Below are 57,671 nucleotides of genomic sequence, written 5' to 3'. Positions count from 1 at the left end.
TGGAAATAATCCAGAAGTAATGAGTGGAACATCTATGGCAACACCCCTGACCTCTGGAGTTACGGCTCTTGTTCGTCAGGCTCATCCGGATTGGAACGCTTATACAGTCAAGGCACAGATGATGAACACAGCCGATCATGATGTGCTAACTGCTGACCTTACTCAAGCATATGCTCCCATTCGTGTGGGAACTGGTCGTATCGATGCATACGCTGCTGTTAATAATTCAGTACAAGTTGCAGCAGATGATCCTGTTGTTGTCAGCGGGCAGTTTGGTATTGTGCAAGTACCGAAGGAAGGTATCTCACAAGAGAAGCAATTCACCGTTTCCAATACGAGTGATCAGCCTTCCACTTATGCTATTTCGTATGTTCCGCGAACATCGACCCCAGGTGTGGAATACAAGCTCAGTACCAACAGCATTACCGTAGCTGCTCATAGCACAGCTTCGTTTAGTGTTACTTTGAGTATCCCTGACCAAAGCGCCTTACGGCATACTCGAGACCAGACACAGACAGCTGAATTTGGAGGCAAGCATCGTTCATATGTCACTGATGCCTCTGGGATTATCAAGCTAACACCGCCAGCTGGCAGTCCTCACCCATACGGATTGAGAGTGGCGGTATCGTCTGCACCCAAACCAATATCTCAAACGAATGTTACCTATGATCAGACTGTAGGCAAGGCCACACAGTTGTCTATTGCTGGTCATGGTGTCGCACAGGGGTCAGGGGCAGAAGGATATACGTCCAAACTGGTACCTCTACAATTAGGCGTGCAAGATCCGGTAGACGTGAATTACGGTGTGCCGGGTCGAGTTGCTCAACGTAGTTTAGCCTCGGCTGATATTCGCGCAGTAGGTTATTCTTCCACGTCTGCGCAGGTATCTGATCCTTCTCAAGGTATGCTCTCCTTTGGTATTGTCACGGATAAGACTTGGAGCCACCTGGGCAATGGGAATCCAACGCCCATAGTAGAGATTGATACTAACAAAGACAGTCACGCTGACTATCAAATTCAGGCAGATACGGAAAGTGTGTCCGGTAAGCAATATGACACTGTCATTGCACGTACATACAAATTAGATGCTAATGGTAATGGGATTGAAGTAGTTGATGAGCAGCCTGTTGATGACAGCTTTATCTCGGATTCTAACCAAGTGGTGCTTTCAGTTAAACTCTCAGCTCTTGGTTTTACGGCAACGAGCACTGAGGCCCCTATAGGCTACAAGGTTTCGATGCTATCTGCTTACGCTATAAACACTAGTATTGCCGACACCGCCGGCGATGTGAGTACTGATGTCTTTGATGCTTACCACCCAGATGTGTGGTTTGGGTCAGCGGGTGCTAATGGCAACGGTATCTCCTTCTTTGATGATAAGCAAGGTGTCAAGATTCAAACACATGATCAGCAAGTGTCTCCAATGTCAACTCCGTTGGTAAGGAGTTCTGGTCCGGCTGCAGTGCTCAGCATTCACACACTCGGCATGGCTCCAGAACATGCAGATAGTGAATGTAAGCTGGACATCACTATGTTGCATGCCGTTGATGAGTCACGTATTCAATCGGCTATTGACCAGTTCTCTCAGTTGGATTCCAGTCAATATACTCCAGCTTCATGGTCTGCACTCCAAGCGGCTTTGGCTGCTGCCCGCCAAGCCATAGCTAATCCGGATTCGACGCAAGCCGATTTGGATCGTGCCTATGCTGAATTGAATACTGCCTACAATGGTTTGACTCGTACTTCGCCAGTTATTAGTAAAGATAAGCTCAAAGTTGCTGTCGAAATAGCTAAGCAGATTACTTCAGCCGACTTCACGCCAGAAAGCTGGAAGTTTGTGCAGACAGCTCTTGAAAAAGCTGAAGCTGTGCTAGCAGATCCTAATGCAAGTCAGGCTGATGTCGATGCTGCTGAACAGGCTTTGACGGCTGCAATGGCTCAACTTTCCAAGCCTGAAAAGAAGCCTGGTGAAGGCAATGGCGGTTCCGAGCCAGGTAGTGGCAGCGGTTCTGGGTCCAGTACTCTCAAACCTGGAAACGAAGCTGGCAAGAGTCAAGCAGTACCGTCAGGATCGAATACTATCAATCCGACCTCAATGAGTAGTCCCAATGCTATCAACCCGATTTCAACCAGTAGTACCAATACTGGTACAGGGTCAGCTAGTGGCTTGTCTACAACAGGCGCAAGAGTTGATGTCATAGTTGTTTGTGCTCTGGTTTGTACTCTGGCAGCAAGTTGTCTGTACTTTGGTAGCCGTTCTCAAAAGTCAGTATATGGCATGCACATAAAAAGCTAAGACCTGATTGGATGGGAACGATCTGGTGAGATCATAACAAGCCCGTATGCTCCGAGGAATGTACTTCCTCGGAGCATACGGGCTTTTATGTACCTGCAAGCTATTGCTGTAATCAGTTCTTCAGCATGGGCTCAATCTGCTTGTCGAAAGCAATCAAGGCGGAGTTAATGACTTGATGCATATCGTAGTAGGCATAGGTACCCAAGCGTCCACCGAAAACTACCTGAGGCTGCTGCTCAGTAAGCTCTTTGTACTGGCTGTAGAGAGAACGGTCAGCAGCTGTGTTGATGGGGTAGTAGGGCTCGTCCCCTTTACGGGCGAAGCGAGAATATTCTTCCCATACGACAGTGCGCTCATGGTTGAGTTGGTCATACCGTTCTGGGTTGAAATTTTTAAATTCAATGGCTCGGGTGTAAGGCACATCTGGGTCAGAAAAATTCATAACAGGGCAACCAAAGTGGTCATCTTCGTTATATCGCTGCTCCTTAAAGTAGACCGTGCGCCACTGTAATTCACCTAGCTGGTAATCGAAGTAGCGGTCAACTGGTCCGGTGTAGACGACCGGTACTTGTCCCACCAAAGCGTCACGGTTCCACGGTTGGCTTGGGTCGAAGAAGTCAGTGGACAAACTGACGCTAATGCGAGGGTCGTCAATCATGCGTTCAAACCAGGCTGTATAGCCATCTTTAGGTAGGCCTTCCCAAGTGTCTTTGAAATAGTGATTATCGTAATTAAAGCGCACTGGCAACCGCTTAATAATGGAAGCAGGTAGCTCGCTGGGATCTGTCTGCCACTGCTTTGCTGTGTAATTTTTAATGAAGGCCTCATACAGGGGACGACCAATGAGTGAAATACCCTGATCATTGAGATTTTCTGGATCAGTACCAGCTAGCTCGCCAGCCTGTTCAGCAATGACATTACGCGCCTGCTCTGGCGTGTAGTGGGAATGGAAAAACTGGTTGATGGTACCGAGGTTGATGGGTAAGGGGAAGACCTCACCGTTGTGGGTGGTGTAGACGCGATGTGTGTAATGAGTAAACTCGGTAAAGCGGTTGACGTATTCCCAGACCTTAGCGTTGGAGGTGTGGAAGAGGTGGGCGCCATACTGGTGGATTTCTGCCCCAGTTTCTTCATCTTTGTAGGAATATGCATTTCCACCGATATGGTCGCGAACATCAATAATGTGCACTCGCGCACCAGTTTTTTCAACTGCTTGTTGGGCCACGGTCAGTCCAAAAAGCCCTGCTCCCACAACAACTAAATCCGCGTCCATAACCTTGCTCCAGATGTTCTTGCCTGATATCTCTTGCTTATCTTACCAATCCTTGCTCGTAAAACCAGGAACAATGAGGTAAAGATAGCGTAATTGTGGAAGAATGCGGTGTTCACACTGGGGGTTTCACAGCTGAGTAATCAGGGAAGTCGCACTTTCGGCGGACCTCTTGCTATGCTGGTTGGCGCCGGAATGTGGGGCAAAGTTCCCGCTGGCTACAGAAGGAGCAGACAGGCATGATCCCTTCAGAAGTATTCGATTACGAAGACGTGCAGCTTATTCCTAATAAGTGCGTTATTGAGAGCCGGTCCGAGGCCGATACCTCTGTCCAATTTGGCCCTCAAACCTTTAAGATACCGGTTGTACCAGCCAACATGGAGACGGTTATCAACGAGGAATTAGCTCAATGGCTGGCTGAAAATGGATACTTTTATGTAATGCATCGTTTTGAGCCAGAACGTCGGTTGGGCTTCATAGAGCGTATGCATGAACGAGGTCTTTACGCTTCTATTAGCGTTGGTGTGAAGCAGAGTGAACATGATTTTATAGATGAACTCGCTGCTGCTGGACAGGTTCCGGAGTACGTTACGATCGATATTGCTCACGGTCATTCCGACTCAGTGATTCGCATGATTGCCCACTTGAAGCAGGCTTTACCTGGTGCTTTTGTCATTGCAGGCAATGTAGGGACGCCTGAAGCAGTTCGCGAACTAGAAAATGCTGGCGCTGATGCTACCAAGGTTGGAATTGGTCCGGGCAAGGCATGTATTACTAAACTCAAGACTGGTTTTGGAACGGGAGGCTGGCAGCTTGCTGCGGTGAGATTATGTGCCAAGGCAGCCCGTAAGCCCGTTATTGCTGACGGCGGTATTCGTTATAACGGTGATATTGCCAAGTCTATTCGTTTTGGTGCGACCATGGTTATGGTTGGCTCCCTCCTAGCTGGTCACGAGGAGTCACCAGGAGGCAAAATTACCATTGAAGGCAAGACCTACAAGCAGTATTGGGGTTCGGCCTCGGAAAAGCAAAAAGGTGCCTACCGTAATGTGGAAGGCAAACAAATGTTAATTCCTTACCGTGGTTCTATTGCTGATACGTTGCAAGAGATCAGACAAGATTTGCAGTCTTCTATCTCTTATGCTGGCGGGCAGAAGCTTATGGACATTCGTCACGTGGACTACGTCATAGTTAACAACTCAGTGTTGAACGGCGACAATTACTGATTTCTGTGCTGGCTGGATTATTACGAGGAAAAACATTCCGCACTCGCAAATATCCGCGCACACCGCTACTATAGAAAGTGCTCTCACGTGGCGTTATGTCACCCAATCCCCCCAGGGCAGGAATGCAGCAAGGGTAAGTGGCCTCTGACGGGTGCGTGAGAGTTTTCTATTACGTGCTTTACACTTTCCAATGACGAGTACATAGTGTTGCTACCCCTCCTTATGCTTTTTGTTGAATAGGAATTCGTGGGTAGTAGATAGAGTTTTGAGATATGACAAATCCGTATGGCAGTGGCTGGAGTGATCAGGGTGCATCCGTAGACAAGGGTGGCACTCAGGCGGCTTTACAGGACTTGCAGAATCTGGCGAATGCTGGAGATCTGACAGCGACCCAAGAGATGGAAGACATGCAGGACATGGACCCTCTGATTGGGCGACCCCGTGCTTCTTCTTGGATAGCTTGCCTTATTGCTGGTCTTATGATGGTTGCGGCGGCTATGGGACTGTGGTGGTTGAGTGCTTATACAGTTGCAGGCCAAGAGTACGAGGATGAAGTCTACCGGAATTTTGCGGGGTATGTGTCCCAGGTTCCTCTTTTGAAGAGCATGCTGGGCGTATTCGTTATCAGCAAACTTACCATCGGTATCTGCTCTGTTGTTGCTCTAGGCTCATATGTCATAGCGGCCTTACGGAAGCGTTGGTGGTTGTTAGGACAAGTGCTGATTTACTCTGTCGTTGCATGTGGACTTCAGTTCTTACTCAAGATGACTCTGCCTCATCCTCACATTGTTGATATTGAGGCTATGCAAGGTAATTCTGCTCCTTCAGGTCACACGATGCTTGCGGTTACAGCTGCAATCATATTAGTCTGTGTTGTGCCGCGTGCATGGAGAGCTTTAAGTGCTGTTTTCGGTTTGCTGCTGACACTTGCTGTAGGGTGTTCTGTTATTGACGGTCGCTGGCATCGCCCAACAGATGTGGTGATGGCTATTCTCATTTCTGGAGCTCTAGCGCTCTTCATGCTAGCGTTTACTAGGGCTTCAGGTATGGATGACATAGGAACCCGATACTCGTCTGCTAGTGTGCAAGTTGTTTCAACAGTTTTGCTCACAGCAGGTATTCTTGGTTGCTGCTACGGGGCTTTTGTTGTGTGGCAGATGGTTGCTGGTCTACAAATGGGTGCACGTTGGACTTTTTACGGCGCGCACGTATCTGCGGTGGTGTTTATTGCTTCCTCGGCTGCTATCGTCTTTGGAACTGTGCTAGCCTTACGGCAAGTGACAGCTTCGCCTCTGTCTAAGATTGGTCTGTTGGGTGCGCCACCCACACCTCCGGGTAAGGTGTAAGACTGTGTCGTGTGGCGGTTGGCCACTGTTGGTGAGTAAGATACGAGCGTAAGCGTATATAAAAGGAGAAGCCATGGCAAACGGCAACAAGCTCGTCATCGTGGAGTCACCTACCAAGGCAAAGAAAATAGGTGGGTACCTTGGTCCTGGCTACACGGTTATGGCCTCGGTCGGGCATATTCGCGACTTAGCCAAGCCTTCACAAATTCCGGCTTCGCAAAAGGAACATTTTGGAAAATTCGGGGTTGATGTAGACCACGATTTCAAGCCCTATTACATAGTCGACAGCAATAAAACGAAAACAGTTGCTGGCCTTAAGCAGGCATTGAAAAATGCTGATGAACTCTATCTGGCAACTGATGAGGACCGTGAGGGAGAGGCTATTGCCTGGCATCTCGTGCAAACGTTGAAGCCAAAAGTTCCTGTTAAGCGCATGGTCTTTCATGAGATTACGCCTGAAGCTATTCAAGATTCTTTGCACCACACGCGAGATGTGGACTCCAACATGGTGGTGGCACAAGAGACCCGACGCGTGCTTGACCGCTTGTATGGCTATGAATTGTCTCCTGTCCTGTGGCGTAAGGTTGGCCCAGGATTATCTGCAGGCCGTGTGCAGTCAGTGGCCACACGACTCATTGTGGAGCGGGAGCGGGAGCGTATTGCCTTCGTTCGAGCACCTTATTGGGATTTGCAGGCAACGCTTGCTGTAAGCAGTGATCTAGCAGAATCGGGAAAAGAGACTTTCCAAGCTCGTATGGTAGAGCTGGGCGGTAAACGTTTGGCTGTGTCCAAAGATTTCACCGCTGAAGGGAAGTTGACTGACTCTGCAAGCAAGGATAAGGTTGTTCAGCTTGATGAACAGCTGGCTAGTAAGTTGGCAGATGAACTTAAGGATGCGGACTTTACTGTTGCCGGTTTGGAAACTCGTCCATATCGGCGTAGGCCACAACCGCCGTTTACGACCTCAACTATGCAACAAGCTGCGGGTAATCGCTTGGGTATGAGTTCGCGAGCCAGTATGCGGGCGGCCCAGAGTCTGTATGAAAATGGTTACATTACGTATATGCGAACCGATTCAGTCACGCTGTCTCAGCAGGCAATCACAGCTGCCCGTCAGAGTGTGGAGGAAGTATATGGTAAGCAGTACCTGGCTGAGGGGCCTAAGCAGTATGCCACGAAAACCGCTGGTGCTCAAGAGGCTCACGAATGCATTCGTCCTGCTGGATCGCACTTCCGTACACCGCAAGAGCTAGCGGCAACACTGCCACCAGATCAGTTAAAACTCTACACGTTAATTTGGCAGCGTACACTCGCTTCCCAGATGGCAGATGCTACTGGTTCTACAGCTACAGTTCGTATTAGTGCCCCCACGCAGAGTCGGGGAGAGTCTATCTTCCAGGCCTCCGGTACGGTTATTGAATTTCCTGGTTTTATGAAAGCTATGGGGTACGCTAGTGACCCTGCTAAGGGTGCCCAGGAAGATGGGTCTTTGCCGCAGATGAGCCAATCTGAGCAACTCAAGGCCAGCGCAGTCGAACCTGAAGGGCATGAGACTCAACCACCTGCTCGATATACTGAAGCTTCTCTTGTGAAGACATTGGAGGCTAAGGAAATCGGTCGTCCTTCAACCTATGCTTCGATTATTTCGACCATCATTGATCGTGGCTATGTGTATGAGCGTGGTAGGGCCTTGATTCCTTCTTGGCTGGCTTTTTCAGTCATTAAGCTGCTGGAGACAAACTTCCCCCAATACGTGGATTATCACTTCACGGCGCTCATGGAAAACGGCCTTGACCAAATTGCTCACGGTGAAGAGACTGGTAAGGAGTGGTTGACCCGCTTTTACTTTGGTTCAGGTCCCGGAGCAGCCAAAAGTGCAGAGGAAGCTCACAAGGGGCTACAGGAGCAGGTTGCTCAGTTGGGCGAAATTGACGCCCACCAAGTTAATACCATTGAGATTGGCGACGGTCTTCAAGTACGTGTGGGACGCTACGGTCCATACTTAGAGGACACTGCTCACTTGGATGATAAAGGTAACCCTAAGCGGGCTTCCTTGCCAGAAGATCTAGCGCCTGATGAATTGACAGTTGAGAAGGGGCGCGATCTCATTAATTCCAATTCCGGAGGCCCCCGAGTTCTGGGAACTGACCCTGACACTGGCGGTCGTGTTGAATTGCGTACGGGTAGGTTTGGCCCTTACCTAGCTCTTATCACGCCTGAGATAGAGCAGGAGATGAAAGAGGTAGAGGAGAAGAAGGCTGCTGGTGCAAAGAAAGTTGCAGAACCGAAGCCTAAGATGGCCTCCCTCTTCAAAACAATGAATCCAGACACAGTTACCCTTGATGATGCGTTGAAATTACTCGCTCTGCCGCGGCAGGTGGGACAAATTGAAATAAGTGATGCAAAGACTGGTGAGGTTGCTCAAGCCACTGTAACAGCTAACAACGGGCGTTATGGTCCTTACCTTACGAGCACCAAAGCAGACGGTACGACTGATACCCGTTCCCTGTCTTCCGAAGATCAGATCTTCACCGTAGATGCAGCGACTGCGCAAGAGCTCTTTAGTCAACCCAAATATGGACGTAGGGCTCGTGGGGCAGCTAAGCCTCCGCTGCGTGAGCTGGGACCAGATCCTGAAACAGGTAAAGCTGTCAGTATTAAAGATGGGTTCTATGGGGCCTACATCACTGATGGTGAGACTAATCGCACGCTGCCTAAACAATACACGGCAGCATCAATCGAACCGCAGGTTGCCTTCCAATTGTTGGCAGAAAAGAGGGCTGCTGGTCCTACCAAGAGACGGCGTAAGACCAGCACTCGCAAGACTACCAGCGGGAAGTCTACAGCAGGCAAGAAAACTACAGGAAGTAAGAAGTCTACAAAGACAACAAAAACCAGTGCGACTTCGTCTGCTAAGTCCGCAACAGCATCTCAAAGCAGCCCTAAGAAGACGACAACAACCGGGCGGACGAAGCGTACAACAAGTGGGGGTAAGGCATGAGTGTAGGTCTCTTTATTTCATTTGAAGGTGTTGATGGTGCCGGCAAGACAACTCAGATCCAACGTGCACATGACTTCCTTCGTGCAAAGGGTTTACGCTCACTCGTAACTCGTGAGCCTGGTGGCACTCCGGTCGGTCTTGCCATTCGTGAGTTGGTCTTGCATGGTATGTCGTCTTTCCCTTCGATAGCTGTCACTGGCGGTACAGATGTAGTCAGTGCTTCAGATGACCTCTACTCACGCACCGAAGCACTGCTGTATGCAGCAGATCGGGCTGAGCATGTTTCGCGGTTCATTCGACCTGCGCTCGATCGCGGTGATATTGTTTTATGCGATCGATACAGCGATTCTTCTATCGCCTATCAATCGGGTGGCCGTCGACTGGAAGAACAAGAAGTTGATACTTTAAGTCGGTGGGCCGCAGATGGACTCAGTCCTGATCGCACCTACTTGTTAGATGTGGATCCAGCGCAATCACTCGCCCGTGTGAACGATGAGCCTGACCGTATGGAAACAGCTGGTGAGGATTTCCAACAGCAGGTGAGAGCTAAGTTCCTCAAGCTTGCCAAGCAGAATCCGGATCGGTTCCTTGTTATCGACGCTTCGCAATCAGTCAATGAAGTATGGCAGATCATCCAAGCTGATTTGGAAGCCCTGACCGCTGATATGCCTGTCAATATTATTGACAATTTAGGTGACGATTACTTAGATTATGGAGATGAGGTCGATCAGGAACCAGAAGAACACGACGATCTGGACGATAACCTCGATGACGATGATTCAGATGACATTCTGGATGATGGTGCTCAGCCAGTAAGGTTGGATCAGTGAGTGTCTGGGATTCCATTGTGGGCCAAGAGTCTACAGTGGAATTGCTCAAACATATCGTAGCTTCACAGGAATCAGACCGCGATGCTATGACCCAGTCTTGGCTTTTCTGTGGTCCCCCCGGATCAGGTCGTTCTAATTTAGCCCAGGCTTTTGCTGCTGCTCTTATTAGCCCGGACCATGGGTTGAGTTCAGAACCCAGCAGGCAGACGCGTGAAGTACTGGCAGGTACCCATCCTGATGTGACCTACCTGACCACTGATAAGGTGACAATCGGCATTAAAGAAGTCCGAGAACTCATTATGACCTCTGAACAGATGCCATCCATCGCACCCTGGAGGGTGATTGTCATTGAAGATGTGGATCGGATGCTTGAGCGTACCACTAATGTGCTTCTTAAAGAAATTGAAGAGCCTTCAGTGCACACTGTGTGGATTCTTTGCGCTCCTAGTGCTCAAGATGTTCTGCCTACCATTCGCTCGCGCACGAGAATCATCAATCTGGCTGTTCCCTCCAATGGGGCAGTTTCTGATTTTCTTCAGCAGAGTCTAGGGGTAGACCAACACCAGGCCGCCCGGGCAGCTCGGTTGGCCCAAGGTCATATTGGTATTGCTAAGCTCTATGCTTCCCAACCACAGGTAGTGAAGGATCGGGATGCATTAGTCGTAGGTCTCTTGGAGATGAAGAAGGCATCAGATGCAGTATGTTTGGCCGGCCAGATTGTGGATCGGGCTAAGGAACAGGCCACTGTTGATGCTGAAGCTCAAATAGGGCGAAAAGAGGCTGAATTCCGTAGGGTGAATGGTTTGGGCGCAGATGAGAAGGTGCCGCGGCAGCTGCTGGGCGCCTATCGTCAGATTGCCAACAAGGATGAGCTTCGGCGCCGTATTAGACGGCGGTCGCAGGATGTGATTGACCGTGATTTGAACACCTTAGCTTCCGTTTATAGGGACGTGTGTGTCATACAAAACGGTGCAGAGGAGCAGGTTGGGATAGTGAATCTGGAGAATCGTGCTGCCATCACAGAGCTATCTTTAATGCTCAACAGGCAGGCTGCTGTGGCTCGTATTGAACAGATTGGCTTAGCTCGTCGTCGTATAGAGGGCAATGGCGCACAACTTTTAGATTTAGAAGCCCTGCTGTGCTCACTGCTTGTTCCATGAAACGATCACATGTTGGTCGAGCCCGGCGGAGTCATATCGCTCGAACCTGTTCGCGCTGACCAGGTAGATTCGCGGTAGACCAGCTCCGGTTTGAAAGCGCGGTAAGTCGGCATCTTGGTCATGCTCTCATTCCACTTGCTGATGATGTGAACGGCCTCATGCGCAATGTCTTCATATACAGGTCGAATAGAAGTAAGGGCAGGCTGAGTCTGTTCACAGGCTGGAGAATCTCCATACCCGATGATTTTAACGTCTTCGGGTACCTGCAAGCCTAGCTGTTTGCATGCTATTAGGACACCTAAGGCTATAGAGTCACTCGCGCACACGACTGCGTCGGGCACGTTGCGTCGGTCGCGGAACAGTGAAATGGCCGCCTGATATCCTCTCTCCATAGTGCAAGGGCCGAATTGTACCCAGTTAGGGTCTGGTGTGAGGTCAAGTGCATTGGCTTGGGTGTAAAAGGTCGTAAAGAGATCTGCCGCCGTGTAGGATTCTAGTTCACGGCTAAGGTAGGCGATAGCGTGTGCACCTTGTTCCGCCAAGTGATCTACCGTCATGCGCATGGCTTCGCTTTGGTCTGTGCCCACCCATGATATATGTGAGGTTAGTGATTTGCCACCGAGCTGTACGATGGGCAAATTCTTATGTTCTGCATTTAAGCTTGCAATAAAGTCTTCGTTGTTTTCAGGGATAACAATCAATCCATCAATACCGCGGGTTAGCAGCGAGCGTAGATCCTCTTTCTGCTGTTCTGGATCCGCAGTGATTGACAGTAGTAGATAACGGCCAGCATCCCTGATAGCAGCACTGAGTGAATTCAATACATGAGCAGGTGTTTGCTCATCATCCATCTCGGGCAGCATAAGACCGATAGTTCGAGTAACGTCTGAACGTAGGCTTGAAGCTGCAAAGTTAACTGAATAATTGAGCTTGGCGGCAGCATCTTTAACTCGGCGGCTAATATCGTCGTCTTTGTCTCGTTGTCCCGAGAGCACGCGTGAAACGGTCGCAGTAGAAACATCGGCAAGAGCAGCTACATTTGCAATAGAGACTTGTCCTGTTGCCAACTTTCGTGTCATGCCTTACTGTTTCGCTTCCTATGTGATATGTGGGCTCAATATTATAACTGGGGAAAACGTTTGCCTTATTGTGGCGCAGCAAGATAGTGCTCTAGATGGCAGGGCCAAGTGTGCACAGTCCTGCTGCGCTTGAATTTCAGTGCTACGGTACTGTTTGCTTTACTCAGCCTTAGTGAGAACTTCGATGAGCTGATCTGCTACTTGGTCTGCGTTGTCGCCGTCAACAGTCAGTTCTACGGTGTCTCCCTGAGCTACACCCAAACTCATAACCATCAGAATTGAGGAGGCATCGACACCTGGCTTTCCTGCTTCCTTGGAGATAGTGACTTTGCAGCCAGAACTAGCAGCTGCTTGAGAGAACTCAGATGCAGGACGGGCATGGATGCCGACAGGGTCTGTGATGAGTGTGGTGCGGGTTACGGTTGCCATAGAGAGCTCCTTTTGTTGTTTTACTTACCTGTAAACAGGCAGAAAAGCCTGAACAGCTGCCTTCACTAGCATAGCAGGACACTATCCCGATTACAGAAAACGTTTACCGTTGTAATTCTGCGGAAAAAGTGTGTATACTAAACATCTATGTGGTTCTGCTGAGCCTCTGGCATGGGCAGAGAAATAGCAAGATAGAAGCGTATCGGCTAGGCAACATTGCTAAAGCTCAATACGAGCACTGAGGAGTGCAAATATGATTATTCGAGGTGTAGGAATCGGCCGGGGTGTGGCTGTTGGACCAGCTATTCGTATGGCTGCAAGCTTGGATGTTCCTTCAGAAGAGCAGCGGAATTCCTCCCTTTCAGCTGAGAGCGAGATGGGACGCATTGAGCAATCCATGGATGCAGTCAACAAGGATCTGCTGGCTCGTGCGGAGGCAGCCCAACATGGTGATGAGGGAGCTCGGCAAGCTGCGCCCATTCTGACGGCTTTAGCGCAAATGGCTCAGGACCCAGCTCTGAAGACGGCCATTAAAGCCCAGCTGGAAGCAGGTAAGACTGCAGAAAGAGCAGTTTACGAAGGTTTCGGTAGCTTCGAGGAACAGCTCAAAGCCATAGGTGGCTATATGGGTGAGCGTGCGGGGGATTTGCATGACGTAGGCCAGCGCGTTATAGCTTCCCTCTTAGGTGTTCCTGCACCGGGTGTGCCGCAGTCAGACAAGCCCTTCGTGCTGGTGGCACCTGACCTTTCGCCAGCTGATACTGCCAGCCTTGACTTGGATAAGGTTTTGGCAATTGTAACCAGTCAAGGTGGCCCTACCAGCCATACGGCTATTTTGGCTCGTTCGCGCGGCATAGTAGCTGTTGTGTCCGCCGCTCAGGCTGAAGACATTAATGGTGGAGAGAACCTTATCGTCAACGCTGCCAAGAGCGAGATAGTGGTTAATCCTGACCAGGGTCAAATCGAGGAAGCTGAACAAGCTCGTCAGGCTGCTGATCAAGCTAAGGCCTTGCGCGGTCAGCCTGGTCAGTTGAAAGATGGTTATCGGATCCCTCTGCTGGCTAACGTTGGTAAGCCTAAGGATGCTGATCCAGCGCTTGAGTATGGTGCTGAAGGCGTAGGTTTATTCCGCTCGGAGTTCCTTTTCTTAGGTCTGGATAACCCACCATCGGTGGATGAGCAGGCCAAGGCTTATCAAGAGCTGCTTGAGCGTTTCCCTGACCGCAAGGTAGTTATCCGTATGTTGGATGCTGGTGCCGACAAGCCCTTGCCTTTCTTAACTCCAGAAGATGAGCCCAACCCTGCTTTAGGTCTGCGTGGACTGCGCACACTTAAGGAACATTATCAGGTGCTTGATGATCAGCTTACAGCCTTAGCTCAGGCCGATGCTGCCACTCATGCTGACCTGTGGGTGATGGCTCCGATGGTTGCAGATGAGCATGAAGCTGCGTACTTCGTGAAGCTTGGCAAGTCTAAGGGACTGAAGAAGGTCGGTGTTATGGCCGAAGTGCCTTCTATTGCCCTTATGGCCGACAAGGTCGCCCAAGTGGCTGATTTTGTTTCCATAGGCACTAATGATTTGACCCAGTACACCCTGGCTGCTGATCGAATTCTGGGTTCAGTGGCCAACTATCAGACCGCTTGGCACCCTGCTGTGCTGAGAGCTATCAAGCTTATTGCAGATGCAGGTAATGCTAACGGTATGCCAGTAGGTGTTTGTGGTGAGGCCGCTGCTGATCCTGACTTGGCTGTGGTGCTGACTGGCTTGGGTGTGAACAGCCTGTCAATGACCCCTGTGGCCTTAGATGATGTGCGAGCTGAACTACGCAAGCACACGCTTGAAGAAGCACAAGATCTTGCTTCCCGTGCTCTTGATGGTGAGTTCTACCACCCTCAAGGTTGGGAATTGTAAGGGTTAACCCAAAGAACCAAACTATGACCTTAGAGCATTAAGGAGCTGCAATGGCAGATTTTAAAGCTTTCCTTCCAGATTCATCATTCGCCCTCGACGTGTCAGTTGAGGACTGGAAGGATGCTATCAAACAAGCTGGTGACCGTCTGGTAGCTTCAGGCTTCACCACTGATGCCTATACCGATCAGATGATCGAGACTGTTGAGAAAATGGGGCCATACATCGTTATTGCTCCAGGCCTTGCGCTGGCTCACTCTCGCCCATCTGATGCTGTACTAGGTACAGGATTGTCTTGGGTGAGGCTAAAGACTCCGGTCAACTTCGGTAACAAGGCGAATGATCCTGTTTCTCTCGTTATCGGGCTGGCAGGACGTGATGAGCAGGAGCACTTACAAGTCATGTCTGCCATTGCAGGCTCGCTAACCAACAAGGAAAAGACAGCCAAGTTAGCTGAAGCGCAGACGTCTGAAGCAATTCGGGCTATTCTCGAGGGCTGATGAGCGAACTTCGTTCTATCAACTTTCCCTCTGTGGAAGCAATGAACTTGCTTGCACAAAAATAATCAGTAATACAACACTTTAATGAAAACAAGGATTGAGGTATCTCATGGATATTCTATGCGTATGTGGAAACGGTATTGGCACTTCAGTACTGCTCAAAGTAAACGTTGAGCAGGCTGCCGCTGACTTGGGAATGGATGTCAATGTTACGACTTCCGATGCAGGTTCAGCTAAGGGTACCGCGAACATGAATGACTTGGTGCTGACCTCCAATGAGCTCGCTCCTGAGCTTGAAGGCACCACCACACCGGTTGAAACCGTTAGCAATTTTATGGACCTGGACGAAGTCAAGGGCATTCTGCAAAAGTACGCCGAGTGAACGAGTTCAGTTCTTAGGAAATAGAAGAAAGAGAAAGAAAGTATGAACGTCTTACTCGCTGTGCTGAACTTTATCAGCCAGGAGATCCTCAACGTCCCTGCTTACCTTATCGGTATCGTAGCGGCGGTCGGTCTCATTGCACTCAAGCGCTCCACCGGTCAGGTAATTGCCGGCGCTCTGAAGGCAGCCATGGGCTACCTGATTCTGGGTGCAGGCGCAACAGTCGTGACTAACGCTTTGGATCCTTTCGGCAAGCTTGTCTTCAAAGCAACCGGAGCCCATGGTGTAGTGCCTACTAACGAGGTGATTGTAGCTCAGGCTTCCAGCCAGTTTGGTGCGTCCTCTGCATACATCATCGTGTTGAGCTTCTTAATCATGTTGCTCTTCGCTCGCTTCACACCACTGAAGTATGTCTTCCTGACCGGTCACCACATGGTGTTCATGTCTACCCTGATGGCACTTGTGCTTTCGGTAGGCTTTGGTAAGGGTGCTAGCCAGTGGATTATTGTTATCATCGGTGCCCTCCTCATGGGTGTCATCATGGTGGTTATGCCTGCTTTTGCGCAGCCCTTCATGAACCGAGTAACTGGCAGTGATAAGCTCTCCATCGGGCACTTCGACACCTTGGGTTACGTAGTTTCAGGTGCTGTTGGTTCCGTTGTTGGTAAGAAGTCTCGTTCCACAGAAGATATTGACTTCCCCAAAGGGCTGTCCTTCTTGCGTGACTCCATGGTTTCTACCACCCTGTTGATGGTAGTGCTCTACTTGGTCTTCTCTGTGTGGACCGCAATTGCTGTTCCAGCCCAGCAGGCCTTCACCGTCTTCCCTTCACATCCTGAAAACTGGGGTGCCTTCTTCATGGCCGCCTTTGCTCAGGCTCTACAGTTCGGTATCGGTGTTTCCATCATCCTCTACGGCGTTCGTATCATTTTGGGTGAGCTCGTTCCAGCCTTCCAGGGTATTGCTAACAAGGTTGTTCCTGGTGCTCGTCCAGCCCTAGACGTTCCGATCGTCTTCCCATATGGTGCCAACGCTTCTTTGATCGGCTTCTTGGCTTCCTTCGCCGGTGGTCTTGTTGCCCTAGTGATTATCGCTGTATGGCTGGGACCTGTTTGGGGTCTGGCTCTCATCCTGCCAGGTATGGTTCCTCACTTCTTCGACGGTGGCGGTGCTGGTGTCTTCGGTAACGCAACTGGTGGACGTATCGGTGCTATCGTTGGCGGCTTCATTAATGGTATGCTCATCACCATTCTGCCAGCCATTTTGATGACAGTTCTCGGATCCTTCGGTCTGTCCAACGCTACCTTCGGTGATGCTGACTTCGCTTGGTATGGCACTGTTGTTGGCAAGCTGGCTCAGATGGGTCTGCCTACCGGTGCTGTCATGCTGCTTTTGGTGGCTGTTGTACTCTTCGTTGCTGCTTGGGTGTGGCAGGTCAAGGTCGTTAACACTGGTTGGCTGCCTGCTGCTAAGCATGCTGAATTCATTGAGGAGATTAAGGCCAAGGAGCAGAAGGAGCAGGAAGCTGCTAAGGCTGCTGCTAAGGCTGCTCGCGCTGCCGCTAAAGCCTCCAAAACTGAGGCGGCTACCGCCTAAGGTGCTGCTTTAGATAGTACTACCTCGGGTTGAAGGTCTGCTCCGGTGGGCCTCCTACCTGTCCTTTGAATTAACTCGGGTCTGCTGCAAGTCAGCAGGCTCGAGTTTTTTTGTTTCCGGTAGTTTGCGGCCTACTGAGAACCGCTAGCAGTCATTGTCTTTATTCTGTTACTTTGAAGCGGTAGAGTAGTGAGCACGTTGGTATGTGATTACTCGCTGGGTGTGAAAAGTAGTTGATACTGGCAGCAAGTTAAGGCCGTTTGAGTGTGAAAGGAAGGCTTCTCCTATGCCTTGTACAACATTGTTGGTGGGTAAGCAGGCCAGTTACGATGGCTCTACCATTATCGCCCGTAACGAAGATTCGGCGAATGGCCAATTCCGTCCTAAAAAACTGATTGTTGTGCAGCCTCAGGAGCAGCCACGCCACTACAAAAGCGTTTTGAGTCATGTTCAGATAGAGTTGCCAGACAACCCAATGCGCTACACAGCAGTCCCCAATGCTGTTGATGATGAAGGTATTTGGGGGCAAAATGGTGTAAACGCAGCCAATGTTGCGATGAGTGCCACTGAAACTATTACCACCAACGAACGTGTTTTAGGTGCTGACCCGCTAGTGGAGTTCATTCCAGCTCAAGGGCAACCAGGAAGTGCCGACTATGTGGCAGAAATACCTGGCGGCATTGGTGAGGAAGACATCGTTACTATTGTCTTGCCATACATTCATTCAGCCCGTGAAGGCGTGCAGCGCTTGGGTTCTCTCCTAGAGCAATACGGAACCTACGAGATGAATGGTATTGCCTTTAGTGATGTTAATGAAATCTGGTGGCTTGAAACCATTGGTGGTCACCATTGGATCGCTCGCCGAGTACCTGACGACTGCTATGTGACCATGCCTAACCAGCTGGGTATTGATGAGTTCGACCTTGACGATGCCTTTGGTGAGCAAGAAAACTATATGTGCTCTGCTGACCTGAGGGAGTTTATAGAAGACAACCACTTCGACCTGTCAGTCGAGCCCAGTTCGTTGTTTAACCCCCGCTATGCTTTTGGTTCACACTCTGACTCTGACCACGTATATAACACCCCTCGTGCATGGTATATGCAGCGCTTCTTGAACCCTTACGATGAGACTTGGGACGGCCCAGATGCTGACCATAATCCGATGAGCGACGATATCCCTTGGTGCCGTCAACCTGAGCGTAAGGTCACCATTGAAGATGTTAAGTACATTTTAAGCTCTCATTACCAGGGAACAGTTTATGACCCATATTCGGTAATAGGCAATGAGCATACTCGCGGTATCTATCGACCAATCGGCATTAACCGCAATGATCAGCTGGCAGTTATCCAGCTACGTCCGTACCGTAGCGAGGGCTGTCGGGCTATCCAGTGGATGGCTTTTGGCTCCAACCCCTTCAATGCCCTTACGCCCTTCTATGCAAACGTAGACACGACACCGGAATATGTGTCCTGTGCAAATAACCACGTCACTACGGACAGTATTTATTGGGCTGACCGCATCATTGGTGCCCTCTCCGATTCTGCATTCGCTGACACTGCCAATGCCAACGCCCGTTACCAGGAAAAAGTTGGCGGCTTGGGTCACCGCATGATTGCTGCCACAGATGAACAAGTCGCTCGTCTGGAGGGTGAGGATCAGGGGACAGATAATGTTCAGATTCGCAAGGTTCTAGAAGCAGCCAACGAAAGTATGGCCCAGCAACTCCGTCGTGAAACTGACGACCTGTTGGCAGATGTGATATACGCCGTGAGCCTGAAGATGCGTAACGGCTATCACATGTCTGATAACTGAGTTTTCGCAAACCGTCTGCCAGCTTTGGTGTATTCCTGGTAGACGGTTGCTTGCCACTGTCAATGGAGGGTTAGCACTTGGAATTGCTTAGTGCACAGATGGGAGACTATATGACTACTTTTGAAGACTTCATGAAACCCTATGGTCTGGTAAGCAAGATTGATGCTTTTGGGTACTTAGACTATCTCAAGACTCATCCAGAAGAAGGACGCAAACAGGGCAAGGTGGTGCTCGTTACCGCTGACACACCGTTGAAGGCCTCCCGAGGTGAGGGTAAAACGACAACCACGATTGCCCTCATTGACGCTTTGCGTGCTCGCGGTGTTGATGCAGCTGCGGTCCTACGCCAACCCAGTATGGGCATAACGGCAGCCGGATCCAAAGGCGGAGCTTCTGGTGGCGGTAAGGCTTCACTGGCTCACCCGGAATTGGTGGACTGGGGTTTGTGCGGAGAGATGGCAGCCATTGAGAATGCACAGAACCTGCTAGTATCCTTTGCGGAAAAAGCTGCTGACGAGGGACTTCTTGACACTATTCTGCTGCCGCGCGTGAGTGAAGTACCGTCTCGTTCCCTGCGACAGATTGCAGTAGATCGAGGTAAAAGTAATCGTTCTGAACGAGTAGTCCTCACCCCTACCTGCGAACTTATGCAGATCGTTGTATTGTCCCGCTCTATGGATGAGATTGCTCAACGAGTAGCTGCCATGACTGCTGGTACTAAGGATGGTAAACCAGTCACTTTTGGCTCATTCGTTGACTTGTGGCGTATTACTAATATGTTAGGTGGTGCGGTACAGCCTGCATATATGACTACGCAAGCAGGCTCTCCAGTCTATGTGCACTGTGGGCCATTTGCCAATGTTTCCCTGGGAATTCCAAGCCTAGTGAGCGTAGAAATGGCGTGCGCTCTCCATGATGTGGTTGTAGTTGAGGCTGGATACGGTGCCGATGCTGGTGCGCAAAAATGGCTCGACATCGCGGCTCGTGAATTCGGTGCTGCTTGGCCTACCGCTGCTGTTGTTGTTACCAGGGCTACAACCTGGCGTGATGATCCAGCGCTACGTTGGCGTTACCCCTTCCATATCAACCGCCTCGAAGGACTGGGCATAGCGACCTTCCCTCTGGTGAACTTATGGGAGGGTGAAGACGGTGAGATTCCCGATTTGCGCGAAACGGCTCAGCAGCTAGGATTCAGAAGACCGATTATTGGTAATCTCTTCCGTGATGGCGGTCAAGTGGTGAGCGATCAGCTCAATGACCTCATTACTGCACTGGGAGTCACTGCTGATGGTGTTCCTGCTGGCTCACTGGATGCAGAGTCTGGTGCACAGACCGCCCAAGCTCAAGTAGTACAGGATCTGCAAAGTCACCAAGGTATAGATATTGTTGACCAGATGCGGTGGATTGCTCGCAGCGCTTACGGGGTACCGGCAGAGCGTGTCCTAGAAGGGCCCTTATTTGCGGATTCTCTAGCACAAGCCCGGTCTTTGTGCCAGGGGGAGGGGCTGGATTTGAATGACATGGTCCCAGTAGCAGTTAAATCTCCTGCCACCATGACAGATAATGATAATGCACCAGAGAATGAACGTACGGTCACTCTGAAAAAGATGGAAGTTCACACCGGTGCAGGACTCGTGCAGGTCAATCTCACCACGTCACTCACCACGCCAATGCCTAAAATCGTCTGAGAACCAAGCTTGAAAATCAAGTAAGAGCGTCGTCTGGCGCTCGTCTCGGCACGCCGAATACGGGGCGCCTTGCAGTCTGCAAGAAATGTTGTATAGTAGTCTTTTGGTTCTCAAATGTGCCAACGCCCCTGTAGCTCAGTTGGCTAGAGCAGCTGACTCTTAATCAGCGTGTCCGGGGTTCGAGCCCCCGCGGGGGCACATAGAAGAGCGAATGTACCGCGGTTCGGGAATACCGGCCGCGGTTCTTCATATATACTATCCATAAGAAGTGTCTCAACTTTCATGTCTGTTTTCGATGGCATCCAACCTTGTTTTCCTGAAATGCAGGCCTTGTATGGTTGCTGTCGCTATAGTTTCTCAGGTGAAGGCTGCCGCCTGTACAGATTGTTGTAGTTTAACTCGTGGAATGGTGCTGCTGATGAAAAACCATGTTGCGGGGTATTTGGATTTGATTTACATCTGCTTTGAATGCTTCCGACGATTTTAAAAAGTTCATAATGGTAACCTAATTCAGCATTTGTAATCACCTTTAGTACATAAAACACTAGCCTTGTATCACCACAGTCTGGTTTAACCGTGCAGTATTGAGGGTAGCAATAGTTTGTTGGTGGCCCATAGAGAGTGTATATGCAAGCTACTGTAGCGACTGTTTTGTGTTCCTCGCATACGGATTGGCTGCTTGCCGGGTTTACCATTGGTAAACTTTACAAAATTCGATTAGGGCAACACAAACTATCTCAAAAAACTGTAACACAAGAATAATATGTTCCTTTGAAAAAAACCGACGTTTGCGCTTGTGCTTGGGTGCGGGTGTAACCGAGTGCTCCAGGGAAAGGCGCAGTATTCTAATCATCTGTTTAACAATTATTAAGTATATGTTCATACTTATATATATGCGTCCAAAAAGTAGATACTTTGCTGAGCACTTGGCCTGATGCCACCCGTTGCATAGCGCAATCTCAACAGTGAAGTTTTGTGTACAAAACTCTTGCGGTGGGACAATGCCTTTAATAGTTCAAATATCTCGTTTGGTAGTGCAAGCCAGCTTTGGCTATTTAGTCCGCTAGAATGATCGAATATAACGATGCTGTATAAAAAGGGAATATATATTTTCCACTGAAACTCGTGACTTAATAGTTTAAAATAAAAACTTCACAATAGATTCGTATCTGTGAAAGTGTTATTAGATGCATAAATACACATCTTTAGAGATGCAAATATGTGAATAATGATGCTTGGTCTTAAATTCAGAGTTTCGTTGGTATGGAAACTGAATGATTGTGAATGTTAAATACTTAATTAATCGCATTTTTAAAAATTACAGGAATTAAGCCGATGGCATAATGCCGAATTATGGTTATTATTTAATAAATATTATTTTTATCTAATAAGGAGTTAGAATATGTCGATTGCTCGAGATTATGACTCCTTTTCGGAGGTCTATGAGATCTTCAAAGCAAATGATGACTACAAGGCGTGGTTTAAGATTCTCGATCAACTAGCATCTGCTCATAGGACGAATGCGAAGATGCATGGATTGGCGTGGGATATCGGAACGGGTACTGGACTTATGGCTAGATGTCTAGCTGATGCGGGATGGAAAGTCATTGGTACAGACCTGAGTCAAGGGATGCTTGATAAGGCAGTGTTGCAAGGTCCGCCTTCTATACAGTATAGGCTAGCCGACATTCGTCGTAGTAGCTTAACTGAGAAGGCTGATTATGCTGTTGCGATCGACGATGTTATTAATACATTTTCCTCAGTTGAAGATATACGATCAGCATTTTCGAATGTTTTTCTAGGTCTTAAACCGAATGGACTTTTCCAATTTGATCTAAATACTGTTTCGATTTTTGAACATGACATGGGAGAAGTTTCTCTGACAAGTCGAGGTGATTCTTTGGTTGTTATTAAACCTTTGTCTCGCTATTCACCCGATGTACATTTGCCTGCGACTGTCAAAATCAGTGTCATTGATAAACGCGGTAATGCAACTATAGTACACGAAACAACACAATCCGAGTACTATTACTCGTCCGAACTTATTACCCAGTGTCTTGTTGAAAGTGGTTTTGACCTTGTGTCTGTAACTGGTATGGATCAAGAGGGCAATCTTTATCGTGAGTATAGAAATGATAAGGTTACGAAGCTTCTTTTTCTTGCGCGTAAATCTTTAACTAAGAAAGGAGGTGATTCTAATGTCGAACATGGAAAAGACAAGCAAGCCAACTGAGGTTTCAGAGTTCAACAAGGGAATCTAATCTGCCTCTGTATAGAGGTGCTTGGAGGTGTCAATTCCGTATTGGCACCTCCAACTTTAATGAGAGGGGAAATAAATAATGACACGATACCATATCAACTCTGGTGGTGATTATTTTATTGGAAGTATGGGGGATCTTTTTATTGTTCCCAGAGCAAAGGACTTCCTATATCGTATCCAAAGGCCAAATGAGTCTAATAGAATGGTTCTTGAGTTATTCGCCTCGGACACAGAGCCGGAAGAGGTGGTTGCAAAAGTTTGCTGTCAGTTCGATACACTTAAGGCTCGTGAGGTCGAAAACTTTATTGATGAACTGATTCGTGCGGGGATTTTGGTTAAGGAAGATACTGGTTTGTTTGTTCCGGATATTGAAGACCGTTATTCAAGGCAATTGCTTTATTTTGAACAGAACATGTTTGCCTCAGGTACTCCGCACGATATTCAGGCATTTTTATCGAAGAAGCATGTAGTGATTGTTGGCGTTGGAGGGGCAGGATCTCCAATAGCACAGATGCTGGCAGGTGTTGGGATCGGTTCGTTAACGCTCATTGATTCAGATCACGTGGATATGACTAACCTTGGACGGCAGATCGCGTACAGTGAGACGGATATTGGAATTCAAAAGGTAATGGCATTAAAAACTCTTATAAGCAAGATTAATCCGCATGTCAAAGTGACACCTGTAGCCAAGTATCTTAATTGCTGCAATGCGCTTACTTTGCTTGAAGGTGCGGACATCGCGGTTCTCGCAGCTGACGAACCGGCGAATAAGATTGAGCATTGGATGGACGATGCATGCATGGAGCTTGGTGTACCTTATCTCTCTGTTAGTAATTCAGCTCCTGTAATTAGGGTGGGTCCACTTTATGTTCCTAATATTACAGGTGGGTATTGTAAATATCGCGATCTGCTTGTAAAAAAATGGGAAGAATCAGAATCTTTCTCAAGAGCTATTGATGAAAAATCGGACAGCATTGCTAACAACGTGTGGTCATGCTATGCGCTTGGCTCATTAGCTGTCGGTCAGCTAATTCAATGGTTGTGTACAGGCAGTGCCGCAATAGAGGGTCGTTCGATGTTAATGAACGTTGATACTATGCGTATTTCAGAGGGTATTGCGCTGATTTGAGCGAAGTTGTAACATTAGCCAGATTATCGGAACGGACGACAGTAGAAGTGCACCACCAATGACGAAGGTCATGTTGATACCTATCTTTCCCGCTGCAAAACCCACAACCATGTAGGAAAGGGGAGCAGTTCCATTGGACGCAAGAGCTGTCATGCTGCTGACTCGTCCTAACTGTTCTTTGCTGGTATTGTCAAAAATTACGTAGTTAGTGGCAATAGAACTGGCCCCGCACAACAATCCAGCAATAATGCTACAGGCCATGACAAGAATTTGATTGCTTAACAATCCCATGGCAAGAATAAATACGCCGAACATACAAGTGGTTTTAAAAGCGAAGGACATAGACAAACGCCCTCGGAATAGTTTGCCTGTAACTAGGGCACTAATTGCAGCGCCAACTCCAAATAGGCTGAGCAGAGAACCTAACATGTTGGAATCCCACCCTTGTGATGAAACTAAGAGTGGTACACCGACATCGAATAGGCCTTCGAAAATAAATTCAGTGATGATGATAAGGAGGAAAGCTGAAAATACACTATGACCTGTAATAACATGCTTTAGGCCCTGTGAAAAATCAGTAAGTAACGAGGCTTTCTCTACTGTCGTTTTTTCTGGCGGTGCACTTCTGAGTATAAACAAGGCTAGTAAAGACAGTATGCAACTGAGTCCTGCAACGCCTAGTGTGATAGCAAGGCCGGAGCTTGCTATAAGTTTGCCTCCCAAGGCGGGGCCTATAATAAAGGCTCCTCTTTGCAAGAGTGATCGTGCAGACACTGCTGAAGATAAGGATATGTATTCCTCCACCTCGCCTATAAGGGCGCTCGTGGACGGGAGGTAGAATGCGTCTGCCAATCCGAGGAAAATGGCAAATAGGATAAGGAATCTTGCGTCAGGCGATCCGAATCCGAGCATAAGATAGCACATTCCCAGAATGAAGACGGTCAATCTTATACTTTCGGTCAGTATACTCATGCGCTTGTGCCCTATACGGTCTGCTGCAACTCCTCCAATGGGGAGAAATGCGATCCTGCACACAGCATTCAATGTCATTGTCAAACCAAGCGTGGCAGCGCTAGATGCCTGGCTCAACTGCCAAGACAATGCCACGTAAAATATCTGGTCAGCCACGCCTCCAAGTAAGACATTTGAACCCCAGCAGACTATGCTGGTGCGCCTTCGAATGGTATCGCTGTCAGGGGATGAAAGGGAATCCATATGCCATCACCAGAATCTTTCGGGCATCATCAGTTTTAGCGTCTGCCTCAACTGTATTTGTGGTCTGTTTCTTGGTTGAAGTGCTCTTCGATTTCCAACGGTCGAGAAGAGCCATCAACTCTTCGCGAAATTCCACCATCTGCTCAGCATTAAGCGTGAGTAAATGGTCTGTGATGAATGCTGCATTCTTCCATTTGTTAGTCTCTTCATCGAAACCTTCTAGAAAGGTTCTGAGATGTGCATTGTCGTTGGAGACGATGGCTTGACCTACTGAATCTCCTAGGTTATCTGTACCGCCAGAGGCATCTATGAATCCGCGGGAGGTAGGTTCCCATAGCTTTTGTCGGTAAGGCAGGCCGGTACTGCGAGATGTGACAAAATCGAAATGTTCTAACTTTCTAAGGTGATAGCTCACCAGAACTGAATCAAGGCCGAGTGTATCCGCGAGTTCTACAGCTGTGGCTGATTCGCGTGACTGTAGCAGATAGTATATCCGCATTCTCAATGGATTTGATAGAGCTTTAAAGGCACCAACATCCGAGATCTCCTTTAAGTTTTTCATACCGATACTCCTATTCATATAATAATAATTATTATTATATCAAAGAGTTTATACAAACTCTTATTCTTTGGAAAAGAAGTGCTCTGAAGTATCGTGTAAATGGAGCTGTGAAATGTGATAAGTTCTCAAGTTTGTTGCAACAGTTCTAAGTTTTCGCAAAAATGTTGGAAATTTGCAGTGTCAAGATCTCTCATCTAAGATGCCTATTCGTGGATAAGTTGCTGCAATTACCTGTGGGTAGAGGAAACCATGAGTTCCAATTTCCACCACTCACTGAGTCTGCAAGGCATGCAATCAGCTCAGAAGCACCTGTAGTCAAATCCATAGAACATTTATAACCGTATTGCCCCGGCAGGAATAATGTGGTCTTCTTCAAGTAGGTATAAATTGACGCTGTCAAGGAGTCTACTGAGAAGACCACTATCACCCTTTAACCCTGAAGAATGACCTGTTAGTTACACCAATCGTGGTCAGCTCAGTGGGAGCATAGACAGTTGGGGGGGAGGGATTCAAAAGAGCGGCAGAGCTCTTCTGACCTGTTTCTTTGTAAAAGTGTATAAGACGGCATTGCGCGTCCGGTAAGTTAGTACGAACTGACATTTGCTTTTGCTAGAATTAATGCTGTACCGAACTGTCAAATTGATGCTAGTTGGTATGTCATCGATGTCATGCAACGAATGGGGGCGTTGTAGCTCTTACGAAAGGTATGAAGGATATGAACGAAATCCCGTTGTCGATGAGTACAGCAACTTACCATTATGTTTCCGGTGGTCCCGGAATTGATGACATTAATGTGCAGTGTGAGCCAGGCTCATGGACAGCTGTAATGGGGCCTTCGGGAGCTGGGAAATCAACTTTATTGTACTGTGCCTCGGGTTTATTGCCGGTATCTGATGGTTCTGTGTACATAGCAGGTCGTGACATCTCAAAAATGCGTGAGAAGCAGCTAACTCAAATGCGTAGGGATCATATCGGTTTTGTGTTTCAAGATTACAATCTTGTAGAGGCATTTACCTGTCTGCAAAACGTGATGTTAACGTATTTGTTTGGTGGTCCGAAAATTTTGAAGGATCAGGCTTTACGAGCCTTGCAGGTGATGGGATTAGACGGGTTCGCTGATACCTATCCTGCTGATATGTCTGGTGGGCAGCGGCAGCGTGTATCAATTGCTAGGGCATTAGCGGCGGAACCAGATATCGTATTTGCCGATGAGCCGACGGGTGCTTTGGATACGCATAGTTCACAAATGGTCTTGGATGCCTTTGACAGGATTATTCAGGAGGGCAGGACTGTTTTAATGGTGACTCATGATCCTAATGTTGCAGCAAGAGCGCATCGGACCCTTTTCTTGGTTGACGGTCGTGTTCATTCAGTTTGTGAAGGATATTCCAGCGAACAGCTAGCAAGCCACTTGGCGAATATGACTAACATGGGTCAGGAGCTGGGACAATGAGTAATTCAAGTGCAGGAGTGCCGCATTCTGGACAACATGGTAATGCAACGAAACATGTAGCTCTGCAAAACACTACGTTTTTCTCTTTAGTTCGTTCCTTGCTTGCCGCTCATCATTCTTCATATTTTGTCATGTTTCTGGCTACATTCGCAGCGTCGCTAGTAACCAGTTCAGTCTTGCAACTCTACTATGCTGGCAAGAAGCGTGATGGTGCTCCGAATGTGCAGTCGATGAACAGGTACCACCAGTTGTTGGCGGATGTTCCCTATCAAAATGTAACGATGACTAGCCTAGTCGCTTCGGTGTGTAGTTTACTGGTTTCAGTTTTCCTGGTATTGGCTTCTGTAAAATTTCTTGTTCAAGAAAGACAACGCGAGTACGGATTGATGAGAATTAACGGAGCTGCTAGAACGAGAATTATTTTGCTTGCGTTGTGTGAATTCGCTGTACCGTTAGCGCTTTCTAATATGTTTGGATGTATTTGTGGGTCTTTGCTCACACCCGTTGTGGGAAAGATCTTTGAAGGGGCGGCTGAATTTCATGATGTAGGCATAGCTTTTCACCCCTGTGTGAGGTTCTCAGTTGGCTTATATACCTTCCTGCTTATGATGATTACCTGCCTCACAGGTGTGTGGTTAGCGGTGCGCAAGATTGGTTTATTGCCTCCCTTGGTTTTATTGCGGCAAGAATCTGTGAAGAGACAAAAAAATGGTGCGGGTCGTAAAATTACATCCTTATTCCTGCTCGTAGTGATTGCGGTTGTCGGGTTTGTGCCTTTCGAAGCGTTGACCTTAGACCTTCGGTCCATGCTGCTAACAGTATTGGTTATTGTGTGCGTGTACGTGTCTGCTCCGATACTTGTATATGGAGCAGTATCGGTACTTGGGTTAATATTGGAGCACTTCGGTAAAGGGGCTGGACTGTTAGCCAGGCAAAGGGCGCGAAGTGGAAAAGCTGGTTCTGCTGCTATAGCTTTACCTGCCATGATGTTGTTAACTATTGTGGTTTCATTTCTTGCTGTATTCAGTGCTGGATCTGTTGGTGGTTCACTGCTTATGCTGGATCCATTAAAAGCGGATTTAGTAGTGACATCTGAGATCCCAGAGCAAACTGTGAAGCTCAGTCAAAGTCTCAAAGGTTTGGATAAAGAACTTCGTGCGGTCAATACTTACGAGACACAGGACTGGACGATTCCTGACTCGGACGATATATTCCAGGTCGCTTGGAGCGATTCGCAAGAGCTGTTCGATGGCAACAAGTCGGCCATTACCCCAAAAGTCATTAAGGGCAGTCTAAAAAATGTGGGTCCAGGAAGAATAGCTGTCAACCAGGATCGTCTCACATATGATATTGGGGATAAGGTCTCTCTTGTTGACAAGTATGATAACAAACACCAGGTAGAAGTAGTAGCAATCATAGATGCGCCAAAGGGGCTGCCTTCTTTGGGTATGGACTTCCTGACAGTTAATGATAGTCTTCCTAAAGTCGGTGAAAACTATGTTGCAATAACCACAATTGTCGCTGATTCGTCTAGCAAAGTGAATTCAATTTCACAACAAATTCGTGACCTGAATGTGAAGGTAGCTCGAATTGAGTCGAGGCAAGCTTATATTGACAGATTTGTAACCCGTGGTGTTGAAGGGCAAAAGGCGAATTTGATCATGATTGTTGGGGGAGCAACGTTGGCCTTAATTTTCCTCATGCAATCGATTGCTATCTCGCTTGGAGAACGGAGCCAACAGAATTACAGACTCTACCAAATTGGAGTATCTCCGCGATCTATAGCTTGGTCAGGCGGATTGGAAAGCGTATTAGATGTTGCCGGAGGAACACTCATAGCCTTGGCTAGTGTTTCAATCGTAGAACTGAGCCTTGCTGTAGCATTTACGCGAGAGGGATTGAGCTACATGTATGTGCCAATACAAATTGGTAAGTTCTCCCTATTGGCAGCTGTGCTCATGGTTATCGCTTTTGCAACTGCCATATTCTGCACTCATTGGAATATGCAACGCACAATGCAAAGTGGGAGCACGAAATGAAACGTTATCATTTCATAAATCAGTACATTACTGGGTATGCTACTCTCTACTTTTCCTTAATCTTAGGGCTGCTAACTCAGGCTGTAACGCTTGTACAGCCAAAGTTGAGTGACGATTTGATAGCAGGCACCATGAAAGCCAATAGGCTTAGTAAAAGTGAACATTCCAGCGGAGACTGTCTTTCCACTTTTAGTGGTCCACTCGGTATCACTGTGAATACTGCAACAAGCCAGAATGGGGTCATCTATGAATAATGCTATAGAACTCAAAAATCTTGTCAAAAAATATGAAACTCCCTCAGGGCTTGTTAAGGCTTTGGACGACCTCACTTTAGCGGTTCCACAGGGGGGTATTTTTGGACTGCTTGGACCTAATGGTGCAGGAAAATCAACGACTCTTGAAATAATTGTCGGTTTGAGAAAAGCTTCTGCAGGAACAGTCAGAATATTTGATAGAGACCCGCAACGTGACTCACAATGGATTCGTCAGCGGGTTAGTCTTCAGCCGCAAGAGTCTACAATTTTTCCCCAGGAGCAGGTAGGGGAGATGCTTTCATTTTGGTCCAGTCTTTATGACCAACCACGTGATGTGAATCAGGTCGCAACATGGATGGGTTTGGAGGACTTGCTTACCCGAAAAGTTGCGAAGTTGTCAGGTGGTCAAAAGCAGCGTCTTAATGTTGGTTTAGCTCTTATTGGGAGGCCGAAACTAGCCATACTTGATGAACCTTCGACAGGTCTTGATGTGATGGCTCGAGACGATTTATGGAAGGTGCTTCGCCTTTTGGCTGAGGAGGGTACGACTATTGTTTTATCAACACATGATTTAGATGAAGCACGAGTGCTCTGCCACGAAGTTGCCGTAATAGATCGTGGTCGGGCTGTAGCTCAAGGGAGCCCTGAGGAACTCATACAGAAATATGCCAATGGGACTGTGATATCTTTCCGGGTCAATCCAGATGCGATGCCAGATGTTCTTACCGAGTTGAGGGCTTTTGGTGAACCAGAAATAGAGGACGAGTCAATGGTTTCAATCAGAACCGATGATACAGATTCCGTTATTGCTTTTCTGTCTAGACGTCCTACTGTTTCACAATTCCACATGAACGAACCTAGCCTTCATGATGCATTCATAAGGCTGACCGGACATGAATTCGAATAAATAACCCCTTTCTTCTTTAGGACTATACATTGATACAGCATAAACATATTGGTTCCCTCCTAGCCTTACAGGTACGTGAACTCATCAGGAATACTTCATACTTCATTTTTGTTATTATTTTTCCTTTCATAATGGCGGGAATGTTCCTTTTCTTATCACATTTGATGAAAGGGGAACCGGGCTCCCCGGACTTCAGTCCATTCGTTTTACCTATGGCCATCTTCCTAGCAGTTACTGGTACGGCTTTAACAATTACTGCCGGTCCTTTAGCTGAACTTAGACAATCAGGTGCGCTTCGAGTTCTTTCTACAACGCCAATTCGAAAATCTGATTTTTTAGTTTCATATCTTCTTGTAAGACTCATCATGGCTACAGTGCAAATCATAGTTATTGAAGGTATTGCAGTTTTTCTCGATTTGCTCTCGTTAAAGGAAACGGGCTCAGTCTTTCTTGTATCCTTATTAGGACTGAGTATGTTCCTTGCTTTGGGTTATATAATCGGAGGCTGCCTTTCCTCATCTCAATTGGCTACAAATTTGGGCACCCTGGTGCAATTGTTATCACTATTTATGAGTGGGTTAGCTATCCCCTTCGCAATCCTTCCGGATTGGCTGACAAACATTTTAAAGTGGATACCTTCGACTTTATTTGGGAATCTTATTTTCTGGGCGTCAGGGAAACCACAGCAACAGGTGGGGGCGACGATTTCGTTCTGTATTACACTTGCTGTCACTGTCGTGCTGGTGTTTTTGGCGATCCGTAGTTTTAAGTGGGATGTGGAGTGAGTTATTAGTTGCTCATACTTCAACTTGCTGTGAAGAAACATGTGTAAGGCACTGTCTCTAACAGTGTGGTGAAAATAAGCACACATATAGACGCAGTTGGGAACGAGCTACTTGTGGCTATAGATCTCGTGGCAGTACGGGGGTTGCTTAACGGGGTGGTGTCAACTGTGATTGTTTTTCCACTAGCGTTCAATTGCTATGAAGGCAATCATTATGAGCCAAGTTACTGGGTATGCACACAGTCCCCACGACTTCGAGCCCGTAGTGGTGGAGACAATATGGGGTATGATTAATGCTGCTTCGAAGAAAGCACCAGCATCGACAATTGCTTTGTTGGACATCATGCAAAAAGTTCATACCCAAACTAGGATAGACTTCTCTGCTATAGGAACCCTGCTCTCAGATTACCAGTCTGTGACCAGTATTTCTGAATCCGACCACAAACACCAGGATACATCGATATCGTAATCCGTACATGTATAGGAAACAATCCAGTTTTCTGTCTATGCATGCTAGGAGGCTAGGATATTGCATACGGAGGTATTAAGGTCGCAGGAGACATTGCATCGCAGCGTGATTTTGGTTTGCTTAAACGTATCCGGCTCAGGGGAAAGTCCGATGGTGTCGTCCTATTAGGATATGCCTTGTCGGGACTTGTTATCGCCCTTGTATGCCAGGCCATCTTGATGCTATCCGCGGTGCTCTTTTTTCGGTCTCAAAGCACCAGCCAATATTCCTGGAGTTCTTTTAGTGGCGGTGTTAGGTTGCTATGCTCTGTGTTGTTATCGGAGTGACGTATTCGACTTTCATTCCATCTGCAGACGTTTCCCAGATGATACTATTGGTGCCAGCGCTTATTCTCATGTTCTTGTCTGGAGTGTTCATGCCTTTCTGGGCTGTTCCATCGTCCCAGCGAACGCTAAGTAAGTTCTTCCTGTTGATTACCTAGCCGAGGTTATGCGACCCATGTGGTATTGAGATGATTTTGTTCACGCCACTATGCAAGCCAACGGTATGACTTTTGGCAGCTACCAAGGATTAAGTGTGCTCGTTTTCCCGGTCTTGGCGTGTGCTGCGCTTGACTAGAGGTGTCGATGTTTGTGGTACTCAAACTGTTTCGCTGGGATGTGAGAGGTGGTCGTTAATTGCTTACCAATAACAGTGTGCCCTCCCCCCCCCCTAATGCAAGCTATCAATTTTTGCTTAACCAGTCAGTTAGGACGTCATTGTGCTTATCAATCAGGAACGTCTTTTTATGAGATTATCAGTGAAGGTTCAATGGTTTAGATTCTATAGGTTTCTCGGGATGCTGTCTGGCATTTCAGATAAACCATTCGAGGTAAACACCAAGGGACGACAGATATTTTTTATTGTGTACAGCATTGGTAAAAGCACGACAACTGTACGATAGTTTGGCAAAATCTGTGTTTGCTGGTAACAGATCGTTGGGTTGAAGGCGAAGAGACATGTAATGTTATTGAGACCAAGATGTAAGGATGAAGCGTTCCTGCTAGATGCGACCTTGCAAGTTGTTGGCTCTTATATCTGTAATAACGGCCTCTAGTAACCCAGCTTTATGTAATCGACATTAGTTGATGTTGAACACTCTTAGGAAACGTTTGTTCAATCAGCTTTAATGTTCTCTGAGATGTAATGTAATCAACCGTATGTCCTCTCAAGGGTACAAATTCGTTTTTCTCATTGCGTAGTTTCGTGCGGGGAGCTTCCATAGAACTAAAGGTTGTGTGGAAAGGTGGCAATGATGAGCGGTTACCGAGGATCTCTATCACAAATGGCTGTATGTACAGAGAATTTAGTGAAATCCTATGGAAATTACAAGGTAGTGAACGGTCTGAATCTACAGGTACCCTTTGGTGGTGTCTATGGTTTGCTGGGGCCTAATGGTGCTGGGAAGTCCACGACAATGAAGTTGCTGCTTGGGTTAACTACACCGAGTTCGGGCAGGATGTGGATGCTAGGACAACAGGTAGGATCCAAGAGTCGCATCCAGCCGGGGCGGGTGGGTTCCATGATTGAAGGACCCAGCTTCTACCCGGGCCTGTCTGGACTTGATAACTGTAGGATGGTCTCCGATTATTTAGGGCTTCCACGCTCGTCAGCGCTTGCAGTCCTGGATAAAGTGGGACTGCATGGGCATGAAGACAAAAAAGCGAGAGACTATTCACTGGGCATGAAACAGCGTCTGGGTATCGCTATGGCTTTGATTTCTCAGCCTGAACTCCTACTGCTGGACGAACCGACTAACGGTTTGGATGCCGAAGCTGTAGTTGAGGTGCGGCAAATGATCATGGAGCTGGCAAGAAGCGAAGGTGTCACTATTATTATCAGCAGTCACATCCTTTCTGAAATTGAGAAGATGGCTCCGGTAGTCGGCATCATTTCCGGTGGACACCTGCTCTACCAAGGGTCGCTCGACAATTTGCGCGAGGAGGGACATATCGATCTGAGAGTATCCGACCCTCGTTTGGCAGTCAACATCCTGGAAAATAACGGTATTGATTACGGATATATTCGTCAAAGCGGTGTCCTGCGCATTCCTGAGTTTTCTGATAATCAGATAGGGAAGCTAGTGGAAGGGCTAGTTTCTCAAGGTTTGCAAATCTATCGAGTGGCTTCCGAGCGCAAAAGCCTAGAACAGGCATTCCTGGAATTAGTAGAGAATCCCCAGATACGCGTGCAGCAGGGAGGGGTGCAATGAATACGTCAACAATGACCTCGATGAGACCTGTACAACCACACCCTTATGGTGTTCCAGTAGTGTCCCATGCGGACGGCCCTGGGGTGCTGCTGGCCTTGGAGGTGCGCAAGTTGAAGGGGTCATCCTTCTGGTGGATGGCGTTTGGCATGATGTTCTTGGTCTCAGCTTGGGCGGCGTTTGCTTTTATAAAGAGGGACGGTTCTAGTAGCCTGGCCATGCGCACTATTACCCTGGCTCAAGGCGAAGTCTACCAGACCTTCGGTTTACTTGCCCCAATTCTGGCTGCCTTGCTTACCAGTCGTATGGTCTTTATTGATTCCAGTGAACGCATGGATCTCAAGTGGCGGTCGCTGGGTCAAAATGAGACCGGCCAGTTTCTTGTCAAGATGGCTGTAGCTGCTGTAACGCTCTCCATGAGTTTTATAATCCCTTTGGTGTGGATACCTCTGGTTGCTCGGGCTAAAGGCTTCGTTCTTAATGGTGACTTCACAGTGGTAATATCTGCTCCCGTTCTCACTGTCTTCTTTGCTTCAGTAGCCGTTACAGCTATACAGCTTATGCTCTCTCTGACTGTGAGTAAACAAGCAGTTGGCCTGGGTGTGGGTGTAATAGCTGGGCTAATTGGTACTGGTTTAGGTCCCATGAACGTGACTCGGTTGGGCTGGCTCTTTCCGGCAGGTATCAGTTCGGCAGCTAACCCATTCCTGACCACCTCAGGTCCTGACGGTTATGCCAAGATGACACTGGTCGCCAGCCCATGGATTCAAGTAGGGGCTAGTCTGTTTGCTTGCGTCGCCTGGACTGCTATCTCGCTAGTTATCATCAAGGTAAAGGAGTCACACCAATGAGCAAACAAGCTGTGGCATTTAAGACAGCAACAAGTAACATAGTTCGCAATCAACCTTCTATTTTGGCGGCTCTGAACTGGGAGATCCGTAAGGCTGGTAACCTCTGGTACTGGTTGGCCACGATTCTTTTTGATGCAATTGGCATGTTCAATGGTTGGGACCAGTATATAAGCTATCAGGAGGATTTTCATGCTCAAGGTGTTACCTGGAGTGCTGTGTGGGGACAGGCAGTCCTTCTGCCTAGCATGGTCTTCATGCCCCTTCTAGTTGCCGCCTTCGCTGCTCAGGTGGAAGCTAATGAGCATAAGGGGCGCAACTGGCAGCGTCTGAACGCTTCGGGTACTGCCGGCACCGCAATCGTTGGTAAGATGCTTCACGGACTGCTTGCTTCCTTTTTGACAATCACAATTTTCGAGATCGAATTCATTTTGGTAGGCCGATTGGTTGGCAATTTCTCCCTATCAGAATTAGTTCCCTACTTTCTGCGTGCTTTTCCCATGACTTTGGCTGTTTGGGCAATTATGACTCTTACTCAAGCTATCGCAGTTAGGACCGAATCTTTTGCATCTACTATGTCCATTCTGCTCCTGCTCACCTTGGCAGGCTGTGCCATATCTGTTGCTGCACCTTCCCTGGCTCTTCCTTACCCGCTTGCCTTGATTACAACCGCATCAGCAGTTAGGGATCTTGGTAACATCGCATCTGCTTCCTCCTTCGTGGCATCAACCGTGCTTGCAGCTGTCTGGGTACTTATTAGTGGTCTCATTTTTCGTAGGTTAGCTAAAAAGGCGGTCTGACGAAGTTATGCTAGGTACAGTCAGAAGAGAATATACAGCGTTGCGACCAACAAAAATATGTGTTTGACTTGCTGGATGATCGTCTTATAAGTGGTTTTGGGACCATTTTGATTGAGGGTGGCATGAAGTAGTGCTAAAAACTGAGCAATGGGGAGGTGTAATGAAGCCGAAAGGAAAGCTTCAGGCTTGGATTGCAGTATGGAACCGTCCAACTACCGCTTATGTAATGGTTTTTATCTGCGCTATGTATGAAACCATGTTGCTGACAAGATTGACTCTCGCGCCTCACAGTGCTAACAAGACTCTCTGGCAGATTCTGTCCACCACTGGATGGGGGATGCCCTCATTTGTTGCCATCATTATTCTGTCGGTAGCTGTGCTTAGCCAACGGCGGAGCCGACCAACAGCAAGTTTATTAATAGTTACTTTTTTCATGTTACTCACAGCAATAATCTACGGTTCAGCATATACGTACCTGTTCTTGCTGTGGATCGTCAACCTCTATGCCAGCACGGTGGAAATCAAAAAACCAACGACACTGCTTATCGCTCTTCTTGCTGTTGGGCTGTTTGGTGTAGCCAGTGCAGCCTCAGCAACCCTATGGCATAAAGACGGGAGCTTTACTGGTCTGCTATATCCAACCTCTCTGTGTTTTGTTCTCTGTGTCGGGTTTGGCTTTGTTTCCAGAACACAGAGGGAGCGACGCATGTCTGATCAGGCACTTCAGGATGAGCGTGAACGTAGCATGCATTTAGCTCAAGAACACGAACAAGCTGTTAATCAGTCCAGAATCGCAGCAGAGCTCCATGACAGCGTTGGTCACGACTTGACCGCAATCATCGCTCTGTCTGAAGGACTTGATCGAGCCACGGGAAGACCGGAAATCGATGAAGCTATCGCTATGATTAACGACCTTTCACGGCAAGGGCTGACCGACACCAGAATGGCAGTAAAAGCACTGCAATCGACAACAAACTCAGCTATTCAGCACTCAGTGTCGGAAGGACAGTATCATTATTGGGATGACATCAATCCGATACTTAGCCACGTAAGACGACTAGGTATTACTGTCGCTTTAACTGAAACAGGGCGTAGACCCCAAGATCCTATTCAAGCAGACCTGAGCTTTAGTGTCACTCGAGAAGGCATAACCAACGCCATCCGTCACGGACAAGCGGTAGACCGCATCGTAATCTCCTGGGACCATGACGATAAAGGTGCCATAACCATAGCTATCAGAAACAATGGTCTCAATTCTATGAAGAAGACACTTGACGACGGAACCGGACTTAAACGGCTTGGTGGAACGATAAGGAAACATGGAGGGACATTTGAAGCTGGTCCGACCTACAACGGTTGGATCCTACGAGTCACTATTCCTTCGCTCACTAAATTGACAGACAGTAAGGAGCAACATGATTCGCGTTATGATCGTTGATGACCAGCGTCCTGCCAGAATGGGTTTCGCTCTCATGGTTGCTAAAGACGCAGGCTTGCTAGTGATAGGGCAAGCAGAAAACGGGCAGGAAGCTCTCGATTTTCTTGACTCATCTAACAAGCATAAACAACCCCTTCCTGACGTAATACTGATGGATGTACGCATGCCAGTTATGGATGGTTTGGATGCTACAAGTGCTATCAAAGAAAACTACCCGTCGATCAAAGTTGTCATATTGACGACATATGACCAAGACGACTACGCTTTCGGTGCCCTTAGTGCAGGAGCTTCAGGATTCTTGCTTAAAGATGTAAAGACTGCGGACCTGTGTAAAGCAATTCGATCAGTGCATGCTGGCGATGCCATACTCACCCCACGTATTACAGGAGAAGTAATCAAAAGAGGGATTTCTGTGCAGGTCTCGACGTACGAAGAGATGGAACTTCGAAAGAAATTTGCGAAGCTCGGCAGACGGGAGTTTGAGGTCGCATCTCTTGTTTGTGAAGGTATGACTAATGCCGAAATCGGAGAAAAACTAAGTATTCAGAGTGATTCCGTTAAAAAGACAGTAAGTCGGATACTTAATAAACTGGGTGTTAAAGAAAGGGTGAACATAGCAGTTCTCTGGTATAAGGCCGGACTCAATGCGAGACGGTAATTATTTTGACGATCGAATAGGGAAAGCTCAAAATCAAACTTATTTACTTTTCCAATACAGTAATCGGTTCAGAAGAGCTTCTCTGGTTTTTCTTCGTTGTTCTGCCTTGTTCATTTGTCCCCGGCCTTCCTCTTTTGAAATAGTGTATTGTACGTGCTCCCACTACAATAACTAGTCCGAGGATGGGGCGATACATGAAAGTCTCACTGGAGATCGCCGTTCGGGAAAACCATAGTGGCTTGAAAAGCACCTTCTTCAGGATACCGCAGGGATAGTCTAAGACCGAGGATATTTGCGATCTCTCTCACGATGGAAAGACCGAGACCATATCCTGGTTTATTGGCTATCCGAGTTGAGTTTCCACGGTAAAAGCAACTAGTTAACTCTTCTGGGTCTACCATTCCAACGGGTTGCTCCTCAGCAGTAGAATTGGCGATAGTAAGAGATATCGACTTATTTTCACTGTCAGTATTAACGAATTCCGTGGAAATGGTGATGTTTCCTTCTGGGATGTTGTGGACGATGGCATTGCGAATGAGATTGTCTAAAGCGATTTCTGCATATTGCGGATCGGTAATAACCCTGGTCGGGAGCAGGCCGGATAAGTCAAGCGTTAACTTTTGATCTTGTATCTCCTGTTGATGGCTCAGTAACAGGCTTCGTGTTAACTTGTCCACGTCAATCGGCTGGCTTTTACTAATGGTAGTGCCCTGGATTCGTGAAAGTTCCAGTAGAACGGTGATTAGGTTTGCGGATTTGTGGTTGGATTCGATAGCTCTTTTGACCATGGGCTCAGCATCTGGACTGATTCGCTTTTGGTTAATCAAGGACTCTAGGCTGGTGCCTATAGTTGTGATAGGGGTTCTGAGCTCATGTGAGGCGTTACGGACGAATGCTTTTTGGGCTTGATTGGATTTTTCCATACGATTGAGCATGGCATTGAGGGTATTGGCCATGGAAGCTATTTCGTCATGGGGATTGTCAATGAAGATGCGCCCACCTGGATGATCTAGGTCTAGGTTGGCGGCTTGCTGGCTGATGGAATCCAGCTGTTCAACCAACGTTCCAGTCAATTTCCATATGAGAGTTAATGCCAGTAGCCCAAAGAGAGCAAAGACGGCTAGTGAGCTATACCACATCCATGTCGTAACTGAGTCTTTGACCACTTGAACTTCACCGCTGAGCGTTGTTCCCTTATTGTCTTCATGTTCCTGATGTGGGGAAGCGTCGTCAATTCCAGGTTCAGCTGCCTGTGGGCACCCATGCCCTTGGCATGCTTCGTTCTTGTTTTTAATATCATCTTGGTTCCCTGAATCATTGGGAGTATCTGGTAGTGATTCGGTTCCAACACTGTGACCGACTGTTATCTGACGGCTAAATGCACGATCTAGCGAAATATTTTGCACAACTATGGCCAAGGCAAGCATTGTCAGAAAGAGAAGGCCAACCTCTAGGGCGAGTTTGGTGCGAAAGCCATGAGGTCTTATATGGTGAATTTTCATGGGATTCGATACCCCCCACCCCTGCTTGAAACCAGTATCTGGGCGTCAGGCAGTTTCTTGCGTAAGGCATAGACTGCGGTTCTTACCACTTCAGTTTGTCCAGACATGTTGGAATCCCATAAACGTTCTAACAGCTCTTCAGTTCGTACGAAACCTCCATCTGCTCGTAGAAGTTCCTCTAGAATTTGATACTCTTTGGGAGCTACGTTGAGTGGTTTTCCATCACAGTAAGCCAAGCGACGGGCAGTATCTAAACTCAATCGTCCACGGGTTAATAGAGTTCTGGAGTCTATTGCCTCTCGTCGTTGCAAAGCCCTTATCCTAGCGAGAAGTTCTGGGTACGCGAAGGGTTTGGGTAGATAATCGTCAGCTCCCAGGTCCAAGCCGCTGACCCTGTCCTCTACCTGCCCGGCAGCTGTCAGCATTAGCACTCTAATAGATAACCCCAGTTGTTCAATAGAACGCATCACCTCATCACCACTGAGCACTGGCAAATCTCGATCTAAGAGCACTAGATCAAATGTCTCATCAGCTAAACGATTCAAGGCTTGAAGTCCATTGGTTGCCAGGGACACTCGGTATCCTTCATGCTTCAAAGCATCCTCTAAGACTGCTGATAGGTCATCATCGTCTTCGACAATTAGAATTCTCATTGCCAATCCTTTTTGTTATGCAGTTGACCTTTGTTATCGAATAAATATCTCATCCCATTGTGCCTCATAAAGGTGAGCGTTAGGTGAGGGAGATGTTCACTTAACGCTCACTCAGTACCGGTTTTACTAGTAACTGGTGCTGTGTGTTATCTGGTTCGCGGAACTCGCTGGCGCTGAGTTTTCCACAAAAGCAAAAAAGGGGCGAATATGAAAATACAATCGTCTAGGGGCGTGACTGGAGTCTTGCTGAGTTTGACAGTGGTTGTTGTCATCACAATGGCACTGTCAGCATGCGGAACGTCTGGAAATAAGACACAGGATATGAACGCAAAAGCTGATTCTGATCATTCAGCGTATGTGCCAGACACCAAGGATAGTGGACAGGAGAGTGTGCCCGAGAACAAGAACCCATCTAATCGTAAAGATGTGGAACGCTACCGGGATTGCCTGAAATCAAAAGGCATACCTGCGAGCATCGGACCAGACGGTCAGATTGTTTATGAGTTCACCGAAGAACAAGGAAGTGTGGGAATCTCATCAGACAATACTGATTACAACGAGGCTCAAGCATCTTGCAAAGTTGAAGTTCCCGGTTATCGCGATCCTGACTACAACACGAAATAAGCCTAATCCTGCACTTGAGGTGATTATTATGGAACAAAAATTAGTGAACATATCCATGGTAAAAGTTGTCTTAACGGCCTTTGTCTGCATTCTGCTCATGGTATCCGCAACTGGATGCTCTGCTCCCTGGCAGCGTAAGGAAGAAGTCGCTGTAGATAGTCAGGCCAAAATGGCCTCAAGTCTCAAAGCTCTCTTTGATGAGGAACTTGCTTCGGACAAGCTCAGCGCTTTCGAGCGAGAAGTACTTGAACGTGCCAAGGTTAATGGCACTATTAGCGCCGAGGACTATGAGACCGCTCATAACCGTCAAAACGAATGTATGGGGCAGGCTGGATGGAAACAAACATGGACAAAACTTCCAAACGGACTGTATCAGTCGCGGGATATCTCGCCCCTGCCTGAACCAGGTAAGGATACTGATCGTTTTATGAAAGACATGAGCGATTGTTCCCAAGGAGTTAGCAAGGTCATAGAAAGCCTTTACAGTATTCAGCAAAGTAACCCGGACCTGCTGTCTGATCCCCATGAAGCTGCCGCATCCTGTATACGCAAGGCAGGTATGAGTGACGCCACTTTGACTGGGAAAAAGCTCAAAGATGCCTTAGATAATAGTGATTCAAAAGACATTGAGCCCAAACTTCACTTCAATCCAAAAGATCCAACCATCCAAGCTTGTCTTTTTGGATCCGGCATAGCTTATCAAGCTGAATGAAATAGTATCTATGAAAAGGAGGACACATCATGGCAACCAGAATTCTTACACCTCTGGTATTAACAGCATGTACTGCCTTAGCTGTCGGTGTATGTGCAACCGCCTTCCTGATGCCGACTCCCACACCTCAAGGTTTGGAAGAGTCCCATTCGCCTAGCCGAACGCCTACCAGTATTCAGAAATTCTATGACGAACGCACGTTGGAAGTTACACCGGTGACAAGCCCGGCAGAGAATTTGACTGCTCGCACTGGCGGAACAGTTACCGAAACTCTCTGCAAACCAGGAGCGGCAATAACTTCGGGCACTAAGGTCCTGTCCGTGGACAGTCGTCCGCTAATTGCGTTACATACCGATACCCCCATCTATCGAGAATTGAAAGGCGGAGAGAGAGGGCCAGACGTATTGGCACTCCAGCAGGAACTGCGACGTCTGGGATATCCAGCAGAAGGCAACGGTATTTATGGCCCTATCACTATTCGTGGGGTAAAAGCACTTATGCGGGCTTCAGCAGCAGTGGATTCCGATGGCAGCATTAAACCTGGTGACACTATATGGATGCCGACCACTACTGTCACTCCGACCCAATGCTTAGTTGGATTGAATACGACATTAAATGAGGGTGATGAGGTTATGAAAACCGGTGGACGTCTGACTGGACTGACCTATCAAGTCCTTGCTGATCTACGTGAAGGTGACAGGGTCTTCAGTGTTTTCGATCAGAAGATAGTCTTGCCTGTGCTAGATGGACATATCAACGACTTGGTTTTTCTCAAAGCTATTGAGGAAAGTGAGGCATACCGGATATGGAAGGCTGATCCTGCGAAGAAACCCAAAGCAACTCTGGCTTTGGCTCAACCCATAGAAGCTATCAAGGTTCCTCCAGCAGCCATATTTTCCCAAAAGGGAAATAAAGCTTGTGTATCCACTGATGGTGCAAAAGCCACTCCCGTCGTGATTGTTGGATCCTCACTAGGGTCCACCCTAATCCAAGCTCAGCGAGTTCGTACCAAGATTGATCAGGTTTACTTAGGGCAGGCTCTCGGCGGAATTTCTTGCCCTGCATAAAGACACAGAAGAAAGAAAGGGTTATGAATAAGATTGATGTAAACCCTGTAATTGTAAAGGAAAGCCTGGGAGATAAGTTATCAAAGGAAAAACACGTATGGGACGAGTATTTGGAGGCCAAAAGAGACAAACCAGAACGACAAGTGTTGGCAGTAGGTTTGGGGCATCGTTTTCATGAAGGACCTTGGCTCTTTCACGATTTGAGCTTCCGACTGGAGCCCGGTGAAATCGTTGGTATTTGTGGTCCTTCAGGCTCGGGAAAATCAACTTTACTATCTCTGATAGCTGGTTTTGAGGATCCTACTTCTGGTTCAGTCCAACGATTTGGCATCAACCGGATATGTTGGGTTTTTCAGAATCCTCACGGTATGCCTCGACGAACCGCTATTGATCATGTAACTCAACCACTGCTGGGTCAAGGTATGAATCGGGTGCAAGCCGAAAGTCAGGCATTGGCTATTATGGAAGACTTTCATTTGATTGATGTCTGTGCGCGGGACTTCAAAGAACTTTCTGGAGGAGAAGCACAGCGTCTCATGCTAGCACGAGCGGTGGCAAGCCGGCCAGACTTGTTGCTTGTGGACGAACCTACTGCACAACTGGACCAGTTGACTGCTGCTGACGTGGATCGCACGCTCGCTGGCATAGCTCAGGCCGATTGTATCGTAGCTGTTGCTACACACGATCCCAACACTAGATCTGCCTGCACGCGCGTCATTGATCTCGCTCGGCATCGCAATACGGAAAAGCAATAGCCCTATTTGAGAACAGGAAACCGGCAACATGAAAGTTGATAGTATTCTCTCTGAAGCCTGGCGAGACATCTCCAGTGGAACTAACCGCACTATACTCTGGTTGCTAACGTTCTTGTTTGTTGCAATAGGTACGCTTGGTTTAGACCTGAGCACAATCTTCGCCTTGCAGAGCCAAGCCAAAACCTGGGTCACCTCAGGTGCTGCCATCAATCTTGTTCAATCTGAAGGGAAAATCAATCCAACAAGCTGCATGTCGCTGAGTCGCACAACAATAAGTGGTGCCCACAAACAAACTAGTACATCGCAGTCAAAGATCCCAGTGGGTAAGGGACCAATCAGCGCTTCAGGGGCTCTTCAAACGGGACCGTCTATTATATTGACCGCGATGCCATCATCACCTCTGGATAGTTTCAATGTAACCCCTAGCCTAGCGTCTGTCCTACAGTTGACTGCTTCGGTTGAGTCAAAGACTGGTGTATGGATTTCTAGTCAGCTAGCTCAAACGCTACATGTGAGACCGGGCGACACTCTTGAAACTGACCATGGCCCCATGTCTATAGCAGCGGTTTTCTCTTGGCAGCAAGATGGTCGCGATCAGCGCATCGCATACGCTATCCTGAATCCATCGGCCAGTCAGGAACCTTTTGATGAATGTTGGGCTACTATCGTTCCCAGCAATGCCAAAGCTTCTGAACTCTTGACTGCCACCGCAATCAGCACTCCGGGAACATTGAACCCGCTACAAATCAAGCAAATCAATAACTCCTTGGGCAGAACGTTTAATGGGTGGGAGCAATACCAGAAACGAGCTAGCAAATATATAACCATTGTTCTGCCATTTGCTGCCTTACTGATCGGGTTCATATCGGTGAGAATTCGGCGCATTGAAATCGCAGACGATCTCCACTGTGGTATCAGCAGAAGTAACTTATGGGCGATTAATGCTCTTGAAGCATTATCTTGGAGTTTACCGGCTGTATTGTTCAGCTCAGCTGCGTTGTTCCTGATGGTAAGAACAGTAAGAAACCAGAGTGATGCTATGCAGCTATGTTCTGTCGAGCTGCCAGCCCTGCTGGCTGCTCTTGTGCTTTCTCAAGTTGGTATAGTTATGGCTTTAGTTTCCATTAAAGCTGACCACCTGTTTAGATACTTTAAAGAGCGTAGGTGATGAGCTTGTGACTAACTGCAAAATAATGAGCTGTTAGGACGTTCTCTCTTATCTGGAATCAATGGACTACATTTTGAATATGGCTTTTCTCAAGAAAAATAGTTGAGGTTTTTCATCAGTATTGATATGGGTTTTGCTGGTACAAACGAGAAGTTTTTGCAAGGTCTAAAGGTTGTAGAGTATTCGTTTTGAGGCTGTATAGTCTGGTTTGTATAAAATGCAGGGACACTGTCATGCTGCTTTCCGAAATCCCAGGTGAGAATGAAATACAGACATAAGTGCTGTGGTCCGACTCGTGAGGTGGGGTGTATTGATAATGATTGAGGTAATTGTGAGGCATTAGTTTGGGTATCATAGGTGGATGATGAAAGGGGCATAATGGTTAACCCAAACGAGACAACTGGTGCTCACTACGATTCACTGTTTGCAGGAGATGCTAAGCCAATTGCTGATGGTGAACCCTTTTATAATGTGCATCTTTCTTACGAGGACAACTATGCTCGTGGACCCTTCGGTCGTTTCGGTCAAGCGTTGAAAACCCGTGTGGCAGTGGAAACCAATGCTCCTGCTCCCGGCCAAAGATTTTTGGGCTTCCCTGTTAATCTCCCTTTTGGCATTCCTGCCGGTCCCTTGCTCAATGCTCGGTATGTAAATGCTGCTTTTCGTATGGGGTTCGACTTGGCAGTGTACAAGACTGTCCGATCTCGCTCGTGGCCCTGCAATCCCTTTCCTAATGTCTTATCTGTCCACACCAAGTCGTCAGATGGCTCTATTAGGCCTGGCAGTCCTGAATTGGAGGATGGTCTCCTGGCAGACGAACAATACGACTACCCGATTTCTATCTCTAATTCTTTTGGCGTACCTTCCCGAGACCCAGATACTTGGCAGCCGGATATGGAAGAAGCGATAGCATCGGCAGGTCCCGGACAGCTGCTCATTCCAAGTTTTCAGGGCTCACGAAGTGAGGGTATGAGTCAGGATGCATACATTCAAGACCATGTGAGCACAGCCAAGCTCGTATGTGAGACTGGTGCCCAGCTCATGGAAATGAACACTAGTTGTCCGAACGAAGGTCACGGACGTCTTCTTTGCCATAACCCGAAGTTGGTTGGGTGCATTACAGAGCAAGTGAAAAGTGAGATTGGTGATCGGCCGTTGATCATTAAACTGGCGTATATTTCTTCGGACCGTGATTTGGAGACTATGGTAGAGGAAACGGCAGCTTTAGGTCGAGTTCAGGGATTTTCCACTATTAACACTATTTCAGCACGCCTCATTGATGCCAAGGGGCAGCAGGCTCTGCCAGGCAAAGGAAGAGAGCGTAGCGGTGTGTGTGGCGATTGCATCAGAGATACCGGTCTAGATATGGTTGCCCGTCTCAATGCTATCCGGCAGCGCATGGGTCTTGATTTTCGGATTATTGGTGTTGGAGGCGTGATGCACCCGGATCATTATCGCGCCTACCGGCAGTTGGGAGCGGATGCAGTGATGAGTGCCACCGGTGCCATGTGGAATCCCTTGCTGGCCCAGCAGATCGCTTGTACTAGGAGATAGTTGCCAGCATAAGAAAGGGTGCACCTCTCAACAGTGGTGCACCCGCTTGTCAAAACATACTATTTTTCTGCGTAAATCTTCTTGTGGAAGACGAGGAATACCACCAATCCCAAGAGTGCAACACCGGCGGCGATGAGCAGGAGGTTGCTATAAACTGCCTGCCTGCCAACCGCACCTGTCAGGCTGCCTCCAGCTAGTGAATCGCTGGACATGAGTCCACCAAAAATGGAGATACCAATTGAGGCAGTCACACTCATAACGAGGTCGTTCATACCGACGCCACGGCCAGATTGTTCGTTGGGGAGGGTGCCTAGAACTGTCGAGACTACCGGAGAGTACATAAGTCCTGCTCCAGCATAGAAAACGCAAGCCATGAGCGTGAGTGGAATGATGCCGGAGGAGATGATGAATGCACATCCTGCAAATCCAGCAATCATGAGACAGGCAGCGATAATCATAGTCGTCTGACGACCAATCTTATCGACGATGGCTCCCGAACTTGTGCCGAAGACTGCTGCCACGAGGAAAGCCCAGACGATGTGCATAGAAACAGTTGCTGAACTGGTGATGCCAAACACATCGCGGCAGATGGCGTTGAAGATGGGTGACATGCAGTAATTCGTGAAGTAGAAGATCAAAATCAAACTAATAGCCATAATCCAACGAGTATTTTTGAAAAACGCAGGAGTGACAAAGGGGTTCTTTGCTTTGGAAATATAAACGCCGAACATCGCATACATGGCGATAGCCACAATACACAGCCACCAATTTGAGTATGAGAAGAAGAGGGTTAGGAACATGGTTGCTGCACCGAAAATCGTGAATCCTACCCAATCGACTTTTTCTCCGTTGCCACTGTTATCTGGCAAGCAGCGCAGTAACACAGGTATAAAGAAGATGGTAACTGCTGGAATGAGGAAGAGGTACTGCCAAGAAATGGAACCTAGTAAGCCAGCTGCAAACACGCCGATAGCAGCTGAGACCTGGTAGCCAGCGGTGAAAATGCCGAAGAAAATAACTTTGAGTGAAGGCTTCAAGTATTTGGTGGTAATGACTAGGTATGCTGAACCAGCTACCTGTTCGCCGGCTGTTTGTAGGACTCGTGCGATGATAACTGTCCAGAGGTTTGCAGTGAAAAAGAAGTTAGCTACGAACCCGAAGATAGAACCGATGAAGAGGACGGTTAGGCCCATAACGACGAGCTTTTTCAAGGAGACAAAGTCGCCTAATGAACCGTAAATGAAGCAGACAATGCCGAGAACGATACTCGGTAGTGCAGTAATAAGAGAAGCTTGTTGGACGGCTCCCACATCCTTGCCGACCTGTTGGAAGACTAGGTTAAAACCTTGTATGCACAGGGTGCCCAGGATGAAGGTGATGAGTAAGAAGATGAGAGCCCGGATAGCCATCTTGTTTCTGGTCTCAGGGTCTTCAAAGGGATCAATTGCTGCTTGGGTCGTTGATTCGGTCATGATGTTCCTTAGTGGTTTGTTTACAAAATCACATGGCTTGGGATTTGCTGAGGGTTGATGGGGAGGAATGCAGTTCTGTGAACGTTCGGATGCGGTAATTCTTGAGAACTTTCGTTGGTCAGACCTGTTGTGCTGCCAATCCTCCGATTCGGAACATGAACTCCTTAAGGAAGCGGTTAGCATCCACCTGCACCGCTACTTGCATGGTCTTGTTGGGATCGTTGAGTCTGGTGTTATCGCCGATGGTGCGACCACGTGTTGGACCTTCTACATCAACTTGCATGTTGATAGGTAGGGTCGTTACAAGGGTTGGGTCCACAGCTACACCTACGGCTAGAGGGTCATGCAGTCCGCATCCGCCTAAGTGTGGAGAGGTGGTTTCGTAAGCTTTGATATAGTAATCGGTCACATCTGCTAAGAAGTTGCCAGCCTTTGTGCCTAGATCGCGCCATTGTTTGGTCTCTTGGTAGGTCAGAAGGGTCTGCAAGGTTACATCTAGACCAATCATGGTTGCATCTGCTCCAGAGCGGAACAGCAGGTCAGCAGCGTCTGGGTCTTGGGAGATGTTAGCTTCAGACCAGGTAGAAACGTTGCCGCACACTGTCAATGCGCCGCCCATAAGAACAATGTTGCCCATGTGATCTTTGATTTCGGGGGCTTTCTTAAGGGCTGCAGCAATATTGGTCAGGGGGCCAGTTGGTACGTACAGGAGATCCTGTCCGAACGTTTTAGCTGCATCGATAATGAAATCGATCGCAGATTCGGTTTCAGGCATACGTTGAGAATCTGGGATATCCACATTCCCTATCCCGTTCTCGCCGTGGATGAAGGCTGAGATGGGTTTGACATTGAAAGAGTCGGTGGTACTTGCGTGGGGGAGTCCTTGGTAAACCTTGACTTCTGGGTGTCCTAATAAATCGGTGACGGCCAGACTGTTGCGAATGCCTTGTTCAAGAAGGACATTGCCGTACGTGCCGGTGATGCCGATAAGTTCAACCTCTGAACTGCCCAAAGCATAAGCAATAGCTAAGGTATCATCTATGCCAGTGTCGAGATCGAGAATCAGTTTTTTTGTCATTGTCCTCTTCCTATGTGCATGAGCGTCGCTGCTTACAAGGGGTATCGGTGAGTCTAACACGGTAACGCGGTTCATAGTAAAACGCGTTCTGCATAGTCAATCGAATAGTTCTCCCCTGTGACGTCAACTACCATGGCGCTTTCAATGTTTGGTTCAGAACAGTATGTAACTGTCAGAATCCTAGAAAGTGCGATGAGTTTGGCATAACCGACTGCACCTTCTAGTTCTAGTATGACAGATTGCATATCCGTATTCGAACTTTTGCCAGGGTGTTGTTAATGCTATTAATGTCACAGGTTCATTATTGAGGGCGTATTTGCAGTTTATAAGAAAGATTTAGTTTTTCGTTGCTCTGAGGCTCTGCTTTGAAAGTCTGCTGTAACACCATCTGAACTTGTTATGATGTTATAATGACTGTAAGAACAATTGTTCAACGTTCGCAAGGAGGCAATGTGCTTGAACAATATGTGGTAGCTGACGGTATCCGCTACCAGCACCAGGTTTCTGGCTGGCGGCAAGCCATAGATGAGGTAGCGCAACCATTGTTAGACGCGGGCAGTGTCAAACCTGAATATGTGCAGGCCATCAAAGATAATGTGGTTCAGCCAGGTGGCACGTACATGGATGTAGGTTCTGGGGTGGCTTTGGCTCATGCACGGCCAGAAGCAGGTGTAATACAGACTTCTCTTTCGGTACTGCATGTAGGCCAGCCTTTTCTCTTAGCGGATCAGGAGGACCACCCAATCACAACCATGTTCTGCTTGGCAGCGGAAGATGCTCAGAATCACTTGAGCCTCATGCAAGCGCTCGCGAGTTTCCTCAGTGATGAGAAAAACCAGCGACGTTTAGAACAAGTTTCTAGCAGTAAAGAATTACGAGCAGTTCTTAGTGGACTGTGATGAATGGTAATGCAGAGAAGCAGTTGCAAAAGTTAATAATAAGGGAGTTGTTATGAAGATTGTGACGGTGTGCAGCACAGGTTTAGGCTCAAGTTTTATGACGCAGCTCAATATTGAGAAGGCCTTGAAGCAGCTAGGTGTGTCTGGGGTTGAAACGGATCACATGGATTTAGGCTCGGCCACTCCTTCTGACGCTGATGTATTTTTCATGGGTCGAGATATTGCTGATTCTGGTAGCGAGCTGGGTGATGTGGTGGCTCTAAATAGCTTGATTGATATGAATGAGATTACCCAAAAAGTGAAGGAAGCCTTGGAGCGGCACGGTGTCCAGGTACCTGGAGAGGCAGAGAACTCATGAACGGTGCGCTCAAAATCTTACTAGACATTTTCCGACAGCCATCTGTTATTGTTGCTCTTATTTCTTTTATTGGTCTGGCCTTGCAGAGAAAACCTGCAACAGATATTTTAAAAGGTACTATTCGTACGTTTGTTGGATTCTTAGTTTTGGCTGCGGGTGCTGGCGTAGTCAGCAATGCCCTAACGCCGTTTGGTGATATGTTCCAACATGCCTTCCATGTTCAGGGCGTAGTGCCAAACAATGAGGCCATCGTTGGTACTGTTCTTGTTAAGTACGGTTCTATCGCCGCTCTTATCTTCTTCTTTGGCATGATGATCAATGTTCTGTTATCAGCTACTTCATACTTTAAGTACGTGTACTTGTCAGGTCACGTCGCTTTCTATATGGCAACCATGATTACTGTTATCTTCGTGGCTGCTGGCTTCCCGACCTGGCAGACGTTGCTCTTCGGCTCTATAGCTCAGGGTTTGGTTGTTACTCTTTCTCCGGCTATTGTGCAGCCGTTTATGAAGAAGGTAACCGGTACCGATGATGTGGCTCTGGGGCATACAGGTGGTTCCGGTATTGCATTGGGTGGTTTGGTAGCTACCGTAACTCGTAGCAAAAAGCATCCTTCCAAGTCCACTGAGGAAATTAACGTTCCTAAGAACTTTTCCTTCCTGCGTGATACAACGGTCATCATCGCTCTGTCTATGGCTGTAATATACGTGATCGTTGCCATCTTTGCAGGCGGGCCTTATATCGAGAGCAAGCTCAGCGACGGACAGAACTTCATCGTGTACTCAGTGATGCAGGCTGCCACTTTCTCTGCTGGCGTCTTTATTATCTTAGCTGGTGTGCGAGTGGTGCTTGGTGAAATTGTTCCAGCATTTAAGGGAATTAGTGAGCACTTGGTAAAGGATGCTAAGCCAGCTCTTGATGTCCCTGTTACCTTTACCTTTGCTCCCAACGCTGTATTAATTGGCTTCTTGTCTTCCTTTGTCGGTGGCATTGTTGGCATGATTATCCTTGCCTTTGCTGGTACTACAGTTATTATTCCTGGAGTTGTGGCTCACTTCATGACAGGAGGTGCCACAGGTGTTATTGGCAACGGTGCAGGAGGTCGCCGAGGAGCCATTCTTGGTTCATTCGTGAATGGTTTAGCAATTACCTTCCTGCCCTTGTTCCTGCTTCCAGTGCTGGGTGAAGTGGGCACGGGTTCGGCCACGTATTCGGATGCAGATTTCGGTGTGGCGGGTATCTTCCTAGGATACTTGAATAAGGCTGGAGGGCAGGTTGCTATCATTGCTGGCCTAGCTATAGCGGTCGTCTTGCTCTATGTTGCTTCTTACTTCCTTACTAAGCGTGCTCAAACAGCGGCTGTAGGGGCAGACCAGGCAGTTAGCCCGGTAGAAGGTTGAGTAACAATCAACTTGTAGTCCAGGGCTGAGTGCCTTGTGGGGATTGGCTGGGCTTAACACCACCTAGCCAATCCTCTTTTGTCAGCAGACCGTATTGGTTAGTGTATGGCAGGTACTGTAAGAGATGGAGCTATGAGGAAAAGGGGATCTCGATATGGTAGGTGGCATACCTAAGTACGTTACTGTGGAAAATCGTTTACGAAGTCGCTTGCGAGGCATGACTGTGGGGGAGCAGCTGCCCTCCGAAGCTGAGTTGTGTGAAGAGTACAAGGTGAGCCGTATCACCATCCGTAGGGCGATTGATGACATCATTCGTGATGGGCAAGTAGTGCGTTCACAAGGCAAGGGAACTTTCAAAGCTGAAACTACTGTTGCTGCGCAGGAAGTTATCAATAGTCAGATCAAGGGTTTTTACCGTCAGCAAGTGGACCAAGGACGTCAAGTTCGCACGCGGGTACTTACGAGCGAAGTGATTCATGATCCTGGCATAGCTCACATGTTGGGGATTGATCCGAATTTTGGGATTATTCGTTTAGAGCGGTTGCGGTATGTTGACGAACACTTGCAACAACACGTAGAGACTTTTGTAAGCCTTGAACGTTTTCCTGAAGTCTTACAACAAGACTTTTCTAACGGTTCGCTGTATGAATTTTTGCAGCAACAATACTCCGTGGTCCTTGAAAGAGATGAAGTGGTGGTGCGTGTTGAACCCCTGGAAGGTCAGGTGTCTCGGTATTTTGGTGTCGAGGCCGGTAGTCCTGTGCTTGCTATGGATTCTACGGTTTATGGTCCAGATAACCGCGTGATTTGCTACGGAGAGGCCCTTCATCCACCAAACTATAGTGAAATTAAATTTGTGATTAATAATCCCACGGTCCGCTGTGAGGAACCGGTTCGAAGATAATACTGCTTCCAACATTTGGTCAATGTTTGAATTTCTGTCGCGGTCGGCATTACGATGGTGGGAAAGAAGGTACTGTTGCGGCTCGTTGTAACTGTTGGGTCCGGAGAGAAAGTTGTGCATGATGGCAATAGGTAGAAAAGAACGAGAACCATTCGTAATCCAGCACGCCGATGTGGCAACAGGTGATGCGGACGGTAAGTTGTTACACGACATGACGATTGTAGTTGGTTCAGATGGGCGCATTGAGCAGGTCCTCCCTTCGAACCAGGCTTTTGTTCCAGCGGGATACCATTGTATTGATGCTACCGGTAAGGTAGTTGCACCCGGTTTGATTAACGCACATACCCATCTGTTTGCTGAAGGCAAGATGATGAAGGCTAAAACAGTCAGCCCTCGACAAGAGCAAGCTGCCGTAGCCTTGCTGCATAGCCCGATCGGTAAGGCGTATATGGCAGCAAAAGTTAAAGCAAACGCTAAGACTCTACTGAATTCTGGTGTCACCACCATTCGCTCTTTGGGTGATGTGGGTTACGAAATGGTAGCTTTGCGTGACAAGGTAGATGCGGACGAGGTTTTGGGACCTCGAATTTTGGCATCTGGGCCCATGCTGTGTATTCCCGGTGGGCATGGTGATCCCTACATTGCCTTGTCATCTACTACTCCTGAGGAAGCTCGGCTGAATGCTCGTATCAATTTGGAACACGGGGTAAATGTCATCAAAGTAGCTGCAACAGGTGGAGTGACAGATGCCAAAGAAGTGGGCGTAGCTGGTAGCCCTCAGATGGATGAAGCATCTATGGTCGCAGTCTGTGAAGAAGCTCATGAAGCGGGAGTTATTGTGGCTGCTCACGCGGAGAGTGCAGCAGGTGTGAAAGCTGCCCTTCGAGCAGGTGTTGACACGATCGAACATGGTAGTCCTATGGATGAGGAAATAGTGGATCTTTTCCTCCATAATCCACGATCGTTGCGAGGTTTTTCAGGCCTCAATTCAACGCTGTCACCGTGCTTGCCGCTGGTGAAAATTGACCAAGAGGTCTTGGGAATTAGCGATATTATGCGCTCCAACTCTGAACAAGTAACTGATGGAATGGTCCAGGGAGCGCGTGACGGCCACCAGTACGGCATTAGTGAAGGCGTTGGAACTGATACTGCGATGGGGTTGGTAACTCAATACAACACCTGGCGTGAGCTTGATTTACTGGTAAGATACGCTGATTTCACTCCGGCCGAAGCCTTCCATGCAGCTACGCAAGTAAACGCTAAAAACCTTGGAATAGATGATGCAACGGGTTCTATCGCTATTGGGAAGGATGCAGATCTATTGGTACTCGATGGTGACCCGGTTGCAGACCTTCGATTCCTAGAGCATCCTCAATTGGTCGTCGCACGTGGCTGGCCAGTTTGGCGTCCAAAGGTGAAGCATATGGAAGAAGTCGATAGCTTGGTTGAAACCTTCTAACCCAGTTCATCGTGTGTAGACCTACACGATTGGTGCTACAAGTTTGGCAGTATGAAGGCAGTTTTGAAACATAGCACAATAGGACGGATAGCCCCTTCGCCAACAGGAAGAATGCACATAGGGAACGCTTATGCTGCATTGGCAGCTTGGCTGGGGGCACGCTCGGTAGGCGGGCAAGTGCGGTTACGTATTGAAGATATTGATACGCCGCGCGTTGTAGCAGACGCAGACCGGTGGATTATGGATGATCTAGCATGGCTGGGTTTGGATTGGGACGGCCCTGTTGTCTATCAGTCGCAGCGGATCGATTTGTATATGCAAGCTTTCCACAGCCTCCAATCTCAATGCTTGGTTGAGGGCAATGCCAATACAGTAACTCCAACTACTGGTGATAATGCCACTGAGCAGGCGCTGGTATACCCGTGTTTCTGCTCTCGTGCTGACATTCGTGCAGCTTCGGCTCCCAATGAAGGCGATGGGTTCGTGATCTATCCTGGTACTTGTCGTTCTATCCCGACCCAGCTTGCGAAACATCGCATTGAAATGGGAGAACGGCACTCTTGGCGAATTGCTGTCCCGGTTGCGGGTGAACAAGATGCCATATGTCAGGTTGAAGATCGAGTGTATGGCTCACAGTCTTATGACCTATCGCAACAAGTGGGGGATGTGGTGCTCTTGCGCTCTGATGGTATAGTCTCCTATCAACTTGCGGTAACAGTGGACGATATTGATATGGGAATTTGCCAAGTGGTTCGTGGACGTGATCTGTTGCGCTCAACTGCTACTCAACAGTGGATACGGACGCGGTTGGGAGTGTCAGAACCAGTTGAATGGGCACATCTTCCTTTAGTCGATGGTGCCGATGGCAGACGACTTTCTAAGCGTTATGGGTCCTTGGATATAGGCAGCTTGCGGGAACGCAAGGTAAAGCCTGAGCAGGTTTTGGGTTTGTGTGCCTGGCTTTTGGGGTTGCAAGACCGACCTGAGGAAGCAAGCTTGCACCAATTGCGGGAATCGTTCTCATGGGCACAAATCCGTTCTCATCTCCAGGACAAAATCCTTGAAGACTCACTTGTAGATGCGCTCGACTAGTGGAAGTAAGTGAGCGGTCCTAAGCTGGTAGCTATGGTTGCGTACATGGAGCACAAGAACTTAGCAAACACGACTATCGGTGAACAGAGGGCCCGTGGCATAGCTGACGGAGTACACAGGGTGCAGGAGCGGATAGCTCTGGCGGAGGCTGCTGCGGGACGTCAAGAGGGTTCCGTACAACTGTTAGCTGCAACTAAGACCCGCGATGTTGGCGAGGTGATGGCAGCCATTAACGCTGGCATTCGCCTGATTGGTGAGAATCGGCCCCAAGAGGTCGCAGCGAAGGTTGAGGGCGGTTTACCAGACCTGTGTTCCCAACAAGGCTTAGTTTTGGGTGATTGGGCTTGTGATGAGGATGATATTCCTTCTCAGCAAACTGTAGGATTTCATGTGATCGGGCAATTGCAGTCTAACAAGATTAATAAGGTGATTCACTGCGTGGATACCATCGAGTCAGTAGATACTCTCGAACTTGCCCGAAAATTAGCCAAGCGTGCCCAGCTGCACGGTGTCTCGACTGGTGTCTTTCTAGAAGTGAACGAGTCAGGTGAGGAAGCGAAGTCAGGTTGTGCACCGGAAGAAGCAGAAGATCTAGCCTTTGAACTAGCACAACTGGAGGGTTTGCGGCTCAAAGGACTGATGACCGTGGGTGCTCATGTGGATGACGAACGAATTATCCGTACAGGTTTTGCTCACCTACGCGACCTGCGTGACCGTATCCTATCCTCCAGGCAACTCGGTACTGCAGAGTGTACTCAACTTTCTATGGGTATGACCCAAGATATGGAATATGCGATTGCTGAAGGTTCGACAGAAGTTCGTGTTGGTACAGCAATTTTTGGTGAGCGTGCTTTTATATGAGATTGGTTCTTGAATAGTTAGATTTGTGTGTCTTACTGTACTTCCTGTGGGCTGAGGAGGTAGGTTACAGGTTGTTGGCAGTCACACACCGCTGAACTTAGTTCATGTAAAGGATACGGTTCGTGCTGTAACACGGCCTGTGCTGTAACACGGTTTATCCCCCATCTTCCTAGTAGGAACTAGACTGAAACTATGAGAATAGCAAGATTTTCGATAAACAATACACCACGTTATGCCTTCGTGCAGAAGGACGCTAACGACGGCAAGGATTACCTTATCGAACTTGATGGTTATCCCTTGAATGGACAGCAGGTGCAACCTACAGGTCAACGGTATGCTCTCGATGCTGATGGTGTGCGACTACTGGCTCCGGTAATTCCTTCCAAAATATATGGGATGGCCTTCAACTATCGTGATCATGCTCCAAAGACTGCTCAGATGGGTTCGAGTCACATGCATGTTTTCTTGAAGCCTTCTACCTCAGTGATAGGTCCCGATGACCCTATTATCTGCCCTTCGTCTAGTAAGGAAGTAGAATTCGAGCCTGAACTCGTGGTTGTTATGGGAAGAGTAGCTAAGAATGTTTCTGAGGCTGATGCCATGGATTATGTTTTAGGGTTTACCTGTGGCAACGACCTTACTTTACGTGACTGCCAACGGGATGATCTTACATGGGCTCTGGCTAAGGGTTTTGATACTTCTTGTCCGTTAGGTCCATGGATAGAGACGGATTTTAGCTATGCTGATGCACGTATTTCTTGTACCCGTAATGGACAAGAGCTTGCTGATGCTGGCGGTATCACTGCCGATTTCATTCACAGTATTCCCGAACAAATCGCTTTTATTTCCAGTTTCGCAACCTTATTGCCTGGGGACGCGATTATGACAGGGGCACCACACAAATCAGCTCAACTGCACCCATTTGATGAGGCGGTTGTGCACATTGAAGGAATTGGTGATTTGCGTAACATATTGGTCAGCGAATAATAAAATTTACATCGGTATGGTCTTGCTATAAGCAAAAAAGTGTTATCCTGAAATATACATCGGGAGATGTGTAAAGAGAAAAAGTGTATTCCGTTAGGTGTGTAAATGAGCATGAAACGTTTCATTCAGTCAACGCGAGTCCGCATTGTGGCGGTCGTTGTTTCCGTGGCTATGGCAGTAGCGGGCTTAGTGGTTTGGGACCCAGTAGGACTTTACGCGCAAGCAGCAGGCGGATCTGGTCAGTGCGTGGTAGGAACAAGTAAACTAGAAGACTGCTTTGACCCTACTATTGAAGATGCTATTTCTTCGGAATTAAGTAATAGGAACCTTCCAAGTCGTCCTGATGATGTTTTCAATAGTGCGATGGCGCAAAGTATTACGAAGCTAGCAGCAGATACCGGTATTAGAACTCTTAACGGGCTTGAAACATTGACTAATCTTCAGGAATTGCATGTGACTGGTGGCAACTCGTTTACGGATCTCACTCCAATTCTTGGTCTTCCGAACCTCACTAAATTGGATGTTAGTGGGAATTCGCGGTTTGACACTACTACTTTTAATCAGCTGAGCGCTATGACAAATTTGACTTCTCTGAATGTGAGTACTACGGGTATACCCAACTTACATTTACTTGACAATATGTCACATTTAGTTGAATTGGATATCAGCTCTAATAAAACATTCACAGACTTCCAGCCCTTGGTTGACAGGCACCAAGGATTAGAGGTTTTAAACATTAGTAACAACAACATTGGTGTTACTGAGTTCAATGCCTGGCGTTCTGATAAAACTAAGCCTGCTTCTAATATCGCGTGGATAAAAGACTTAACAAACTTGAAAGAACTTAAAGGGAATAGCAATAGTATACAAGATTTATCTGGTCTTGAACAATTGCATAATCTTAAAAATGTTGAGTTTGATAAAAATTTGATAGTCGACATAACGCCTTTGTATGGCGTTATAGATAATTTGACGAGTTTCAGTATAGTGAATCAACGATCATACTATCCAGATTTCATTCTTACTCGCCCTGGTGAAAAGTATTCGTTGCATTCAGCAATAATCAACAGTGGAACTCATGAATATGCGGAGATCAGTGCTATTGTTCAACAGGCAGGTGGGGCAAAATCAAGTACCGATCCTCACATAGCTGAGTGGGCATCACCTAAAGTTGGAAGATACTCTTTAAGCTTTGAAGCTAAAAATATTAAGGGTAAAGGTAATTTTCAGGGCACTGTTAACCAAAATGTCCTTGCCAAGGTAGAATTCTTGGATGAGGCTGGTAATGAAATTACTACAACGGAACCAGGGGCAACGCCTTTCCCGACTCAGATTACTAACGGTGGAACACCGTCAACTGTCACATTTCCTAAAGTGAGCAAGCCAGGTTATACACCATGCTGGAAAATTGACACTTCTAAGGCAGATTGTATTCCAGAAAGTACAGTATTTGATTCGATTACTCAGGTGCATTTAGGATGGGTTCCTAACAAGTACACAGTTTTTTATGACACACAGTTACCAGGTGTTACCCCTC

The 57,671-nt window shown here is 47.7% G+C and carries 49 protein-coding genes, 1 tRNA gene, 1 other RNA gene and 1 pseudogene (1 of these 52 running past the window's edge); 42 read left to right on the top strand and 10 right to left on the bottom strand.

Features of this window, described 5'->3' with window-relative positions; genetic code table 11:
- A protein-coding gene (locus tag BOCO_RS06550; RefSeq protein ID WP_094723442.1) for a S8 family serine peptidase crosses the window boundary here: on the top strand, positions 1 to 2,296 show its 3' portion. Its footprint begins 1,910 nt before the window's first position; 2,296 of the gene's 4,206 nt are visible here — the last part of the coding sequence; its start codon lies beyond the left edge, outside the window; the stop codon is at positions 2,294 to 2,296.
- 112 nt (positions 2,297 to 2,408) lie between these two features.
- Here BOCO_RS06550 and glf read toward each other — a convergent pair whose 3' ends face one another.
- Entirely contained in the window at positions 2,409 to 3,569 is a 1,161-nt protein-coding gene (gene glf / locus BOCO_RS06545; RefSeq protein ID WP_094723440.1) for a UDP-galactopyranose mutase, read from the bottom strand.
- Between the two features lie 236 nt (positions 3,570 to 3,805).
- Here glf and BOCO_RS06540 point away from each other — a divergent pair, with 236 nt between their 5' ends.
- From BOCO_RS06540 to BOCO_RS06515, 6 genes and pseudogenes are all read left to right on the top strand, one after another.
- Positions 3,806 to 4,792: a GMP reductase gene (locus tag BOCO_RS06540; RefSeq protein WP_094723438.1), complete on the top strand. Its 987-nt coding sequence runs from the start codon at positions 3,806 to 3,808 to the stop codon at positions 4,790 to 4,792.
- 74 nt (positions 4,793 to 4,866) lie between these two features.
- An RNA gene (ffs, locus tag BOCO_RS06535) (signal recognition particle sRNA small type) lies at positions 4,867 to 4,963 on the top strand.
- 101 nt (positions 4,964 to 5,064) lie between these two features.
- On the top strand, positions 5,065 to 6,138 hold the full coding sequence (locus BOCO_RS06530; RefSeq protein ID WP_094723436.1) for a phosphatase PAP2 family protein: 1,074 nt from the start codon (positions 5,065 to 5,067) through the stop codon (positions 6,136 to 6,138).
- 73 nt (positions 6,139 to 6,211) lie between these two features.
- Complete coding sequence (topA, locus tag BOCO_RS06525) at positions 6,212 to 9,139, top strand: type I DNA topoisomerase (protein ID WP_094723434.1); 2,928 nt, start codon at positions 6,212 to 6,214, stop codon at positions 9,137 to 9,139.
- Positions 9,136 to 9,804 (top strand): annotated as a pseudogene (tmk, locus tag BOCO_RS06520) (dTMP kinase); the annotation flags it as partial. The gene topA and the pseudogene tmk, both read left to right, overlap by 4 nt.
- A gap of 161 nt (positions 9,805 to 9,965) precedes the next feature.
- Positions 9,966 to 11,129: a DNA polymerase III subunit delta' gene (locus BOCO_RS06515; protein WP_094723430.1), complete on the top strand. Its 1,164-nt coding sequence runs from the start codon at positions 9,966 to 9,968 to the stop codon at positions 11,127 to 11,129.
- A 5-nt stretch (positions 11,130 to 11,134) separates the two neighbouring features.
- On the opposite strand, the gene BOCO_RS06510 is transcribed toward BOCO_RS06515, so the two are convergent.
- Both BOCO_RS06510 and BOCO_RS06505 read right to left on the bottom strand, forming a co-directional pair.
- Complete coding sequence (locus BOCO_RS06510; RefSeq protein WP_094723428.1) at positions 11,135 to 12,208, bottom strand: LacI family DNA-binding transcriptional regulator; 1,074 nt, start codon at positions 12,206 to 12,208, stop codon at positions 11,135 to 11,137.
- A gap of 159 nt (positions 12,209 to 12,367) precedes the next feature.
- Positions 12,368 to 12,637 (bottom strand): HPr family phosphocarrier protein, encoded by a 270-nt coding sequence (locus tag BOCO_RS06505; RefSeq protein ID WP_094723426.1) that lies wholly within the window; start codon positions 12,635 to 12,637, stop codon positions 12,368 to 12,370.
- Positions 12,638 to 12,890: 253 nt separating this feature from the next.
- On the opposite strand from BOCO_RS06505, the gene ptsP reads away from it, so the two are divergent.
- The 9 genes from ptsP to BOCO_RS06460 all read left to right on the top strand — a co-directional run bounded on the left by ptsP (position 12,891) and on the right by BOCO_RS06460 (position 23,914).
- A complete protein-coding gene (gene ptsP / locus BOCO_RS06500; protein WP_094723424.1) occupies positions 12,891 to 14,549 on the top strand; it encodes a phosphoenolpyruvate--protein phosphotransferase in 1,659 nt (552 codons plus the stop codon).
- Between the two features lie 50 nt (positions 14,550 to 14,599).
- On the top strand, positions 14,600 to 15,046 hold the full coding sequence (locus tag BOCO_RS06495; protein WP_094723422.1) for a PTS sugar transporter subunit IIA: 447 nt from the start codon (positions 14,600 to 14,602) through the stop codon (positions 15,044 to 15,046).
- Between the two features lie 109 nt (positions 15,047 to 15,155).
- On the top strand, positions 15,156 to 15,428 hold the full coding sequence (locus BOCO_RS06490; RefSeq protein WP_094723420.1) for a PTS sugar transporter subunit IIB: 273 nt from the start codon (positions 15,156 to 15,158) through the stop codon (positions 15,426 to 15,428).
- A gap of 42 nt (positions 15,429 to 15,470) precedes the next feature.
- Entirely contained in the window at positions 15,471 to 17,024 is a 1,554-nt protein-coding gene (locus BOCO_RS06485) for a PTS ascorbate transporter subunit IIC (protein ID WP_094723418.1), read from the top strand.
- A gap of 286 nt (positions 17,025 to 17,310) precedes the next feature.
- Positions 17,311 to 18,837, top strand: coding sequence for a C69 family dipeptidase (locus BOCO_RS06480; RefSeq protein WP_094723416.1), 1,527 nt, complete (start codon positions 17,311 to 17,313; stop codon positions 18,835 to 18,837).
- A gap of 110 nt (positions 18,838 to 18,947) precedes the next feature.
- A complete protein-coding gene (locus BOCO_RS06475) occupies positions 18,948 to 20,525 on the top strand; it encodes a formate--tetrahydrofolate ligase (RefSeq protein WP_094723414.1) in 1,578 nt (525 codons plus the stop codon).
- Positions 20,526 to 20,649: 124 nt separating this feature from the next.
- Positions 20,650 to 20,723: transfer RNA gene (locus tag BOCO_RS06470), tRNA-Lys, on the top strand.
- A 1,204-nt stretch (positions 20,724 to 21,927) separates the two neighbouring features.
- Positions 21,928 to 22,758 (top strand): class I SAM-dependent DNA methyltransferase, encoded by an 831-nt coding sequence (locus BOCO_RS06465; protein WP_094723412.1) that lies wholly within the window; start codon positions 21,928 to 21,930, stop codon positions 22,756 to 22,758.
- 106 nt (positions 22,759 to 22,864) lie between these two features.
- Positions 22,865 to 23,914, top strand: coding sequence for a ThiF family adenylyltransferase (locus tag BOCO_RS06460; protein ID WP_094723410.1), 1,050 nt, complete (start codon positions 22,865 to 22,867; stop codon positions 23,912 to 23,914).
- Here the strand turns inward: BOCO_RS06460 and BOCO_RS06455 are convergent.
- The gene (locus BOCO_RS06455) at positions 23,891 to 25,042 is read right to left on the bottom strand and encodes an MFS transporter (protein WP_158520435.1); all 1,152 of its coding nucleotides are present in this window, start codon (positions 25,040 to 25,042) and stop codon (positions 23,891 to 23,893) included. The two genes, BOCO_RS06460 and BOCO_RS06455, sit on opposite strands and share 24 nt — an antisense overlap.
- 64 nt (positions 25,043 to 25,106) lie before the next feature.
- Entirely contained in the window at positions 25,107 to 25,691 is a 585-nt protein-coding gene (locus BOCO_RS06450; RefSeq protein WP_158520434.1) for an ArsR/SmtB family transcription factor, read from the bottom strand.
- A 715-nt stretch (positions 25,692 to 26,406) separates the two neighbouring features.
- Here BOCO_RS06450 and BOCO_RS06445 point away from each other — a divergent pair.
- From BOCO_RS06445 to BOCO_RS06395, 11 genes are all read left to right on the top strand, one after another.
- Positions 26,407 to 27,144: an ABC transporter ATP-binding protein gene (locus BOCO_RS06445; protein ID WP_094723404.1), complete on the top strand. Its 738-nt coding sequence runs from the start codon at positions 26,407 to 26,409 to the stop codon at positions 27,142 to 27,144.
- Positions 27,141 to 29,183, top strand: a complete 2,043-nt coding sequence (locus tag BOCO_RS06440; RefSeq protein WP_094723402.1) for an FtsX-like permease family protein — start codon at positions 27,141 to 27,143, stop codon at positions 29,181 to 29,183. Before BOCO_RS06445 ends, BOCO_RS06440 begins: the two co-directional genes overlap by 4 nt.
- Positions 29,180 to 29,437 carry a hypothetical protein gene (locus BOCO_RS06435; RefSeq protein WP_094723400.1) on the top strand — a complete coding sequence of 86 codons (258 nt, stop codon included), beginning with the start codon at positions 29,180 to 29,182 and terminating at the stop codon, positions 29,435 to 29,437. The genes BOCO_RS06440 and BOCO_RS06435 overlap by 4 nt, the downstream gene beginning before the upstream one ends.
- The gene (locus BOCO_RS06430) at positions 29,430 to 30,344 is read left to right on the top strand and encodes an ABC transporter ATP-binding protein (protein ID WP_094723398.1); all 915 of its coding nucleotides are present in this window, start codon (positions 29,430 to 29,432) and stop codon (positions 30,342 to 30,344) included. The genes BOCO_RS06435 and BOCO_RS06430 overlap by 8 nt, the downstream gene beginning before the upstream one ends.
- 29 nt (positions 30,345 to 30,373) lie before the next feature.
- Positions 30,374 to 31,129, top strand: a complete 756-nt coding sequence (locus tag BOCO_RS06425; RefSeq protein ID WP_094723396.1) for an ABC transporter permease — start codon at positions 30,374 to 30,376, stop codon at positions 31,127 to 31,129.
- A 213-nt stretch (positions 31,130 to 31,342) separates the two neighbouring features.
- The gene (locus BOCO_RS06420; RefSeq protein ID WP_094723394.1) at positions 31,343 to 31,597 is read left to right on the top strand and encodes a hypothetical protein; all 255 of its coding nucleotides are present in this window, start codon (positions 31,343 to 31,345) and stop codon (positions 31,595 to 31,597) included.
- A gap of 1,324 nt (positions 31,598 to 32,921) precedes the next feature.
- Positions 32,922 to 33,848 (top strand): ABC transporter ATP-binding protein, encoded by a 927-nt coding sequence (locus tag BOCO_RS06415; RefSeq protein ID WP_244568776.1) that lies wholly within the window; start codon positions 32,922 to 32,924, stop codon positions 33,846 to 33,848.
- The gene (locus BOCO_RS06410; protein ID WP_094723390.1) at positions 33,845 to 34,696 is read left to right on the top strand and encodes an ABC transporter permease; all 852 of its coding nucleotides are present in this window, start codon (positions 33,845 to 33,847) and stop codon (positions 34,694 to 34,696) included. Before BOCO_RS06415 ends, BOCO_RS06410 begins: the two co-directional genes overlap by 4 nt.
- Entirely contained in the window at positions 34,693 to 35,493 is an 801-nt protein-coding gene (locus BOCO_RS06405; RefSeq protein WP_094723388.1) for an ABC transporter permease, read from the top strand. The genes BOCO_RS06410 and BOCO_RS06405 overlap by 4 nt, the downstream gene beginning before the upstream one ends.
- Positions 35,494 to 35,653: 160 nt before the next feature.
- Positions 35,654 to 36,931 carry a sensor histidine kinase gene (locus BOCO_RS06400; protein WP_094723386.1) on the top strand — a complete coding sequence of 426 codons (1,278 nt, stop codon included), beginning with the start codon at positions 35,654 to 35,656 and terminating at the stop codon, positions 36,929 to 36,931.
- Positions 36,909 to 37,589 (top strand): response regulator transcription factor, encoded by a 681-nt coding sequence (locus tag BOCO_RS06395; RefSeq protein WP_094723384.1) that lies wholly within the window; start codon positions 36,909 to 36,911, stop codon positions 37,587 to 37,589. Before BOCO_RS06400 ends, BOCO_RS06395 begins: the two co-directional genes overlap by 23 nt.
- A 203-nt stretch (positions 37,590 to 37,792) precedes the next feature.
- Here BOCO_RS06395 and BOCO_RS06390 read toward each other — a convergent pair whose 3' ends face one another.
- Together BOCO_RS06390 and BOCO_RS06385 are read right to left on the bottom strand one after the other, a co-directional pair.
- Entirely contained in the window at positions 37,793 to 39,091 is a 1,299-nt protein-coding gene (locus BOCO_RS06390) for a sensor histidine kinase (RefSeq protein WP_094723382.1), read from the bottom strand.
- On the bottom strand, positions 39,088 to 39,744 hold the full coding sequence (locus tag BOCO_RS06385) for a response regulator transcription factor (RefSeq protein WP_094723379.1): 657 nt from the start codon (positions 39,742 to 39,744) through the stop codon (positions 39,088 to 39,090). Before BOCO_RS06385 ends, BOCO_RS06390 begins: the two co-directional genes overlap by 4 nt.
- Before the next feature lie 207 nt (positions 39,745 to 39,951).
- Here BOCO_RS06385 and BOCO_RS06380 point away from each other — a divergent pair, with 207 nt between their 5' ends.
- From BOCO_RS06380 to BOCO_RS06355, 6 genes are all read left to right on the top strand, one after another.
- Positions 39,952 to 40,368, top strand: a complete 417-nt coding sequence (locus BOCO_RS06380; RefSeq protein WP_094723377.1) for a hypothetical protein — start codon at positions 39,952 to 39,954, stop codon at positions 40,366 to 40,368.
- Positions 40,369 to 40,396: 28 nt separating this feature from the next.
- Positions 40,397 to 41,080, top strand: a complete 684-nt coding sequence (locus BOCO_RS06375; RefSeq protein WP_094723375.1) for a hypothetical protein — start codon at positions 40,397 to 40,399, stop codon at positions 41,078 to 41,080.
- A 29-nt stretch (positions 41,081 to 41,109) separates the two neighbouring features.
- Positions 41,110 to 42,147 carry a peptidoglycan-binding domain-containing protein gene (locus BOCO_RS06370; protein ID WP_094723373.1) on the top strand — a complete coding sequence of 346 codons (1,038 nt, stop codon included), beginning with the start codon at positions 41,110 to 41,112 and terminating at the stop codon, positions 42,145 to 42,147.
- A gap of 23 nt (positions 42,148 to 42,170) precedes the next feature.
- On the top strand, positions 42,171 to 42,902 hold the full coding sequence (locus BOCO_RS06365) for an ATP-binding cassette domain-containing protein (RefSeq protein ID WP_094723371.1): 732 nt from the start codon (positions 42,171 to 42,173) through the stop codon (positions 42,900 to 42,902).
- Positions 42,903 to 42,930: 28 nt separating this feature from the next.
- On the top strand, positions 42,931 to 44,070 hold the full coding sequence (locus BOCO_RS06360) for a hypothetical protein (RefSeq protein WP_094723369.1): 1,140 nt from the start codon (positions 42,931 to 42,933) through the stop codon (positions 44,068 to 44,070).
- Positions 44,071 to 44,514: 444 nt separating this feature from the next.
- The gene (locus BOCO_RS06355; RefSeq protein ID WP_094723452.1) at positions 44,515 to 45,624 is read left to right on the top strand and encodes a tRNA-dihydrouridine synthase; all 1,110 of its coding nucleotides are present in this window, start codon (positions 44,515 to 44,517) and stop codon (positions 45,622 to 45,624) included.
- A 59-nt stretch (positions 45,625 to 45,683) separates the two neighbouring features.
- Here BOCO_RS06355 and BOCO_RS06350 read toward each other — a convergent pair whose 3' ends face one another.
- The 3 genes from BOCO_RS06350 to BOCO_RS07490 all read right to left on the bottom strand — a co-directional run bounded on the left by BOCO_RS06350 (position 45,684) and on the right by BOCO_RS07490 (position 48,419).
- On the bottom strand, positions 45,684 to 47,096 hold the full coding sequence (locus BOCO_RS06350; protein ID WP_094723367.1) for an MFS transporter: 1,413 nt from the start codon (positions 47,094 to 47,096) through the stop codon (positions 45,684 to 45,686).
- Positions 47,097 to 47,214: 118 nt separating this feature from the next.
- Complete coding sequence (locus BOCO_RS06345) at positions 47,215 to 48,174, bottom strand: nucleoside hydrolase (RefSeq protein WP_169711899.1); 960 nt, start codon at positions 48,172 to 48,174, stop codon at positions 47,215 to 47,217.
- A gap of 71 nt (positions 48,175 to 48,245) precedes the next feature.
- A complete protein-coding gene (locus BOCO_RS07490) occupies positions 48,246 to 48,419 on the bottom strand; it encodes a hypothetical protein (protein ID WP_158520433.1) in 174 nt (57 codons plus the stop codon).
- Positions 48,420 to 48,626: 207 nt separating this feature from the next.
- On the opposite strand from BOCO_RS07490, the gene BOCO_RS06340 reads away from it, so the two are divergent.
- The 9 genes from BOCO_RS06340 to BOCO_RS06300 all read left to right on the top strand — a co-directional run.
- The gene (locus BOCO_RS06340) at positions 48,627 to 49,073 is read left to right on the top strand and encodes a PTS sugar transporter subunit IIA (protein ID WP_244568775.1); all 447 of its coding nucleotides are present in this window, start codon (positions 48,627 to 48,629) and stop codon (positions 49,071 to 49,073) included.
- A 52-nt stretch (positions 49,074 to 49,125) separates the two neighbouring features.
- Positions 49,126 to 49,431: a PTS sugar transporter subunit IIB gene (locus tag BOCO_RS06335; RefSeq protein ID WP_094723361.1), complete on the top strand. Its 306-nt coding sequence runs from the start codon at positions 49,126 to 49,128 to the stop codon at positions 49,429 to 49,431.
- Positions 49,428 to 50,831, top strand: coding sequence for a PTS ascorbate transporter subunit IIC (locus tag BOCO_RS06330; protein ID WP_094723359.1), 1,404 nt, complete (start codon positions 49,428 to 49,430; stop codon positions 50,829 to 50,831). The genes BOCO_RS06335 and BOCO_RS06330 overlap by 4 nt, the downstream gene beginning before the upstream one ends.
- Positions 50,832 to 50,985: 154 nt before the next feature.
- Positions 50,986 to 51,735, top strand: coding sequence for a GntR family transcriptional regulator (locus tag BOCO_RS06325; protein ID WP_094723357.1), 750 nt, complete (start codon positions 50,986 to 50,988; stop codon positions 51,733 to 51,735).
- Between the two features lie 118 nt (positions 51,736 to 51,853).
- Positions 51,854 to 53,194 (top strand): amidohydrolase family protein, encoded by a 1,341-nt coding sequence (locus tag BOCO_RS06320; RefSeq protein WP_094723355.1) that lies wholly within the window; start codon positions 51,854 to 51,856, stop codon positions 53,192 to 53,194.
- Positions 53,195 to 53,245: 51 nt separating this feature from the next.
- Positions 53,246 to 54,286, top strand: coding sequence for a glutamyl-Q tRNA(Asp) synthetase (locus BOCO_RS06315; RefSeq protein WP_094723353.1), 1,041 nt, complete (start codon positions 53,246 to 53,248; stop codon positions 54,284 to 54,286).
- Positions 54,287 to 54,319: 33 nt separating this feature from the next.
- A complete protein-coding gene (locus BOCO_RS06310; RefSeq protein WP_094723450.1) occupies positions 54,320 to 55,147 on the top strand; it encodes a YggS family pyridoxal phosphate-dependent enzyme in 828 nt (275 codons plus the stop codon).
- 192 nt (positions 55,148 to 55,339) lie between these two features.
- On the top strand, positions 55,340 to 56,134 hold the full coding sequence (locus BOCO_RS06305) for a fumarylacetoacetate hydrolase family protein (protein ID WP_094723351.1): 795 nt from the start codon (positions 55,340 to 55,342) through the stop codon (positions 56,132 to 56,134).
- Positions 56,135 to 56,239: 105 nt separating this feature from the next.
- Positions 56,240 to 57,671 (top strand): leucine-rich repeat domain-containing protein (locus BOCO_RS06300; RefSeq protein WP_148140075.1); only part of this gene is annotated, 1,432 nt, incomplete at its 3' end.

The organism is Bombiscardovia coagulans (assembly GCF_002259585.1).
Taxonomy (GTDB): Bacteria; Actinomycetota; Actinomycetes; order Actinomycetales; family Bifidobacteriaceae; genus Bombiscardovia; species Bombiscardovia coagulans.
This window is presented reverse-complemented; position numbering and strand designations above follow the sequence as displayed.

Excerpts from the sequence above, each read along its gene's own strand:
- BOCO_RS06485 (WP_094723418.1), top strand. The coding sequence starts at position 15,471 with ATGAACGTCTTACTCGCTGTGCTGAACTTTATCAGCCAGGAGATCCTC.
- BOCO_RS06480 (WP_094723416.1), top strand. The coding sequence starts at position 17,311 with ATGCCTTGTACAACATTGTTGGTGGGTAAGCAGGCCAGTTACGATGGC.
- BOCO_RS06495 (WP_094723422.1), top strand. The coding sequence starts at position 14,600 with ATGGCAGATTTTAAAGCTTTCCTTCCAGATTCATCATTCGCCCTCGAC.
- BOCO_RS06415 (WP_244568776.1), top strand. The coding sequence starts at position 32,922 with ATGGCTGTATGTACAGAGAATTTAGTGAAATCCTATGGAAATTACAAG.
- BOCO_RS06460 (WP_094723410.1), top strand. The coding sequence starts at position 22,865 with ATGACACGATACCATATCAACTCTGGTGGTGATTATTTTATTGGAAGT.
- BOCO_RS06325 (WP_094723357.1), top strand. The coding sequence starts at position 50,986 with ATGGTAGGTGGCATACCTAAGTACGTTACTGTGGAAAATCGTTTACGA.
- BOCO_RS06490 (WP_094723420.1), top strand. The coding sequence starts at position 15,156 with ATGGATATTCTATGCGTATGTGGAAACGGTATTGGCACTTCAGTACTG.
- BOCO_RS06430 (WP_094723398.1), top strand. The coding sequence starts at position 29,430 with ATGAATAATGCTATAGAACTCAAAAATCTTGTCAAAAAATATGAAACT.
- BOCO_RS06440 (WP_094723402.1), top strand. The coding sequence starts at position 27,141 with ATGAGTAATTCAAGTGCAGGAGTGCCGCATTCTGGACAACATGGTAAT.
- ptsP (WP_094723424.1), top strand. The coding sequence starts at position 12,891 with ATGATTATTCGAGGTGTAGGAATCGGCCGGGGTGTGGCTGTTGGACCA.
- BOCO_RS06390 (WP_094723382.1), bottom strand. The coding sequence starts at position 39,091 with ATGAAAATTCACCATATAAGACCTCATGGCTTTCGCACCAAACTCGCC.
- BOCO_RS06365 (WP_094723371.1), top strand. The coding sequence starts at position 42,171 with ATGAATAAGATTGATGTAAACCCTGTAATTGTAAAGGAAAGCCTGGGA.
- BOCO_RS06540 (WP_094723438.1), top strand. The coding sequence starts at position 3,806 with ATGATCCCTTCAGAAGTATTCGATTACGAAGACGTGCAGCTTATTCCT.
- BOCO_RS06360 (WP_094723369.1), top strand. The coding sequence starts at position 42,931 with ATGAAAGTTGATAGTATTCTCTCTGAAGCCTGGCGAGACATCTCCAGT.
- glf (WP_094723440.1), bottom strand. The coding sequence starts at position 3,569 with ATGGACGCGGATTTAGTTGTTGTGGGAGCAGGGCTTTTTGGACTGACC.
- BOCO_RS06305 (WP_094723351.1), top strand. The coding sequence starts at position 55,340 with ATGAGAATAGCAAGATTTTCGATAAACAATACACCACGTTATGCCTTC.
- BOCO_RS06345 (WP_169711899.1), bottom strand. The coding sequence starts at position 48,174 with ATGACAAAAAAACTGATTCTCGATCTCGACACTGGCATAGATGATACC.
- BOCO_RS06510 (WP_094723428.1), bottom strand. The coding sequence starts at position 12,208 with ATGACACGAAAGTTGGCAACAGGACAAGTCTCTATTGCAAATGTAGCT.
- BOCO_RS06370 (WP_094723373.1), top strand. The coding sequence starts at position 41,110 with ATGGCAACCAGAATTCTTACACCTCTGGTATTAACAGCATGTACTGCC.
- BOCO_RS06385 (WP_094723379.1), bottom strand. The coding sequence starts at position 39,744 with ATGAGAATTCTAATTGTCGAAGACGATGATGACCTATCAGCAGTCTTA.
- BOCO_RS06320 (WP_094723355.1), top strand. The coding sequence starts at position 51,854 with ATGATGGCAATAGGTAGAAAAGAACGAGAACCATTCGTAATCCAGCAC.
- BOCO_RS06465 (WP_094723412.1), top strand. The coding sequence starts at position 21,928 with ATGTCGATTGCTCGAGATTATGACTCCTTTTCGGAGGTCTATGAGATC.
- BOCO_RS06450 (WP_158520434.1), bottom strand. The coding sequence starts at position 25,691 with ATGAAAAACTTAAAGGAGATCTCGGATGTTGGTGCCTTTAAAGCTCTA.
- BOCO_RS06395 (WP_094723384.1), top strand. The coding sequence starts at position 36,909 with ATGATTCGCGTTATGATCGTTGATGACCAGCGTCCTGCCAGAATGGGT.
- BOCO_RS06315 (WP_094723353.1), top strand. The coding sequence starts at position 53,246 with ATGAAGGCAGTTTTGAAACATAGCACAATAGGACGGATAGCCCCTTCG.
- BOCO_RS06400 (WP_094723386.1), top strand. The coding sequence starts at position 35,654 with ATGAAGCCGAAAGGAAAGCTTCAGGCTTGGATTGCAGTATGGAACCGT.
- BOCO_RS06435 (WP_094723400.1), top strand. The coding sequence starts at position 29,180 with ATGAAACGTTATCATTTCATAAATCAGTACATTACTGGGTATGCTACT.
- BOCO_RS06330 (WP_094723359.1), top strand. The coding sequence starts at position 49,428 with ATGAACGGTGCGCTCAAAATCTTACTAGACATTTTCCGACAGCCATCT.
- BOCO_RS07490 (WP_158520433.1), bottom strand. The coding sequence starts at position 48,419 with ATGCAATCTGTCATACTAGAACTAGAAGGTGCAGTCGGTTATGCCAAA.
- BOCO_RS06445 (WP_094723404.1), top strand. The coding sequence starts at position 26,407 with ATGAACGAAATCCCGTTGTCGATGAGTACAGCAACTTACCATTATGTT.
- BOCO_RS06505 (WP_094723426.1), bottom strand. The coding sequence starts at position 12,637 with ATGGCAACCGTAACCCGCACCACACTCATCACAGACCCTGTCGGCATC.
- topA (WP_094723434.1), top strand. The coding sequence starts at position 6,212 with ATGGCAAACGGCAACAAGCTCGTCATCGTGGAGTCACCTACCAAGGCA.
- BOCO_RS06475 (WP_094723414.1), top strand. The coding sequence starts at position 18,948 with ATGACTACTTTTGAAGACTTCATGAAACCCTATGGTCTGGTAAGCAAG.
- BOCO_RS06310 (WP_094723450.1), top strand. The coding sequence starts at position 54,320 with ATGGTTGCGTACATGGAGCACAAGAACTTAGCAAACACGACTATCGGT.
- BOCO_RS06380 (WP_094723377.1), top strand. The coding sequence starts at position 39,952 with ATGAAAATACAATCGTCTAGGGGCGTGACTGGAGTCTTGCTGAGTTTG.
- BOCO_RS06420 (WP_094723394.1), top strand. The coding sequence starts at position 31,343 with ATGAGCCAAGTTACTGGGTATGCACACAGTCCCCACGACTTCGAGCCC.
- BOCO_RS06410 (WP_094723390.1), top strand. The coding sequence starts at position 33,845 with ATGAATACGTCAACAATGACCTCGATGAGACCTGTACAACCACACCCT.
- BOCO_RS06335 (WP_094723361.1), top strand. The coding sequence starts at position 49,126 with ATGAAGATTGTGACGGTGTGCAGCACAGGTTTAGGCTCAAGTTTTATG.
- BOCO_RS06350 (WP_094723367.1), bottom strand. The coding sequence starts at position 47,096 with ATGACCGAATCAACGACCCAAGCAGCAATTGATCCCTTTGAAGACCCT.
- BOCO_RS06530 (WP_094723436.1), top strand. The coding sequence starts at position 5,065 with ATGACAAATCCGTATGGCAGTGGCTGGAGTGATCAGGGTGCATCCGTA.
- BOCO_RS06405 (WP_094723388.1), top strand. The coding sequence starts at position 34,693 with ATGAGCAAACAAGCTGTGGCATTTAAGACAGCAACAAGTAACATAGTT.
- BOCO_RS06375 (WP_094723375.1), top strand. The coding sequence starts at position 40,397 with ATGGAACAAAAATTAGTGAACATATCCATGGTAAAAGTTGTCTTAACG.